The sequence below is a fragment of the Streptomyces sp. MP131-18 genome (assembly GCF_001984575.1).
GTDB lineage: Bacteria > Actinomycetota > Actinomycetes > Streptomycetales > Streptomycetaceae > Streptomyces > Streptomyces johnsoniae.
In genome coordinates, this window is record NZ_LZNS01000001.1 from 1,988,946 (window position 1) to 2,044,704 (window position 55,759).

Annotated in this window: 52 protein-coding genes, 4 pseudogenes and 1 riboswitch (2 of these 57 only partly in view); of the genes and pseudogenes, 25 read left to right on the forward strand and 31 right to left on the reverse strand. The window is 72.2% G+C overall.

Features of this window, described 5'->3' with window-relative positions; genetic code table 11:
• The 4 genes from STBA_RS08635 to STBA_RS08650 form a co-directional block, all read left to right on the forward strand.
• Window positions 1–133: the 3' end of a helix-turn-helix domain-containing protein gene (locus STBA_RS08635; RefSeq protein WP_077058679.1), read on the forward strand. Its footprint begins 1,094 nt before the window's first position; 133 of the gene's 1,227 nt are visible here — the last part of the coding sequence; its start codon lies beyond the left edge, outside the window; the stop codon is at window positions 131–133.
• Window positions 134–224: 91 nt separating this feature from the next.
• On the forward strand, window positions 225–638 hold the full coding sequence (locus tag STBA_RS08640) for a hypothetical protein (RefSeq protein ID WP_143659455.1): 414 nt from the start codon (window positions 225–227) through the stop codon (window positions 636–638).
• On the forward strand, window positions 631–831 hold the full coding sequence (locus STBA_RS37665) for a hypothetical protein (protein ID WP_077058681.1): 201 nt from the start codon (window positions 631–633) through the stop codon (window positions 829–831). Before STBA_RS08640 ends, STBA_RS37665 begins: the two co-directional genes overlap by 8 nt.
• Window positions 828–1,103 (forward strand): hypothetical protein, encoded by a 276-nt coding sequence (locus STBA_RS08650; RefSeq protein WP_077058682.1) that lies wholly within the window; start codon window positions 828–830, stop codon window positions 1,101–1,103. The genes STBA_RS37665 and STBA_RS08650 overlap by 4 nt, the downstream gene beginning before the upstream one ends.
• A gap of 196 nt (window positions 1,104–1,299) precedes the next feature.
• On the opposite strand, the gene STBA_RS08655 is transcribed toward STBA_RS08650, so the two are convergent.
• From STBA_RS08655 to STBA_RS08665, 3 genes are all read right to left on the reverse strand, one after another.
• Window positions 1,300–1,773 (reverse strand): DNA starvation/stationary phase protection protein, encoded by a 474-nt coding sequence (locus STBA_RS08655; protein WP_077058683.1) that lies wholly within the window; start codon window positions 1,771–1,773, stop codon window positions 1,300–1,302.
• A gap of 84 nt (window positions 1,774–1,857) precedes the next feature.
• The gene (locus STBA_RS08660) at window positions 1,858–2,631 is read right to left on the reverse strand and encodes an enhanced serine sensitivity protein SseB C-terminal domain-containing protein (protein ID WP_077058684.1); all 774 of its coding nucleotides are present in this window, start codon (window positions 2,629–2,631) and stop codon (window positions 1,858–1,860) included.
• A 77-nt stretch (window positions 2,632–2,708) separates the two neighbouring features.
• Window positions 2,709–3,476 (reverse strand): enhanced serine sensitivity protein SseB, encoded by a 768-nt coding sequence (locus STBA_RS08665; protein ID WP_077058685.1) that lies wholly within the window; start codon window positions 3,474–3,476, stop codon window positions 2,709–2,711.
• A gap of 144 nt (window positions 3,477–3,620) precedes the next feature.
• A riboswitch (glycine riboswitch) is annotated at window positions 3,621–3,710 on the forward strand.
• 171 nt (window positions 3,711–3,881) lie between these two features.
• Here STBA_RS08665 and gcvT point away from each other — a divergent pair.
• The 3 genes from gcvT to STBA_RS08680 are packed head-to-tail and all read left to right on the forward strand — an operon-like array spanning window position 3,882 to window position 6,810.
• Window positions 3,882–5,003 (forward strand): glycine cleavage system aminomethyltransferase GcvT, encoded by a 1,122-nt coding sequence (gene gcvT / locus STBA_RS08670; protein WP_077058686.1) that lies wholly within the window; start codon window positions 3,882–3,884, stop codon window positions 5,001–5,003.
• Between the two features lie 45 nt (window positions 5,004–5,048).
• Window positions 5,049–5,435: a glycine cleavage system protein GcvH gene (gene gcvH / locus STBA_RS08675; protein ID WP_077058687.1), complete on the forward strand. Its 387-nt coding sequence runs from the start codon at window positions 5,049–5,051 to the stop codon at window positions 5,433–5,435.
• Between the two features lie 7 nt (window positions 5,436–5,442).
• Window positions 5,443–6,810, forward strand: coding sequence for an L-serine ammonia-lyase (locus STBA_RS08680; RefSeq protein ID WP_077058688.1), 1,368 nt, complete (start codon window positions 5,443–5,445; stop codon window positions 6,808–6,810).
• Window positions 6,811–6,815: 5 nt separating this feature from the next.
• Here the strand turns inward: STBA_RS08680 and STBA_RS39450 are convergent, their stop codons facing one another.
• A complete protein-coding gene (locus STBA_RS39450) occupies window positions 6,816–7,436 on the reverse strand; it encodes a transposase (RefSeq protein ID WP_079251806.1) in 621 nt (206 codons plus the stop codon).
• A 226-nt stretch (window positions 7,437–7,662) separates the two neighbouring features.
• Entirely contained in the window at window positions 7,663–8,055 is a 393-nt protein-coding gene (locus STBA_RS08695) for a VOC family protein (RefSeq protein ID WP_216356020.1), read from the reverse strand.
• 131 nt (window positions 8,056–8,186) lie between these two features.
• Here STBA_RS08695 and STBA_RS38720 point away from each other — a divergent pair.
• Window positions 8,187–8,438: pseudogene (locus STBA_RS38720) on the forward strand (transposase family protein); the annotation flags it as partial.
• 842 nt (window positions 8,439–9,280) lie between these two features.
• Here STBA_RS38720 and STBA_RS08705 read toward each other — a convergent pair.
• Together STBA_RS08705 and STBA_RS08710 are read right to left on the reverse strand one after the other, a co-directional pair.
• Window positions 9,281–10,315 carry an NADP-dependent oxidoreductase gene (locus tag STBA_RS08705; protein WP_077058689.1) on the reverse strand — a complete coding sequence of 345 codons (1,035 nt, stop codon included), beginning with the start codon at window positions 10,313–10,315 and terminating at the stop codon, window positions 9,281–9,283.
• A gap of 92 nt (window positions 10,316–10,407) precedes the next feature.
• Window positions 10,408–11,343, reverse strand: a complete 936-nt coding sequence (locus STBA_RS08710; protein WP_171987675.1) for an AraC family transcriptional regulator — start codon at window positions 11,341–11,343, stop codon at window positions 10,408–10,410.
• A gap of 164 nt (window positions 11,344–11,507) precedes the next feature.
• Here STBA_RS08710 and STBA_RS08715 point away from each other — a divergent pair, with 164 nt between their 5' ends.
• Window positions 11,508–11,966, forward strand: coding sequence for a GNAT family N-acetyltransferase (locus STBA_RS08715; RefSeq protein WP_077058691.1), 459 nt, complete (start codon window positions 11,508–11,510; stop codon window positions 11,964–11,966).
• Window positions 11,967–12,025: 59 nt separating this feature from the next.
• Here the strand turns inward: STBA_RS08715 and STBA_RS08720 are convergent.
• Window positions 12,026–12,403, reverse strand: a pseudogene (locus STBA_RS08720) (transcriptional regulator); the annotation flags it as partial.
• A 297-nt stretch (window positions 12,404–12,700) separates the two neighbouring features.
• On the opposite strand from STBA_RS08720, the gene STBA_RS08725 reads away from it, so the two are divergent.
• The 4 genes and pseudogenes from STBA_RS08725 to STBA_RS08740 all read left to right on the forward strand — a co-directional run bounded on the left by STBA_RS08725 (window position 12,701) and on the right by STBA_RS08740 (window position 16,041).
• A complete protein-coding gene (locus tag STBA_RS08725; protein WP_077058692.1) occupies window positions 12,701–13,723 on the forward strand; it encodes a zinc-dependent alcohol dehydrogenase family protein in 1,023 nt (340 codons plus the stop codon).
• A gap of 201 nt (window positions 13,724–13,924) precedes the next feature.
• Window positions 13,925–14,496: pseudogene (locus STBA_RS08730) on the forward strand (SDR family oxidoreductase).
• A gap of 239 nt (window positions 14,497–14,735) precedes the next feature.
• Window positions 14,736–15,296, forward strand: coding sequence for a DUF5994 family protein (locus STBA_RS37090; RefSeq protein ID WP_077058693.1), 561 nt, complete (start codon window positions 14,736–14,738; stop codon window positions 15,294–15,296).
• Between the two features lie 199 nt (window positions 15,297–15,495).
• Window positions 15,496–16,041, forward strand: a complete 546-nt coding sequence (locus STBA_RS08740; protein WP_079251808.1) for a hypothetical protein — start codon at window positions 15,496–15,498, stop codon at window positions 16,039–16,041.
• Window positions 16,042–16,047: 6 nt separating this feature from the next.
• On the opposite strand, the gene STBA_RS08745 is transcribed toward STBA_RS08740, so the two are convergent.
• Window positions 16,048–16,899: an SDR family NAD(P)-dependent oxidoreductase gene (locus tag STBA_RS08745; RefSeq protein WP_077058694.1), complete on the reverse strand. Its 852-nt coding sequence runs from the start codon at window positions 16,897–16,899 to the stop codon at window positions 16,048–16,050.
• Window positions 16,900–16,977: 78 nt separating this feature from the next.
• Here STBA_RS08745 and STBA_RS08750 point away from each other — a divergent pair, with 78 nt between their 5' ends.
• Complete coding sequence (locus STBA_RS08750) at window positions 16,978–17,376, forward strand: helix-turn-helix domain-containing protein (protein ID WP_077058695.1); 399 nt, start codon at window positions 16,978–16,980, stop codon at window positions 17,374–17,376.
• Window positions 17,377–17,463: 87 nt separating this feature from the next.
• Entirely contained in the window at window positions 17,464–18,666 is a 1,203-nt protein-coding gene (locus STBA_RS08755; protein WP_253194586.1) for a serine hydrolase domain-containing protein, read from the forward strand.
• 31 nt (window positions 18,667–18,697) lie between these two features.
• Here the strand turns inward: STBA_RS08755 and STBA_RS08760 are convergent, their stop codons facing one another.
• Entirely contained in the window at window positions 18,698–19,531 is an 834-nt protein-coding gene (locus tag STBA_RS08760) for a carbohydrate ABC transporter permease (protein ID WP_077058697.1), read from the reverse strand.
• A 143-nt stretch (window positions 19,532–19,674) separates the two neighbouring features.
• On the opposite strand from STBA_RS08760, the gene STBA_RS08765 reads away from it, so the two are divergent.
• Window positions 19,675–20,886, forward strand: a complete 1,212-nt coding sequence (locus STBA_RS08765) for an RNA-guided endonuclease TnpB family protein (RefSeq protein ID WP_077063196.1) — start codon at window positions 19,675–19,677, stop codon at window positions 20,884–20,886.
• A 37-nt stretch (window positions 20,887–20,923) separates the two neighbouring features.
• Here STBA_RS08765 and STBA_RS08770 read toward each other — a convergent pair whose 3' ends face one another.
• Both STBA_RS08770 and STBA_RS08775 read right to left on the reverse strand, forming a co-directional pair.
• On the reverse strand, window positions 20,924–21,754 hold the full coding sequence (locus tag STBA_RS08770; RefSeq protein ID WP_077063197.1) for a sugar ABC transporter permease: 831 nt from the start codon (window positions 21,752–21,754) through the stop codon (window positions 20,924–20,926).
• 163 nt (window positions 21,755–21,917) lie between these two features.
• Window positions 21,918–23,237 (reverse strand): ABC transporter substrate-binding protein, encoded by a 1,320-nt coding sequence (locus STBA_RS08775; RefSeq protein WP_077058698.1) that lies wholly within the window; start codon window positions 23,235–23,237, stop codon window positions 21,918–21,920.
• Between the two features lie 212 nt (window positions 23,238–23,449).
• Here STBA_RS08775 and STBA_RS08780 point away from each other — a divergent pair, with 212 nt between their 5' ends.
• Together STBA_RS08780 and STBA_RS08785 are read left to right on the forward strand one after the other, a co-directional pair.
• Window positions 23,450–25,561, forward strand: coding sequence for an alpha-galactosidase (locus tag STBA_RS08780; protein WP_077058699.1), 2,112 nt, complete (start codon window positions 23,450–23,452; stop codon window positions 25,559–25,561).
• 108 nt (window positions 25,562–25,669) lie between these two features.
• On the forward strand, window positions 25,670–28,405 hold the full coding sequence (locus tag STBA_RS08785) for a hypothetical protein (protein WP_077058700.1): 2,736 nt from the start codon (window positions 25,670–25,672) through the stop codon (window positions 28,403–28,405).
• Between the two features lie 103 nt (window positions 28,406–28,508).
• Here STBA_RS08785 and STBA_RS08790 read toward each other — a convergent pair.
• From STBA_RS08790 to STBA_RS08805, 5 genes and pseudogenes are all read right to left on the reverse strand, one after another.
• A pseudogene (locus STBA_RS08790) lies at window positions 28,509–28,778 on the reverse strand (hypothetical protein); the annotation flags it as partial.
• A 90-nt stretch (window positions 28,779–28,868) separates the two neighbouring features.
• Window positions 28,869–29,114 (reverse strand): hypothetical protein, encoded by a 246-nt coding sequence (locus STBA_RS08795; protein ID WP_079251811.1) that lies wholly within the window; start codon window positions 29,112–29,114, stop codon window positions 28,869–28,871.
• Window positions 29,111–29,311, reverse strand: coding sequence for a hypothetical protein (locus STBA_RS37675; protein WP_079251812.1), 201 nt, complete (start codon window positions 29,309–29,311; stop codon window positions 29,111–29,113). The genes STBA_RS08795 and STBA_RS37675 overlap by 4 nt, the downstream gene beginning before the upstream one ends.
• Entirely contained in the window at window positions 29,304–29,552 is a 249-nt protein-coding gene (locus tag STBA_RS08800) for a hypothetical protein (RefSeq protein WP_077058701.1), read from the reverse strand. Before STBA_RS08800 ends, STBA_RS37675 begins: the two co-directional genes overlap by 8 nt.
• A 260-nt stretch (window positions 29,553–29,812) precedes the next feature.
• The gene (locus STBA_RS08805) at window positions 29,813–30,997 is read right to left on the reverse strand and encodes a helix-turn-helix transcriptional regulator (RefSeq protein ID WP_077058702.1); all 1,185 of its coding nucleotides are present in this window, start codon (window positions 30,995–30,997) and stop codon (window positions 29,813–29,815) included.
• A gap of 99 nt (window positions 30,998–31,096) precedes the next feature.
• Between STBA_RS08805 and STBA_RS08810 the strand changes: the two genes are divergently transcribed.
• Window positions 31,097–31,639, forward strand: a complete 543-nt coding sequence (locus STBA_RS08810; protein ID WP_077058703.1) for a flavoprotein — start codon at window positions 31,097–31,099, stop codon at window positions 31,637–31,639.
• Between the two features lie 67 nt (window positions 31,640–31,706).
• Here the strand turns inward: STBA_RS08810 and STBA_RS08815 are convergent, their stop codons facing one another.
• The 3 genes from STBA_RS08815 to STBA_RS08825 form a co-directional block, all read right to left on the reverse strand.
• Complete coding sequence (locus STBA_RS08815; protein ID WP_077058704.1) at window positions 31,707–32,864, reverse strand: aldose epimerase family protein; 1,158 nt, start codon at window positions 32,862–32,864, stop codon at window positions 31,707–31,709.
• Between the two features lie 206 nt (window positions 32,865–33,070).
• Complete coding sequence (locus STBA_RS08820; protein ID WP_077058705.1) at window positions 33,071–35,107, reverse strand: CocE/NonD family hydrolase; 2,037 nt, start codon at window positions 35,105–35,107, stop codon at window positions 33,071–33,073.
• A complete protein-coding gene (locus STBA_RS08825) occupies window positions 35,107–36,360 on the reverse strand; it encodes an ATP-grasp domain-containing protein (RefSeq protein ID WP_077063199.1) in 1,254 nt (417 codons plus the stop codon). Before STBA_RS08825 ends, STBA_RS08820 begins: the two co-directional genes overlap by 1 nt.
• A gap of 285 nt (window positions 36,361–36,645) precedes the next feature.
• Between STBA_RS08825 and STBA_RS08830 the strand changes: the two genes are divergently transcribed.
• The 3 genes from STBA_RS08830 to STBA_RS08840 all read left to right on the forward strand — a co-directional run bounded on the left by STBA_RS08830 (window position 36,646) and on the right by STBA_RS08840 (window position 38,839).
• The gene (locus tag STBA_RS08830) at window positions 36,646–37,848 is read left to right on the forward strand and encodes a hypothetical protein (protein WP_077058706.1); all 1,203 of its coding nucleotides are present in this window, start codon (window positions 36,646–36,648) and stop codon (window positions 37,846–37,848) included.
• A 20-nt stretch (window positions 37,849–37,868) separates the two neighbouring features.
• Entirely contained in the window at window positions 37,869–38,453 is a 585-nt protein-coding gene (locus STBA_RS08835) for a hemerythrin domain-containing protein (RefSeq protein ID WP_077058707.1), read from the forward strand.
• 134 nt (window positions 38,454–38,587) lie between these two features.
• Window positions 38,588–38,839 carry a general stress protein gene (locus tag STBA_RS08840; RefSeq protein ID WP_077058708.1) on the forward strand — a complete coding sequence of 84 codons (252 nt, stop codon included), beginning with the start codon at window positions 38,588–38,590 and terminating at the stop codon, window positions 38,837–38,839.
• 39 nt (window positions 38,840–38,878) lie between these two features.
• On the opposite strand, the gene STBA_RS08845 is transcribed toward STBA_RS08840, so the two are convergent.
• The 9 genes from STBA_RS08845 to glgX all read right to left on the reverse strand — a co-directional run bounded on the left by STBA_RS08845 (window position 38,879) and on the right by glgX (window position 50,748).
• Complete coding sequence (locus tag STBA_RS08845) at window positions 38,879–40,141, reverse strand: cytochrome P450 (protein ID WP_077058709.1); 1,263 nt, start codon at window positions 40,139–40,141, stop codon at window positions 38,879–38,881.
• Between the two features lie 76 nt (window positions 40,142–40,217).
• The gene (locus tag STBA_RS37680) at window positions 40,218–40,391 is read right to left on the reverse strand and encodes a hypothetical protein (protein WP_171987676.1); all 174 of its coding nucleotides are present in this window, start codon (window positions 40,389–40,391) and stop codon (window positions 40,218–40,220) included.
• Window positions 40,392–40,508: 117 nt separating this feature from the next.
• On the reverse strand, window positions 40,509–41,582 hold the full coding sequence (locus tag STBA_RS08850; protein ID WP_077058710.1) for a hypothetical protein: 1,074 nt from the start codon (window positions 41,580–41,582) through the stop codon (window positions 40,509–40,511).
• A gap of 266 nt (window positions 41,583–41,848) precedes the next feature.
• Window positions 41,849–42,823: a right-handed parallel beta-helix repeat-containing protein gene (locus STBA_RS08855; protein ID WP_077058711.1), complete on the reverse strand. Its 975-nt coding sequence runs from the start codon at window positions 42,821–42,823 to the stop codon at window positions 41,849–41,851.
• Between the two features lie 453 nt (window positions 42,824–43,276).
• The gene (locus tag STBA_RS08860) at window positions 43,277–45,181 is read right to left on the reverse strand and encodes a TerD family protein (protein WP_077058712.1); all 1,905 of its coding nucleotides are present in this window, start codon (window positions 45,179–45,181) and stop codon (window positions 43,277–43,279) included.
• 167 nt (window positions 45,182–45,348) lie between these two features.
• Window positions 45,349–45,927, reverse strand: a complete 579-nt coding sequence (locus STBA_RS08865; RefSeq protein WP_077058713.1) for a TerD family protein — start codon at window positions 45,925–45,927, stop codon at window positions 45,349–45,351.
• 159 nt (window positions 45,928–46,086) lie between these two features.
• Complete coding sequence (locus STBA_RS08870; RefSeq protein ID WP_077063200.1) at window positions 46,087–47,778, reverse strand: AMP-binding protein; 1,692 nt, start codon at window positions 47,776–47,778, stop codon at window positions 46,087–46,089.
• An 80-nt stretch (window positions 47,779–47,858) separates the two neighbouring features.
• Complete coding sequence (locus tag STBA_RS08875; protein WP_077063201.1) at window positions 47,859–48,455, reverse strand: ADP-ribosyltransferase; 597 nt, start codon at window positions 48,453–48,455, stop codon at window positions 47,859–47,861.
• A 64-nt stretch (window positions 48,456–48,519) separates the two neighbouring features.
• Window positions 48,520–50,748 (reverse strand): glycogen debranching protein GlgX, encoded by a 2,229-nt coding sequence (gene glgX, locus STBA_RS08880; protein ID WP_077058714.1) that lies wholly within the window; start codon window positions 50,746–50,748, stop codon window positions 48,520–48,522.
• 257 nt (window positions 50,749–51,005) lie between these two features.
• Here glgX and STBA_RS08885 point away from each other — a divergent pair, with 257 nt between their 5' ends.
• A complete protein-coding gene (locus tag STBA_RS08885; protein ID WP_253194588.1) occupies window positions 51,006–52,193 on the forward strand; it encodes an Ig-like domain-containing protein in 1,188 nt (395 codons plus the stop codon).
• Between the two features lie 132 nt (window positions 52,194–52,325).
• Window positions 52,326–52,784: an ATP-binding protein gene (locus tag STBA_RS08890; RefSeq protein WP_253195217.1), complete on the forward strand. Its 459-nt coding sequence runs from the start codon at window positions 52,326–52,328 to the stop codon at window positions 52,782–52,784.
• On the opposite strand, the gene STBA_RS08895 is transcribed toward STBA_RS08890, so the two are convergent.
• Complete coding sequence (locus STBA_RS08895; protein ID WP_253194590.1) at window positions 52,762–53,787, reverse strand: AraC family transcriptional regulator; 1,026 nt, start codon at window positions 53,785–53,787, stop codon at window positions 52,762–52,764. The genes STBA_RS08890 and STBA_RS08895 overlap by 23 nt on opposite strands.
• Before the next feature lie 89 nt (window positions 53,788–53,876).
• Here STBA_RS08895 and STBA_RS08900 point away from each other — a divergent pair, with 89 nt between their 5' ends.
• Window positions 53,877–54,731, forward strand: a complete 855-nt coding sequence (locus STBA_RS08900; RefSeq protein ID WP_077058717.1) for an NAD(P)H-binding protein — start codon at window positions 53,877–53,879, stop codon at window positions 54,729–54,731.
• Between the two features lie 54 nt (window positions 54,732–54,785).
• Here the strand turns inward: STBA_RS08900 and STBA_RS36335 are convergent, their stop codons facing one another.
• Window positions 54,786–55,759 carry the 3' portion of a right-handed parallel beta-helix repeat-containing protein gene (locus STBA_RS36335; protein ID WP_107485009.1) on the reverse strand. 1,036 nt of this gene lie beyond the right edge of the window, so the window shows 974 of its 2,010 coding nt (coding positions 1,037–2,010); its start codon lies off the right edge, out of view; the stop codon is at window positions 54,786–54,788.

Sequence of the window (55,759 nt, forward strand, 5' to 3'; positions counted from 1 at the left end):
GCGCTCCGAGACTCCGGAGTGGCTGCGCCATCAGCGGTTGGCCGCTGATGTGTTCCGTGATGCGCGGCGCGCGCGGCGGCGCGCTCTGTCGAGGGAGCAGCGGGCCCTCGGGGAATTTTTGGGAGCCCAGTAAGTACACGGTCCGTGTCTGTCCGCGTGCTCCCGGTATGGATGGGCATGGAACGTGCCTGGGGCAGCTGGTCGGGCGTCAGTAGCGTCCCAGCATGGCCGAAATCGAGGCGGTGCCGGACTGGATGCCGCATAAGGGCGTGGAATCGTTGCCATGCGGCAGATGGTTCGACGGCGTGGGACTGCCGACGTTCGTCGGGCTGCGTGTGGTCAGCCGTCTGCGGGAGCGGTCGGGGCCGGTCGTTCAGGATCAGGTTGCCGATGTGCTGACGTGGCTGGTGCTGCCCGGTGCGGCGGAAGAGTGGGAGGAACGGGCGCCGGGGGTGGACATCGTGCGCGGGCCGCGGGTGGTTGCGGTGCCGCCCGCGGCGTGGTGTGAGGGGCCGTGGACCGGTGGCTCGGCGATCCGGTGGTTGATCCGCCCGACTCCGACGTGCCTGACCGATCCGCCGGTGCTGCTCGACGCACTGCGGCACGTCCTCCCGCCACGGGGAGACCACCGTGCCTGACACGCCCCTGCCCGTCCTGCTGATGGGTCTTGACCTGGAACGGGACCTGTCGCCGCGACAGTGGTCCGGGACCGCCTGCGTACTGTGCCGGACCTGGCTCGGCCACCACCCCGGCGAGCGCTCCCGCGTCCTGGCCACTGTGAACGGCCGCCCGCTGCGCGCCTGCGCCCCCGGCTGCGGGGTGCGGCCGTGAACGCCGGGGTACTGGTATCGGTCGAGGTGGACGCCGCCACCATCGCCCGCGGCGACCAGATCATGATCGGCGGCCACACGTTCACCGTCACCGACATGACCGCCATGCGCGGCGGAGCGAAACGCCTGGTCTTCAGTTCAGGCGAGTCATTCGTCATGACCCGTACCACCGTGCTGTGGGCCGCCCGCCGCCACACCCCCCGCCGATACCGCCCACGACAGCCACCGCGCGGGACTGGGCCCGTCCCAGCGCAGAAAGGGACACCGGAATGAGCACCACCACCGCAGGTCCCCGGACGAGGAGTTCGCGGTCGTCACAGCGACCGTCCTGGGCAACTACCCCAGCATGTGCGCCCGCACAAAGGCCCCGGCCAGCGCCCGGAGCGGTGCGGTCGGGGCTCGCTGCGTCGCCCTGTCACGTGTCGTGACGGCCGTGTCCCCAGGTCAGCGCGCCGAGACGGGCCCGGCCTCAGGACTCGTTCTCGGCCTGGAACATCCAGTGGTGCTTCTCCAGCTCCTTCGTGAGCTGGATCAGCACGTCCTCGGTGACGGAGTCGACCGGGCCGACCTCGTCCAGGCGCTCGCGCATGCGGACGATGACCGCGCCCAGCGCGTCCACCATCGTGCGGACGGCCTCGGTGTCCTGCTGCCAGCCGTCGGCGACCTTGCCGATCCCGGTGGCCGCCGCGACCGTCGAGGCGCGGCCGTCCGGGGAGAGGCCCAGGGCCGCGGCGCGCTCGGCCACCGTGTCGGAGTGGGAGCGCGCGGTGTCCACGACGTCGTCGAGCTGGAGGTGCACCGAGCGGAACCGGGGGCCGAGCACGTTCCAGTGCGTCTGCTTGGCGATCAGGGAGAGATCGATCAGATCCACCAGCGCGCCCTGGAGCGCCTCGCCCACCGTCTTCAGCGTGGCCTCCGGCAGCGTGCTTTTGATGGCGTACATGCGGGCGTCCCCTCTCCTGTGTCTGTGAACGTGACGGGTAACCCGGAAAGGCCGCCCGAAACCACCCCGGGACTCAGCCCGGACTCAGTACGGGCGCGGGTAGCCGTAGCCGTGCCGGCGGGGCGGGGCGGGGCCCGAGCCGTCGCCGGGTGCGTCCCGGTCGTAGAACGGGCGGGCGTTGGCCCGCAGCCACATCGCAACCGGGTCGAAAGCGTCGGCCATCGCGACCGTGCCCACCGGCAGGCCCTCGGGCACCGCGGTGATCGCCCGGCTCATCATCTGCCGCACCGCCTCCGCCGTCTGTTCCGCGGTGTCGTCCACGTCCAGGCCGATCACGAGGTAGGCGGGGCCGACCGCGGGGCGCACCCAGGCGCGTCGCAGGCTGCGCAGCGCCCGCGTGCGCCGGGCGTGCAGCGTGAGTTGCGCGTAGAACGCGTCCGCGCGGATGCTGGGTTCGCTGATACGCAGCGGGCCGGCGGGCAGCCGGTCGAGGCCGCCGGCGATGCGGCGCAGGTCGAGCCACGGGATGCCGAGGCCGCCGCTCTCCGCGTGCGGGTTGAGCCACAGGCCCCAGTGCTCGGGGTAGAGGGCCGCGGCGATGTCGCGGCCGGCGACCACCTCGTGCGCGCGCGTCCAGCCGCTCGCGGTCAGCTCCCGTTCCGAGGTGACGCACGGCGCGTAGCCGTGCCCCGCCACGTCCACGCTGCCGTACTGCGCGTCCGGCTCACCGGGGCGGCCGTGCCACAGCAGCATCAGGACCTCGCTGGTGGCGAGCGCGCCGAGCAGCTTCTCGTAGGTGTCGAGGCGGTCGGGGGTGATCCGGGGCAGCAACTCCTCGACGCCCTCTTCCGCACTCACCTGGTCCGGACCTCCTCGCGCCCCTCGGATGCACTGTGCCCGGCAGCCGCCCGTCACATGCCCCTCACCGAGGGCGCTTAGACGTCACGCGTGTAGAACGGCTGCACACATTCCCGCAGCCAGTCCACCACGGGGTCCTCGGCCGCATCCAGCATGACGAGTTGCACCGGCCAGGCGACCGGTCGCGCGGCGAGCGCACGCCCCAGCGCATCGCCGGCGGCCGCACGCCCTTCCTCATCCGGCTCGTCCAGCTCCACGCCGATGAACAGGCTCGGCGGCGCTCCCTCGGCGCTGGCGAGGCCGCGGCGGGCGGTCCTGACCGGCCACACCTGCGCCAGCTCGGCCGCCGCCGCGTTCAGGAAGTCGACCGGCTCGCTCTGCCAGTCCGGCTGGAACAGACGCATCCGCGCGCCGGAGGGCACGCCGGGCGTGCGCCGGCCCGGGGTGGCGCGGCACAGTTCCGCCACCGCGGCGGGCGGCACCGGAACGCCGACCGTGCCGCCCGGGTTGACGGCGATGCCGACCTGCGGCGGCAGTCCGCGGGCGAACTGCCAGGCGGGCGCGACGCTGAACGGGAGGTGCGAGGCGCCGCCGAGGTGCAGCTGCTCCGCGGAGCTGAACACCGGGACGTACACGCCGCCGTTCAGCTCGATGGTGGGCAGGTCGAGGGTGCGGCTCTCCGGCCCGCCGCCCTCGGGCAGCGGGACCCACACGGCGCTGCGGGCCAGGGTCTCAAGCAGGCGCGGGGCGGCGTCGTTGGCGCCGAGGGCACCGGCGAGCGTCTCCTCCAGCTCGTTGCTCGGCCAGCCGCCCCCGTAGCCGGGGCCCTGCCGCGGAACACTCATCTCGTTCGACCACCATCTCATCAGGTCCGGGAACGCCGCCCCAGACCTTAGTACGGGCGGCGATCGGGAACGGGGCGGGCGGCCTGCCGCCCCGGTCCGTGCGATGATGTGTCCGCAGCACGACACAATCGCATACCGGCCGTTCGACCACGCGCGGGAGAGTCCCCGGTCACCGGGGCGCCGAAGGAGCAAGTCCTCCCTTGAATCTCTCAGGCCCCGCACCGCGCGCGGGAGGCGAATCTGAAAAGCGGGCCGTCCACTTCGGCACGGCCCCACCCACGGTGCAAGCCGCCGCCCGCCAGGGCCGCGACGAACCTCTCAGGTGCCGATGACAGATGGGGAGGGCCCGGAAGCCTCACGCCCCCTGCCCTCCTGCCGCTGCCCATCGCCTCCTGGAGACCGCCCATGACGGACGTCACCCCCCGGACGACGGCGCTCGACGCCGTGCACCGCGCCCTCGGCGCCACCCTCACCGACTTCGCGGGCTGGTCGATGCCGCTGCGCTACGGCAGTGAGCGGGCCGAGCACCAGGCGGTGCGCTCCGCCGCGGGCCTGTTCGACCTCTCCCATATGGGCGAGCTGACGGTGACCGGGCCGCAGGCGGGCGCGCTGCTCGACCACGCGCTCGTCGGCCGCCTGAGCGGCCTGGCGGTGGGCCGGGCCCGTTACACCATGATCTGCGATGCCGCGGGCGGCATCCTGGACGATCTGATCGTCTACCGGCTCGCCGACGCGGAGTACCTGGTGGTCGCGAACGCGGCCAACGCGCAGACCGTGCTGGACGCGCTGGGCGCACGCCGGGGGGCGTTCGACGCCGAGGTGCGCGACGACCGCGCGGCGTACGCGCTGATCGCCGTCCAGGGCCCGGCCGCCTCCGGCATCCTCGGGCGCCTGACCGACGCCGACCTGGCGGGCCTGAAGTACTACGCGGGCCTGCCCGGAACGGTCGCGGGCCGCCGCGCACTGATCGCCCGCACCGGGTACACCGGCGAGGACGGCTTCGAGCTGTTCTGCGCACCGGCCGACGCCGAGCCGCTGTGGCAGGCGCTCACCGAGGCCGGGCGGCCCGACGGGCTGGTGCCCTGCGGTCTTGCGTGCCGCGACACGCTGCGGCTTGAGGCCGGCATGCCGCTGTACGGGCACGAACTGACCACCGCCACCACCCCGTTCGACGCCGGACTCGGGCGGGTGGTGAAGCTCGACAAACCGGGCGGCTTCGTGGGCCGCGAGGCCCTGGCCGCCGCGGCGGAACGGGCCGCCGCCGGGCCGCCGCGCGCGCTCGTCGGGCTTGTGGCCCGCGGCCGGCGCGTGCCGCGCGCCGGGTACGCGGTGGTGAACGCCGCGGGCGCCCCCGTCGGCGAGGTCACCTCCGGCGCGCCGTCGCCGACCCTGGAGCGGCCGATCGCCATGGCGTACGTGGACCCGGAGTTCGCCGCGCCGGGCACCGAGGGCGTGTGCGTGGACATTCGCGGCAGCCGCGAACCGCACGACGTCGTGGCGCTGCCGTTCTACCGTCGCCAGAAGTAATCCCACAAGCTGAAGACAACCGCGATCTCCCAGGAGAGCCACCCCATGAGCAACCCCCAGCACCTGCGCTACAGCAAGGAACACGAGTGGCTGACCGCCGCCGACAACGGCGTCGCCACGGTCGGCATCACCGAGTACGCGGCCACCGCGCTCGGCGACGTCGTGTTCGTCCAGCTGCCGGAGACCGGGTCCGCCGTCACCGCGGGCGAGCCCTGCGGCGAGCTGGAGTCGACCAAGTCCGTCAGCGACCTGTACGCCCCGGTGTCCGGCGAGGTCACCGAGGTCAACCAGGACGTGGTGGACGACCCGGCCCTGGTCAACTCCGCGCCGTTCGAAGGCGGCTGGCTGTTCCGTGTGCGCCTGGACACCTCGGCGGGCGAGCCGGAGGGCCTGCTGTCCGCCGACGAGTACACCTCCTTCACCAGCGAGTGAGCACGCCGTGGCCCTCTCCGCCTTCGACCTGTTCAGCATCGGCATCGGCCCCTCCAGCTCGCACACCGTCGGCCCGATGCGCGCCGCCGGGATGTTCGTCCGCAGGCTGAAGAACGAAGGGCTGCTGGCCCACACCGCCACCGTGCACGCCGAGCTCTTCGGCTCGCTCGGCGCCACCGGGCACGGCCACGGCACCCCGAAGGCGGTGCTCCTCGGCCTCCTCGGCCACACCCCCGACACCGTGGACACCGACCGCGCGGACGAGGAGGCGGAACGGGTCCGCCGCGAGCGTTCCCTGCCGCTGCTCGGCGTCCACCCGGTCCCGTTCGACCAGGACACCGACCTGGTGCTGCACCGCCGCCGCGCCCTGCCGTACCACGCGAACGGCATGACGCTGCGCGCGGACGACGGCGCGGGCCGCCCCCTGCTGGACAAGACGTACTACTCGGTGGGGGGCGGCTTCGTCGTCGACCATGACGCGGTCGGCGCCGACCGCATCCGGCTGGACGACACCGCGTTGCGCCACCCGTTCCGCACCGGCGACGAACTGCTGCGGATGACGCGGGAGACGGGCCTGTCGGTGTCCGGCCTCATGCTGGAGAACGAACGGGCCTGGCGCACCGACACCGAGATCCGCGCCGGGCTGCTGCGCATCTGGGAGGTGATGGCCGCCTGCGTCGACCGCGGCCTGCGCACCGAGGGCATCCTGCCCGGCGGCCTGAAGGTCCGCCGCCGCGCCGCGGCCTCCGCGCGCCGCCTGCGCGGCGAGGGGGACGGGGCGGCGCTCGCGATGGAGTGGGTCACGCTGTTCGCGATGGCGGTCAACGAGGAGAACGCGGCGGGCGGGCGCGTGGTGACCGCCCCGACGAACGGCGCGGCCGGCATCGTGCCCGCCGTGCTGCGTTACTACGTCGACTACGTGCCGGGGGCCGACGAGGAGGGGATCGTCCGCTTCCTGCTGGCCGCCTCGGCGATCGGGATGCTGTTCAAGGAGAACGCGTCGATCTCCGGCGCCGAGGTCGGCTGCCAGGGAGAGGTCGGCTCCGCCTGCTCGATGGCGGCCGGCGGCCTCGCCGAGGTCCTGGGCGGCAGCCCCGAGCAGGTCGAGAACGCCGCGGAGATCGGTATCGAGCACAATCTCGGCCTCACCTGCGATCCGGTGGGCGGCCTCGTGCAGATTCCGTGCATCGAACGGAACGGGATGGGCGCCGTCAAGGCGATCACCGCCGCCCGCATGGCCCTGCGCGGCGATGGCAGACACCACGTGTCGCTGGACAAGGCGATCAAGACGATGAAGGACACCGGGGCCGATATGAGCGTGAAGTACAAGGAAACGGCCCGCGGCGGCCTCGCGGTGAACATCGTCGAGTGCTGACCGCACTACCCCTGACGTGCAAGAACAGCTCTTTCACGTCTATCCGGCCCTTCCTGGCTTGCACGGTGGAAAGTCCCTGGAAACTCCCTCGGACAGGACAGAAAGTCCCTGAAAAGTCCCTGGAGCATCCCAGAGGGACGGGGCACTGACCAGCCCGTTTGCAGGGGGCCTACGGGGGCCTGGCCTCCCGAAGGCAGGTGCTCGGCGGAGCGATAGGCCTTGTCGGCCCAGAGCTTGTCCGGCCGTCGGCGGCGTGGTCCGCGCCGGGGACGGACCGCGGGTACCCCTCCGACCAACGGCCGCAAGGTGTGGGGGTCGTGGACGTTGGCACCCGAGACGCCGACGGTCAGCGGGGTCCCCTGGGCGTCGGACAGAACGTGCAGCTTGCTGCCCTTCTTGCCCCGGTCAACTGGATTCGGCCCGGTCAGCGGTCCCCTTTCGTCGCGCGCACGCTCGCCGCGTCCACGATCGCCGAGGTCCAGTCGAGCTCGCCCCGTGGGCCGAGCTCCGTCCAGGACCGCCCGGTGCAACCGGCGCCGGACTCCCGCTTCGGTCCATGCGGCGAACCGGCGATGGGCGGTGGCCGGCGAAACCCCGAAGTCCCCTGTGTAGTAGCTGCCAGGCACACCCGCTGATCAGTACCTACACCACCGCGGCGAACACCGCCCGCTCGTCCACCGGAGCCGCACCTCCGCCCTGCGGAAGGGACTTGAAGACCGGCAACAACGGGGCAGTCAGCTCCCACAGGCCGTCCGGCACCAGCCGACGTGAAAGATCAGAAACCACGAGGCAACATCGTCCCTCACCGCCAGGTCGCCACGTGAGGCGACCTCTCAGCGCCGATCTGCGCCACTATTCGTGGAAATGCTCGAACATGACGTCGTAGCCGTCCGGATCGAGTCCGAAGAAGACACTCGCCCAGCCGACGTTCATCGGCTCCGCCGTAATCGGGAGACCTTCGTTCTGCCAGAGCAGGTACGACTGGTGGATGTCCTTCGACGGGATCGTGAGGACGAACCCAAGTCCGAGCGGCCCCTGTTTCGTCGCCTGTTCCCGTTCGGCGGTGTGGTACGGATGCGCACAGAGGTCGGACAGAATCAGCCACGTATGTCCGAACGTCAGGTAGCACAAGTCCGACTGCTCGTCGTTCGGAATCTCCTTGAACCCGCACCTCAAATACAGCACCCGCGATCGTTCGAGATCTCGTACGCGTAGCCCGACCTTCAGCTGCTTCGATCCCATCATCACACCTCCACTCTACGGGAGGCATGTGGCACTCGGAGTGCCACATGGGACACGTAAGACGGGTCTGTCCAATGAATGACTCTGTCACGTAATCGGTGGTGAGGAAGCGTGTTCCTGATCGTTGACTGCGCATGCGGGAGGTCAACTCCCTTGTGAGGCCAGCACTTTCTGGGCTGTCGTCGCTTTTGGTCGTCGAGGCTGTGACGGACGAGGGCGGGGTGGTCCGTGTGTCGGCACGGACCCGGGAGGAGCCGGTTCCGTGTCCGGTGTGCGGGATGCCGACCGCGAGGGTGCACGGTTTCCATGGGCGCACGGCGGCGGACGTACCGGTGGACGGTCGGCGGGCAGAGGTGTCGGTGCGGGTGCGGCGCCTGGTCTGCCCCTGACGGGCCGTGTTTCGCCTTCTCCGCTGAGGCATGGTCGGAGTTCACGGATGCGGTGCTCGCCGACACAATCCGCCTGCACTGAGTACCGAGATACCTTCCGATGCCGGCCCGGCCCTCCGCGAGGCTCCGGGCCGGTTCGCGTGTCTCCTGCTCTCCCTGCCATCCGTCGCCGCCGAGTCGCCTTCCCGCTGCGCAGCCGTAAGCGGGTCGGCTCGCAGCTGGCGTTGCTCTCGTCGCGGGATGGGTAGGTGCCCATCAATTCGAGGAACGTCCTGCGGAAACCCGTCGGCGATGGGGACACTCCGATCCCGACAACGTTGTCCGCATCGCAATGTCCGCGAGGATGCCATGCCCCAACGAGAACGGCCCCCGGACGACACCAAGTCGATGCCCGCCTGGTTGGGCATTGAGCTACGGAACTGGCGGAAGACACGAAGCCTGAGCACCGACGCACTGGGGAAAAAGTCCAGCTCAGCAAGACGTCCGTCGAGCGAATCGAGAAGGCGGAGCGTTCGTGCACCGCAGAGCCGACGGCCCGATTCGACGACGCGTTGCAGGCCGGCGGTGCTCTCCGTCGCCTCTGGCAGCGGGTGGAGAACGATGCGGACAGCCCAGTAGGGGTAGCGGCGAACGACCGCATCGATTCACAGCCTGAGGGCAGGATGGCTACAGCGAATTCTTCCCTGGAGCTGTCCGCCGTGGAGCGCCGCGCCTTCCTCACCGCCGGCGGCATCGCCCCCTTCGCCGCTGGCCCCATCTCCGATCCGGCCCCGCAGTCCGGGACAAGCGGATTACCGAAGAGTGTGCGGCCGGAAGACATCGCCCAAATTTACGGCGGTTCAGGAATCGTCCGGTGCGACCCGGACCACGACCTTGCCCCGGCTGTCGCCGCGGAAGATCCGCTCCAGCGCCGCGGGCGCGTGCTCGAGCCCGTCCACGACGACCCGCGCGTGCCTCAGGCGGCCGTCGGCGAGCCGTTCCGCCAGTTCCGCGGTGATCTCGTCGAAGCGGTCGGCGTGGTCGGTGACCAGGAATCCGCGCGCGATGGCGCGCTGCTCGACCAGTTCCACCAGGTTGCGCAGGCCGTGCCGCTGGCTGGGATCCGCGCTGTAGTCGGCGATCATCCCGCACAGCGCCAGGCGTGCACCGGTGTTGATCCGGGTCAGCACGTGGTCGAGGATCTCGCCGCCCGCGTTCTCCACGTCCGCGTCGATCCCGTCCGGCGTGGCCTCGTCGACCCGCTCGCGCCAGTCCGGGGCACGACGGTCCACGCAGGCGTCGAACCCCAGCTCCTCGACGACGTAGCGGCACTTCTCCGCACCTCCCGCCACACCGACCACACGCGCGCCGCGCTCCTTCGCGAGCTGGCCGGCGATCGAGCCCACCGCGCCACCGGCCGCGGAGACCACCAGCGTCTCGCCTGGCCCCGGGGCGGCGATCTCCACGGCGAGCCACGCGGTGACGCCGGTCATCCCGAGCACGCCGAGCAGGTCCTCCGGCGGGGCGGGCAGCGGGTCGGGCAGCACGGTGAACGGCGATTCCAGCACGGCGTCGTCGGCGATCCGGTAGTCCTGCCAACCGGTCCAGCCCATCACGTGCGCGCCGATCGGCAGGTCGTCGCGGCGCGAGTCCACGACCCTTCCGATGCCCGCGCCGCGCATCACCTCGCCGATCTCCACGGGCGGCAGATCGCTGCGGATGTCGCTCATGAAGACCCGGCTCGACGGGTCCACCGACAGCACCAGGGTCCGCACGAGCGCCTGCCCGTTCGCGAGCGGCGCGACCTCCTCCTCCACAAAGTCCAGTGGGGCCTCCTCCGCCAGGCCCGCGGGCCGCTCGCGCAGCCGGAACGCCCGGTTGGACAGCACGGTCATCAGTGTTCTCCCTCGTCACCACCCCGCCGATCGGGGCTCCGGGGCCGAGTCTCGGCGTACCGAGGGCGGTGGCGCCGGGTACGGGCGCGTCGTCAGGGGGTACCGATCGGACGTCCGGGAGCCGCGTCGCGGTGGCGGAGGCGGTACTCGTGCGGGGACACCCCGTGCGCCGCGCGGAACCGCCGGTGAAGGTGGCTGGTGTCGAAGAAGCCCCAGCGCCGGGCCAGCACTTCCACGGTGGCGTCGCCGGTCAGGAGGTCCTCGCGCACGCGGGCGAGCCGCTTGGCGCGCAGCACGCCGGTGAAGGTTCCGCCGCGCTCGGCGAACAACCGGCCGAGGGTGCGCACGGAGATGCCGTGCGCTGCCGCCACCTGGTCCGCCGACAGGTCACGGCGGCCGAGCCGGGTGTCGAGGTAGTGCTCCACGGCGGCCCACCGGGCGGGCTGCAAGCTCTGCGGGTCCAGCGGCGTCGCCGGCCTCAGCGCGCCCCACACCAGTTCCAGCATCGCGTTGCGGGCCGCCACGGCGACCGGACCGGACGACGGGACCGGCGTCGCGTCGAGTGCGTCCAGGTAGCCGGTCAACAGGTGCACGGCGGGCACGCGGCCGGCCACCGGGTCACCGGCCGTCAGCGGGCAGCCCACCTCGTGCAGGACCCGGCGCGGCACGACGAGGCTGCGCGTGGTGACGGGATCGACAGCGGTGAACCGGGTCGGGCGGTCGCTCTCCCAGACGACGGCGTCGCCAGCCCCGAGCGACCATTCCGCACCGTCCTGACGGAACACCTCGTGGCCGGAGCGCACGATGCGGACTACGAGGAAGTCGCCGTCGGTCGCGGCGATCTGCCGCGCGCCCCGCGCGCCACCGAAGGGGCCGGACGTCCGGTCGACCACCACGACGTCGTTGAGCCTGCGCCGCCGGACCTCCGCGCGGAACGTGCTCGCGTCCGGCCGGGGCGGGACCCGCAGCGCCCAGGGCAACCACGGGTCCGACAGGACCGCCGCCCACTCGTCAGCGTCGTCGTGCACGGTTCCAGCGTAGGCGGTGATCGGCGCGATCACGGGCCGTGATGGACACATGGCCGACGTCCCCGGGCGGGTGAAAGTCCCTGAGCAGGACACGCTCCTTTCGCAGCCACTAGGTTCGTCTGACCGAAGAGTGAGTGACGGGCGTCAGGCAGGCAGGCAACTCGATGTTGATCAGAGCGGCGCGGGCCGAGGAGGCCGGGGCATTGAGCGAGCTGGCCCTTCGTTCGAAGGCGTACTGGGGCTACAGCGATGCCTTTATCGCCGCTTGCCGCGAGGAGTTGCGCCTCCACCCCGGCGACATCGAACGCCGGCGGACCACCGTGGCGGAACGGGAGGGCCGCGCGATCGGGTTCGCGACCCTCGACGGTGAGCCGCCGGAGGGTGAGTTGGGGATGCTGTTCGTGGACCCGCTCGCCATCGGGCAAGGTGTCGGCCGTCTCCTGTTCAACCACACCCTCGATGCGGCGCGCGGCCTCGGCTTCACCCGCCTGACGCTCAGCGCCGACCCCAACGCGGAGCCGTTCTACCGCTTGATGGGGGCGGTACGTGTCGGCTCGGAGCCTTCCGGGTCGATTCCGGGGAGAGAGCTTCCCCTGATGGCGGTGGACCTGACGGCTCGATGAACGCCGAACCGGGTTGCCGGGTCCGGTGAGCCGGATGCGGCTGGGGCGCCGCGGGGCGATCAGCTGGGTCTCGCGTCGGCGGCAGCGGCGTCTCGGGCAACTGCCCAGACGGCGAGGAGGCGCAGGTCCTCTTCGGCGGGAGATTCGGGCTCGGCGGTGTAGATGGTGAGGGTGAGGCCGGGGTCTGCGGCCATGTCGAGTCCTTCGTAGGCGACGGCGAGGTCGCCGACGGCATGGTGGTGGAACGTCTTGGTGCCGCTGCCGTGATGGCGGACGTTGTGGGCGCCCCAGCGGGTGCGGAACGCGTCGCTGCGGGTGGACAGTTCGTTGCGGCCGGCCTCGGTGTGCAGGATGCCGGCACAGGTGCCGGCAAAGAGGTCCCAGTCGGGGTGGAAGCGGCGGGCGTCGGGGCTGAGGAAGGTGAAGCGGGCGAGGTTCCCCGGTTGTGGGGGTCGGCCAGGAACTCGCGGACTTCCTGGCGATTGTCCACGTCATCGACGGTACGCCCGCCCGGCTGCGTGAGGGATGCACTGCTGGTGCACCCCTCGGCAGAACCTCCCTCAGCGCCGACGGCCGCGCTTTCCTGGACAGCGTGCCGCCCGACGAGTGGCATCGCGACGACACGCGGCGTGCGCGAGCCGTACCTGTCCCTGGCCGCCCTTAGCTGTCCCAGGAGCCGGACCCGGCCGCCGTGCCAGGGCCGGCACGCGAGCGAACGAGGAAGAGGGATCATCATGCGCGCTGCTGTGCTGCACGCTCCCGGCGACGTCCGGGTGGAAGAGATCGGCGACCCGAGGATCACCGCGCCGACGGATGCGGTCATCCGGGTGTCGGCGGCCTGCGTCTGCGGTTCGGACCTGTGGCCCTACCGCGGCACCGAGCCGGTTCAGGCGCCGATGCCGATGGGGCACGAGTACGTCGGAGTCGTCGAGGAGGTCGGCAGCGACGTCCGCACCGTGCGGCCCGGGCAGTTCGTCGTCGGCACGTTCGTCGCCGCCGACGGCACCTGCGAGATCTGCCGCTCGGGCTACCCCTCCTCCTGCGTGAACCGCGTGTTCATGGCCCAGGTCGGCACCCAGTCCGAACGCGCCCGCATCCCGCACGCCGACGGCACCCTCGTGGCCACCCCGGGCACGCCCGAGGAGGACCTGATCCCCCACCTCCTGGCCGCCTCCGACGTGCTGGGCACCGGATGGTTCGGCGCGGTGGCCGCCGAGGCCGGGCCGGGGAAGACCGTCGCGGTCGTCGGCGACGGCGCGGTCGGCCTGCTCGCCGTGCTGGCCGCCCGGCAGCTCGGCGCCGAGCGGATCATCGCGGTGAGCCGCCACGAGTCCCGGCAGGAGCTCGCCCGGGAGTTCGGCGCCACCGACGTCGTCACCGAACGCGGCGACGAGGGCGTCGCCGCGATCAAAGAACTGACCGGCGGTCTTGGCGCCCACTCGGTCGTCGAGGCCGTCGGCACCCAGCAGTCGATGCAGCAGGCCATCCGCTCCACCCGCCCGGGCGGCCACCTCGGCTTCGTGGGCGTCAACCACGACGTCACCCTCAGCGGCGAGGAACTCTTCTTCTCCCAGATCCACCTCCACGGCGGCCCCGCCCCGGTCCGCCGCTTCCTGCCCGAGCTGATCGACCTGATCTGGCAGCGGAAGATCCACCCCGGCAAGGTCTTCGACCTCACCCTTCCCCTCGACCGGGCCGCCGAGGCGTACCGGGCCATGGACGAACGCCGCGCCATCAAAGCCCTGCTGCGCGTGTGACGTCCGCAGCCGCCCGCCGCGGATGGAGATCGTGACCGGCCCCGACGGGGCAGCTGCCCAGGGCAGTGGTTCACCGGTGACCTGGCTCGCCCGGCTTCACGGCCGACGTCCTCGACACCGCTTCCCTCGCCCCCCGAGCGGCGGGAGACGCCACTACCAAAACCGCCCCCGACCCGCCTGCCGCCGACCGGGGAACGCGCCATGAACCCCACCTACGACTTCACCGGCCAGGCCGCCTTCGTCACCGGCGCCTCCTCCGGCATGGGTCTGGCCACCGCCCGCGCCTTCGCCGAAGCCGGCGCCGCCGCCGAGGAACCGGCCGAACGCTTCGACCGCGTCCACGCCATCGACCTCCGCGGCATCTGGGCGAGCATGAAACACGAACTGCGGCACATGCGCGCACAAGGCAGCGGGGCCATCGTCAACCGCTCATCCCTCGGCGGCCTCGTCGGCCTCCCCGGCCGCGCTTCCTAGCACGCCTCCAAGCACGGAGTCATCGGCCTGACCACCAGCGCCGCCCTCGAATACGCCCCCCGCGGCATCCGCATCAACGCCGTCTGCCCCGGCACCGTCAGCACCCCCATGGTCACCGACATGATCGCCAAGGGAGAACTCGACCTCGCCGAGGCCGAAGCCGGCCGGCCGGCCGGCCCATCAACCGACTCGGCACCCCGGAAGAAGTCGCCCACGCCGTCCTGTGGCTGTGCAGCCCCGCAGCCGCCTTCGTCATCGGCGTCGCCCTCCCCGTCGACGGCGGCTACGTCGCCCGCTGACACCACCCACCGCAATCCCCCGCAACCGGGAACGGAGGGCGACGACGCCGAACCATCAGCCGACGGCCCCCGGCCGCTGTGGTTCGAAAAGCTCGTGCGGCGACGGCAGGAGTGACGGTGTCGCCGTACAGTGGTGATATCGAGAGTTTGTCGTACGTCGGCTTACATGCGGGCGCCGTTCTCGACGAAGGAAAATGCCGGCCTTCGCCCCGGGCGGTGGCCGGAGACGGGTTCGTCCCATGTCAGCGACAACCGATCGCCCCGCATTCCCCTCGGGGGGTGCTGATGCCCTCCCTGCTCGACTCGCTCTGAAGAGCCCGGATGCTCCGCGCGGGCTGCTGGACGGGGCATGGTGGCCTCGTTCCCGGGAGCTGTCGCGGGAGCTTCCCGCGCTGGCCGCCGCCCTGGACCTGCTGTGGGGCAGGATCACCCGTGTCGCCGTGAACCCCCGCTACTGGCCGGTCGTTCCGCGCAAGGTGCCGGTCGGGCGGCGCGTGATCAAGGTGGGCTGGTTCGCGGCCGAACTGGACCCGCACATGCTCCTGCTTCTCTCCTTCCGCGTCGGCCGCTGGGATCTGCTGGTGATTCCTCCGGAGACCGGCGCGCACTCGGCGGAACGGTTGATGGCCGCGGCACGCGACGCGTCAGGGCCACCCCGCACCGCGAGCGCGCTCATGGCCAACGAGACGGCCCACCCGGCCCACCCGGAGCTGCTGACCGTGTGGGAGGACGAGGGCGGCGCCGTCCCTTCGGAACATCCGCGCGCCGGACGGCACCACGAGCAGCGGGACCTGGCATGACAAACGACCTCGTGTCCCGGCGCGCGGCGACGGCGAGCGCCGTGCTGCGCCTGTACGGCGGTACGGGCCGACCATGGCGGCCGGGCCGCGCGGCGTGCGGGAGTGTGTGGTGAGGCCGCCTCCCCGGCCCGGCAAGCGGCCTGTGTCCGCGACGTCCCCTGCCCGCCTGCGCCGACTCAGCCGCTGGCAGGCCGAAGGGATGCGGGAGGATCTCGCGGATCTGTACGCGGAGTCCACGACGGCAGGCACCGACGTGGACTACCGGAGCCGGGAAGACTTCCTCCGGCGCCTCGCCGACGATGTCAGGCAGCCGGGATTCGGCATGCTCATCGCGGAGACGACCACCCTGGCGGGGTGCGCTTTCGGTTTCCCGGTGGGGCGTGGCAGCTCCTGGTGGCACGGGTTCGACGGCCCGCTGCCGCCGGATGTCGAGCACCTCACCGCGTCGGGACGGGTGTTCTCCATCACCGCGATCGTGGTCCATCCGCGGGAGCGCGACCGCGGGCTCACCGAACGGCTCCAGAAGCGTCTGTTCGCCGATCACCAGGTCTCGTTGGGCGTCACCCTGGTGGACCGCGCCGACGAGTACGCCGCGCGGGCTTTCTCGGCCCTCGGCTGGCGGCAGATCGGCGAGCTCCGCCGCCCGACCGGCCCGGCGGTTCTCCGCGTCCTCGCCCTTGACCTCTGGAACGCGCGATCCGCCGCGCCCGACCCCCTCGGACGGCACGACAGCACGCAGGGGTGAGGCCGTTCAGTCACGCGGTGCCGGGCCGGGGCGGGCGCGGCTCAGCAGCTCCTCGGTGCGCTCCGCGAGGCGGGCCGCGTCGGCCGGGTCGAGGGTCTTCAGCGACAGCGGAACGTTCCGGCCGCGGTCGACGGCGGTCAGCGGTTCCGCGGGCGGCCGGTCGATCCAGTCGACGACGGGGCGGGCCGAGTCGGCCACCGGGCGGGCGAAGAACCGGGCGAGCAGCCGGATCGAGCCGCGGACCAGCGGACTCGGGTGGGCATCGGCGCCGCTGCGGGTGAAGCCCGGGTGATACAGGACGTAACGGGCCCGGCTGCCGGCCGCGGCAAAGGCCACGCCGAGCAGGTCGTTGGCCCGCCCGGCCTGGAGCTGGGCGCGCACCTGGCCGTAGCGGCGGGTCAGTTGCAGGTCGTCCCAGTGCATCCGGCCCGCGGTGTTGCCGACCCCGGCCACGTTCACGACGACGGGGGTCTCGGCGGCGTCGAGCAGGGGGCGCAGGCGGTGGGCGAGCAGGTGGCGGCTCAGGTAGTAGAGGGCGAAGGTGAACTCCAGCCCGTCCGGGGTCTCCCGCCGTTTGACGCTGACGCGGTTGGCGAACAGCGCCAGCGCGTCCACCGCCTCGTGGTGCCCGGCGATCTCGGCCGCGACCCGCTCGACCTCGGCGATGGAGGACAGGTCCGCCCGGATGAACCGCAGGTCCGGGTGCGCGGCCAGGTCGAGCAGCGCGCGCCCTCTGGCCTCGCTGCTGCCGATCACGGTGACGCGGTCACCGCGCGCCAGCCGTTCAAGCGCGGTCGCCCGGCCCATGCCGGCGGTACCGCCGCTGATGATCACGTTCTTTCGTGTTGGGACCGGCATGGTGTCCTCCGCATAGGCTCGTCGATCGGCCGGTCCATCGTCGGCCGCGGCCTCGGAAGCGGGAAAGAAGGCACTTTGATGTCAGGTACGCACAGCGATGTTCCCTCGGTGCTCGCGCACGAACTGCCGCGTCCCGTGCCGCTGGACGAGTTGGCCGCCTGCCCGGTCGGGGAGGTGTTCCGGCGGGTGGGCGACAAGTGGAGCATGCTGCTGATGATCCTGCTCGGACACCGTCCGTACCGGTTCAACGAGTTGCACCGCGCCGTCGAGGGCATCAGCCAGCGCATGCTGACCCGCACGCTGCGCGGTCTGGAGAACGACGGCCTGGTGCGACGCGAGGTGTTCCCGACCGTGCCGCCCGGCGTCGAGTACAGCCTGACGCCGCTGGGCAGGTCGCTGCTCGAACCGCTGTCGGCGCTGGCGGACTGGGCGGTGCGGCACGGGGCGGCGCCGGGCCGCGCCCCGGAACCGCGCTGACCGGCCGGGTCCTGGGGGTAACCCCACCGCGCAGCCGGTGGGTTGCCGCATGGTGGGCCGGTGGCGCCGGGCGGCAGGGTGAGCGGCATGACAGACATGACGAGGACGAAGGGCCGCGCCGCGCGGGCGGTGGCGTGCGGCATCGCGGTGGCGGTGCTCGCGGCGCTCGCCGGGCCGGCGGCGGCCGGCGGAGCGGTGGCGGACCCGCGCGGGGGCGGCGGGGACCGGCTGCGGCAGGACGTGGCGGCGATCACGGCGGCCGGCGTGACCGGCGTTCAGGCGCGGGTGACGGGGGCCGACGGACGCGTGCGCACCGCGACCGCGGGCGTCGCGGACCTCAGCACCGGGCGGCCGGTATCGCCGAACGGATATTTCAGGATCGGCAGCACCAACAAGACGCTCGTGGCCACCGTCCTGCTGCAACTCGCGCGCGAGGGCGCGCTGTCGCTGGACGACACCGTGGCGGAGTGGCTGCCCGGCGTCGTCGAGGGCAACGGCCACGACGGCAGCCGCATCACGCTCCGCGCACTGCTCCAGCACACCGGCGGCGTGTACGACGGCAACTACCCCAGCCGCGGCGGCTCCGCGGCGGACTACTACGCGAGCCGGTACGACGTGCACACGCCGCAGGAGATCGTGGCCGCAGCCATGCGCCATGCGCCGGACTTCCCGCCCGGCGAAGGCTGGAGCTACTCCAACACCGGCTACGCGGTGCTCGGCATGGTCATCGAACGGGCCACCGGGCGGGCATGGCACGAGGAGGTGAACGACCGCATCCTGACGCCCCTCGGCATGCGGCACACCATCTGGCCGGGCCTCTCCCCCACGCTGCCCCGCCCGCACGCACACGGCTACACCCGTTTCGCGCCAGGCGAGGACCTGGTGGACACCACCGAGCTGATCGACGCCGACGCCTCGGGCGGCTACCTCTCGACCACCGCCGACCTGGACCGGTTCGCGCGGGCGCTGTTCGACGGCACGCTGCTCGACGAGGCCGGACGGGCGGAGCTGACGCGCACCGTGGCGCTCGGCGAGGACGACACCCCCTGGCCCGGCGCCCGTTACGGTCTCGGCGTGTTCTCGCGTCCGCTGCCGTGCGGCGGCACCGTGTGGATTCCCAGCGGCGACCAGATCGGCTACAAGACCAGGATCGGCGTCACCGCCGACGGGGAGCGCAGCGTCGTGGTGTCGATGTCCACCCAGCTCCAGGACTCGGCCGACAGCGCCCTGCGCCAGGAGGCCACCGCCACCGAGCTGATCGACAACGCCCTGTGCGGGGACGGCAGCTGACAGGCCCCCTGAACGAGCGGCGCCGTCCGGCTCACTTCACGGCGCCGCTGGTGATGCCCGAGACGATGCGCCGCTGGGCGATGACGAAGACCGCGATCATCGGCAGGCTCATCAGTACGACGTAGGCGAAGACGAGGTGCCAGTTGTTCAGGTACAGCTGCGCGCTCGCCACTTGGTAGAGGTTGATCGGCAGGGTGGCGGCGTCGCCGCCGCCGAGGACGAAGAACGCGTAGAAGATGTCGCTCCAGGCGTACAGCATCACCATGATCGTCGCGGTCGCGATGACCGGGCGCAGCAGCGGCAGGATGATGCGCAGGAACACCCGGAGCGGGCGGGCGCCGTCCACCCGTGCCGCCTCCTCCAGTTCGAAGGGAATGCTGCGGATGAAGCCGGTCATGAAGAAGATCGCCGTGGAGAGGTACATCGCCGTGTAGACCGCGATCATGCCGGGCCGCGTGCCGGCGAGGCCGAGCTGGCGCAGTTGCAGCACGATGGTGATGATGGCCGGGGGGAGCAGCAGGCCGCTGATGCAGACGGCGTACGCCGCGGCGACGAGCCGCCCGCGGCGGCGGGCGAACACCCAGGCCGCGGCGGCGCCGAGGCACAGCACGAGCACCACGGAGGGAACGATGACGAGCAGGCTGTTGACGAAGCCGCGCAGCATCTCGCCCTCGCTGAAGGCGTCCGCGTAGTTGGCGCCGGGCTGCCAGTCGCCCGGCGGGTCCAGGTTCGGGCGGACGGCCTCGCCCTGGGGTTTGGCGGAGGTCGCCAGGACGAGCCAGAGCGGGATGCCGACGGTGACGAGCGCGAGGACGACCACGAGCACCGGGCGCCCCAGGCGCCAGTACCGGCCGGGGCGGTTCACCCGTGTTCTGCCATGAAAGCTGAGAGCCGCAGCCCTGGGAGGAATCGGGTCCTTGTTGCGGAGCCGTGTAGTGGCAAAGCTCATTTGGTTGTATCTGGACGACAAGCTGAACTCCAATCATTGGCCGCACTAGTGTGTTCTGCGTGAAGATCGTCGCGCAGGTGAAATTGCTGCCCGCGTCCGCTCATGACGCGGATGCGCTGGCAGCGACCCTGCGCGCTTGCAATCGGGCCGCGAACACCGCCTCCGAGGTGGCGTTCACCAAGGACCTCAAACGGCGGAACACGCTGCAGGACGCGGTGTACCACCGGATCAAGGCCGACTTCGACCTGGGCGCGCAGGCGGCGGTACGCACCATCAAGAAGGTGTGCGATGCCTACGCCGCGCTCAAGGGCAACATCAAGGCCGGAAATCTCGGACCCAAAGGATCGAAGCGCCGGACGCGGGCCGAGTCCAGGCCGGTCGGCTTCCGTGACGATGCCGCGCAGCCGTTCGATGACCGCATCCTGACGTGGAACCTGGATCAGCGGACCGTGTCCGTCTGGACGGTTGCCGGGCGGCTGAAAGGCATTCCGTTCGTCTGCTCGCCCGAAGCGATGACGCTGCTGGCCTCCCGCAAGGGAGAGTCCGACTTGGTGATGCGAGACGGCACGTTCTTCCTCATCGCCACCATCGACGTGCCCGAGCCGCTGGTGTCCGAGCCGGACGGGTCCCTGGGCGTGGACCTCGGGATCGTCAACATCGCCACCACCAGCGATGGTCAGATCATGGCCGGACGCCGCCTCAACCGCTACCGCAAGCGGCACCGCGACCTGCGCCGCAAGCTTCAGAAGAAGCGCACCAAGGCCGCCAAGCGGGCCTTGAAACGCATGCGGCGCCGGGAAGCCCGGCACGCGGCGCACACCAACCACATCATCGCCAAGCGCATCGTCGCCACCGCTGAACGCACCTCTCGCGGAATCGCCCTGGAAGACCTGGGCGGTATCCGGCAGAGGGTCACGGCCAGGAAAGACCAGCGGGCACGACTGCACTCCTGGGCCTTCGCCCAACTCGGCACGTTTGTCGAGTACAAAGCCCGGCGGGCCGGTGTCGCGGTGGTCCACGTGGGCCCGCGCAACACCTCCCGCCAGTGCTCCGAGTGCCGGCACACCCACCGCACGAACAGGGTGGATCAAGCACGGTTCGTATGCCGGTCCTGCGGGATTGTGCTGCACGCGGACCACAACGGCTCCCGCAACATCGCCCACCGAGGCGAGGCTGTGTGGCAGCGGGGCGCAGTCAAACGCCCCAGTACGGCCCAGCGCTATACCGGACGCAGGGGACCAACGCGGCAGCCAGTCGCGCTCCACTTGTAATCAACGCCTTAGCGGATCGGGTGACAATCTCACTCCCTCAAGGCCGAGAATTTGACAGCAGTTCCTCCCTGCGGCGCAGGCCGGTGATGAGTGGGATCGCCTTGGCGATGACCACGAGGAACAGCACGAGGCTCATCGCGGACGCCTGGGCGTAAAGGCCCTGTCCGAAGACGCGGAACATGTAGATGTTCATGACCTCGGTGGAGGCCGCCGGGCCGCCCGCCGTCGTGGCCTGGACGATGTCGAAGGTGTTCATCGAGCCCAGCAGCGAGGTCGTGACGTTGAACGTGACGGCCGGCGCGAGCAGGGGGAAGCGGACGGACCTGAACATCCGCCACGGCCCCGCGCCGTCCGCGCGCGCCGCCTCCGTGACCTCGTCCGGGATGCCCTTGAGGCCCGCGAGGTAGATGAGCATGGCGAGCCCCATCCACTTCCAGCCGTGGATGACGGCGACCAGGACGACGGTCCACGTGGTGTCGCCCAGCCAGGGGATGGACGTGCCGAGCAGGTCGTTCACGGCGCCTTCGGTGTTGAGCAGCGCCTGGAAGACGTAGCCGACCGCGAGCGCCGAGATCAGCACCGGCAGGAAGAACACGGCGCGGAAGAAGCGGTTGAAGCGCGTGTCCTTCTCCAGCAGCAGCGCCAGCAGCAGGCCGAAGAGGTTCTGGAAGAAGGCGGCGAGCAGCGCGTACGTCAGCGTCACGCGGATGGCCCGCCACAGCGTTCCGTCGTCGAGGACGGCGCGGAAGTTGTCCAGGCCGGCGAAGCCGATCTCGCTGTGGTACGCGGACCAGTCGGTGAACGGGTACCAGAAGTTGAGGAGGTTGGGCAGCAGGAAGAACCCGCCGAACACGACGACGGCCGGCAGGGCGAACCACCAGGGGTGGTGAACGGCGGCGGCGGAGAGCCGCCCCGGGCGGGCCGCGCCGCCCCCGGGCGGTCCCGGCGCCCGGCGGCGCCCGCGCCCGGCCGCCTTCGCGGACGCCCTGTCGGTGGCGGTGTGCGCCACGATGCGTGTCCCTTCGCTCGGGTCAGAAGCCCGCCGCGCCCTGGGCGCGGGCGATTTCGGTGAACTGGTCCTGCACGAACTCGGCGACGTCCCGCGGCGACCGTTCCCCGTGGATCATGTCCGCGAGGCCGACGTGCAGCTCCGGGGCGACGATGGCGCGGGCCTGGAAGACGCCGTGGGCGTCGGGCAGCGCGGCCACCTGGTCGAGGGCGGTCTGCGGCAGCCCGTCGGGGGTGGGCACGTCCGGCTGGATGGACGGGATGTCCCTGGCGTCGACGTAGTCCGGGTAGTGGGGCCCCAGCCAGAAGGCGAGGAACTGGCGGGCGGCGTTCTGCCGTTGCTCGTCGCCGGTGCGGAAGGCGACGACGCCGTTGGTCTGGTCCGGCGAATACAGCCCGCGCGCCTCGGAGTTGGCGATGGGGAACCAGCCGATCCGGTCGTCGATCCCGGCGCTGCCGTACTGCGCCTGGAGCTGGGACTGGAAGGAGGTGACGTTGAGCGCCATGGCGGCGGTGCCGTCCCAGAGGGCCTCGCCCTGGCCGGTGAACGTGCCGGTGCGGTAGTTCTCCTGGGCCAGTCCGGCGCCGAGCAGGTCGTCCTGGTAGCGGGTGATGGCGTCGACGACGGCCGGGTCGGTCCACGACTCCTCGTTGCGGTTCAGCCCCTCCCACCAGGCGTCGGGCAGGTCGGTGAGCTGGACCTGGACCTGCCACTGGAGGGGCCACTTGTCGCCGCCCACCTCGTAGAACGGGGCCGCGTCCGTCCGGTCCGCGACGGTGTGCCCGAGGGCGAGCAGCTCCGCGTAGCTGCCGGGGAAGTCCGCCTCGTCAAGGCCGGCTTCGGCGAAGACATCCTTGTTGTAGTAGACGCCGAGCATCGCCGGGCTGGTGACGATCGCGGCGTAACGGGTGCCGTCGACGACCCCGAGGGACCGCTCGGTCGGGCCGAGGGCCTCCACCCACGGTTCCTCGTCCAGCGGGAGCAGGTTCTGCCGGGGCTGGATGAACGGGAGCGTGCTGATGCTGGGCTGCCAGAACATCAGGTCCGGCTTGTCGCCGCCGGCCAGCCGGGTGGGCACGTTCTGTTCGTAGAGGTCGGGGATGGCCTCGGTGGACACCTCGGCGCCGGTCGCCGCCTCGAACGCCTCGATCACCGGCTCGGGGGCGGTGACGCTGTTCTGCGCGGTCCAGAAGGTGAGTTCCACGCCTTCCAGGCTCGCGGTGGGGTCGACCGGCGGGCCGCCGCCGCTGTCGGGCGGCCCGCCCGCCGTGCTGTCGCTGCACGCGGTCAGGGTCAGGGCAGCGGTGCATATGAGGGCCGTCAGGCCGGCGACTCTTCGCATGGCGGACTCCGGGAAGGGTGGTCGGTGCGGGTTCAGTTCTCGGGCCGGCCGCTCACGGGGCCGGTACGCGTGACCGCTTCGGCTCCCGCGGCCGGCTGCCGCCCCGCAGCCTTGTGTTACCGGTCACACGCATGCCAGGATTGTGACCGGTAACACTTTGGACGTCAAGAACTGCACCAACTCGCACCAACGGATTCGCCGGGAGGCACGCGTTGTCCGGTACACCCGCGGCTGGTGGCACCCAGCGCATCCACTGGGGGCACTCCGCGCTGTCCGCCGAGTTCGCCACGGCACCCGACGGCTCCCTGCGGATCGTCGGCCTCGGCCCCCGGGGCACCGCGGCGGCGGAACTGCGGCGGGCGACTCCGGTGGTCGAAGTGCTGGCGCTCGGGCACGGCAGCGGATGGTCGGGGCGGCGGTCGATCGAGACCGCCGTCGGCGCGCGCCTGCGGCTGCGCGGCCACACCAGGGAACGCGACGGCGACTGGCACGTGCTGCGCCTCGACCTGCACGACGCGGTCAGCGGCATCACCGCCGTACTCCGGCTCTCCTCCCCCGAAGGGCTGCCCGTCGTCCGCGCCGGCACCGAAATCCGCAACGAGGGCCAGGAGCCGGTCACGCTGCTGGCCGTCTCCTCGTTCGCCCTCGGCGGCCTGCCCGCGCCCGGCGAGCTGGAGCTGCACTGGGCGGACAACGACTGGCTGGCCGAGTGCCGTTGGCGCAGCGCGCCGCTGCGCGACCACCTGCCCGACCTCAACCGCGGCGTGCACGAGCACGACAGCCGGGGGCACTTCGCCCTCGGCAGCCGAGGCAGCTGGTCCACCGACGGCCACCTCCCCATGGGCGCCCTGACCGAACGCACCGGCGGACGGTGCTGGTTGTGGCAGGTCGAGTCGCCCTGCGGGTGGGCCTGGGAGACCGGGGAGCGGGAGGGCGGCACCTATCTGGCGCTGCACGGGCCCACCGACACCGAGCACCAGTGGCGCGAGCGCCTGTCCCCAGGACAGTCCTTCCGCACCCAGCCGGCCGCCGTCGCGATGTCCGAGGAGGGCTTCGACGGCGCGCTCGGCGCACTGACCGGCTACCGGCGGCGGGTGCGCCGGCCGCACCCCGACCACCGGGCGCTGCCGGTGATCTTCAACGACTACATGAACACCCTCTCCGGCGACCCGACCACCGGGAAACTGCTGCCGCTCGTCGACGCCGCGGCCCTGGCCGGTGCGGAGTACTTCGTCATCGACTCCGGCTGGTACGACGACGACGCGGCCGGCTGGTGGGACAGCGTCGGCGCGTGGCAGCCCGCGGCGAGCCGGTTCCCCGGTCCGCGCGGCATCCACGAAGTGCTCGACCGGATACGGCACCACGGCATGGTGCCGGGCCTGTGGCTGGAGCCCGAGGTCGTCGGCGTGCGCAGCCCGCTGGCCGAACGGCTGCCCGACGAGGCGTTCTTCCGGCGCGACGGGGTGCGCATCAGGGAGCACGGCCGCCACCAGCTCGACCTGCGGCATCCGGCGGCCGCCTCGCACCTGGACGAGACGGTCGACCGGCTCGTCGGCGCCTGGGGCGTGGGCTACCTCAAGCTCGACTACAACATCAGCGTGCCGCCCGGCACCGACGGCGGCGGCGCGGAGAGCCCGGGCGCGGGCCTGCTCGGGCACGCGCGCGCCTACCTGGACTGGCTGAACGCGGTCCTCGACCGGTACCCGGGGCTCGTCATCGAGAACTGCGCCTCGGGCGGCATGCGCATGGACGGGGCGCTGCTCGGCGTGGCGCAGCTCCAGTCGACCAGCGACCAGCAGGACCACCTGCGCTACCCGCCGATCGCCGCCGCGGCACCGACGGCGGTGCCGCCCGAACAGGGGGCCGTGTGGGCGTACGTGCAGCCGGAGTTCGGCGACGAGGAGAACGCGTTCATCCTGGCGGGCGCCCTGCTCGGCCGCGTTCACCTCTCCGGCCGTCTCGACCGCATGTCGCCGGCGCAGCTCGGGCGGGTGCGGGAAGCGGTCGGGGTGTACCGGTCGATCCGGCAGGACCTGCCGGACGCCGTGCCGTTCTGGCCGCTGGGCCTGCCCGCCTGGACCGACCCGTGGACCGCCCTGGGGCTGCGGGCCGGCCGGGCGTCCTATCTCACCGTGTGGCGCCGCGAGGGCGGCGGTCCTGACGCGGTGCTCCCCCTGCCGCACCTGCGCGGCCGGGCGGCGGGCGTGGAGGTGCTGTTCCCCGCCGGCTCGGCGGGCGGCGCGGCGTGGTCCGCCGCGTTGGGCGAGCTGGCCGTCACCCTGCCCAGGCCCGGCACGGCTCTGCTGCTGCGACTGACCACGTGAGGGGGCGGCCGGGCGGGGGCGGCGGGGCTGCGCCCGCGGGGCGGTGGGGCCGCGTCCGAGCACGACTACGGACATCACGAACATCCCGGATACGAGGAGGCAGCACCGATGAGGAAATCCCTGAGACACCTGGCCGGGGCCGCCGCCGCGGTCACCGCCGCGGGGCTGCTGGTGCCCCCGGGGGCCGCGGCCGCGGAACCCGACGTTCTGGCCGTCGACTTCGGCGAGACGACCGGCGCGTTCCACGGGGGCGCCAGCGGCACGCTCTACGGCTTCGGCGACGACGGCTCCCCGACCCGCGCGCTGGTCAACGGCGCGCACATCACCAACTCCTCGCAGAAGCCGCCGGCGGGCCTCCAGCATCCGAGCGGTGACGTCCTGAACGTCGAGGACGGCTTCTTCGACAAGCACGGCAGGGAGCTGGCCGTGTACGTCCAGGACCTGTACCCGGACTGGCCGTACCACGAGGGCGAACGCCCGCAGGACACGCGCACGTACGACCAGGCGGACGGCTCGTGGACGGAAGGCGGGAACGGCACCTGGGACTACCTGGAGGTCGTGCGGCACGTCGTCACCCGGATCGCCACCGAATCCGCGCACCCGGACCAGTACCTGTTCGTCATCTTCAACGAGCCGGACGGCATCTGGTACCAGGACTGGCCCGGGATGAAGGACCAGTTCCTGGCCGACTGGACCGAGGTGTACCACCTGGTGCACGAGATCTACGACGAGGTCTTCGACGGCGCGGTGCAGCCGCGCATCGGCGGCCCCGGGCACTCGCGCTGGTACGGCTCCGCCGAGCCGGACGACAACCGGCGCGAGCGGGACTTCCTGGAGTACGCCGCGGCGCACGACGTCGTGCCGGACACCTACATCTGGCACGAGCTGGGCGGCACGGACCCCGACCTGTTCCGCGGCCACATGCGCGAATACCGGGCGCTGGAGGACGAGTTCCTGGGCGCGGACGTGGACCTGCCGGTCACCATCAGCGAGTGGGGCGGGCTTCAGGACATGAGCACGCCGGGCCGGATCGCCCGGTGGTTCGCGGCCTTCGAGGCGGAGAAGGTCGACGCCCAGACCGCCTACTGGAACTACGCGGGCAACTTCTCGGACAACATGGCCCGTGCCAACGGCGCGAACGGCGGTTGGTGGATGTTCAAGTGGTACGGGGATCTGGCGGGCTCGCGGACGGTCCGGGTGACCCCGCCGCACCCCGGGGACGTGACCTCGCTGCGGGGCATCGGCGCCGTCGACGAGGACAACCGGCGGGCCACCGTTCTCTACGGCGGCACGAACGCCGACGTGGCGCTTGACCTGCGCGGCCTGGACCGGTCCCTGTTCGGCAGCCGGGTCGACGTCGAGGTGCGGGAGATCACGCTCACCGGCGCGGAGGGCGTCCACGGGAATCCGCGGCTCGTGGCGGCCCTTGAGGGCGTGCCGCTCGGCGGCGACGGCACGCTGGCGGACGTCACGGTCCCGACGCACGACGAGGACGCCGCCTACCAGGTCGTCATCACGCCCCGCCAGGACCGCGACGTCGAGGCCGCGCTCGCGGACCAGGCGTGGAGCCGGTCCTTCGAGGCGGAGGACACGCAGCTGACCGCGGCGTCCGTCCGCGACGCCGCCGACCACGAGTTCCAGGCTTCCGGCGACGCGGACGTGGCCGAGTTCAACCAGCCGGGCTCGCGTTCGGACTTCACGGTCACCGTGCCGCGGACGGGCACCTACCGCTTCCAGGTCGTCGGCTCGGCGCCGGGCCCCGGCCGCCACGCCCTGTTCGTCGACGACCGGTTCGGCGCGACCGTCCAGTACTCCTCCGACCTGTGGACGCGGGGCAAGTGGATGTACCGGGGCAGCGCCGAGGTCGAGATCGAGCTGCCCGCGGGGGAACACACCCTGTCGCTGCGGGCCGGCGCCGACGGCGCCACCGCGCTGCCGAACAGCGACATCACGCTGGACCGGTACGTCCTGACCGACGTGACGGACGGCCAGCCGACGGTGTACCCGGCAAGCGGCATGCGCCTCGACGGCGGCGCCCGCCTCGCGTTCGAGGAGCCGGGAACGCGGGGCTCCGCGCGGATCGCGGGCGCCGGGCAGCGCGCCGACCTGTACGTGACCGCATGGGAGTCCGGCTACCACGACGTCGTCGTCGACTACGCGAGCACGGGGGCCGCTTCGGCGTCGCTGCGCGTGAACGGGGCCGAGGCCGGCCCGTTCGAGGCGCCGGGCGCGGGCACGTGGCGTTCCACGGCGCGCGTTCATCTCGCCGAGGGCATCAACGAGTTGGAGGTCACGTCGGCGGAGGGCATCGCCGTCTCCGCGGTGACGACCGCGCGGAACGCGGCGGCGGACGCGGCGGCCGTCACCATTCAGGCGGAGGATGCCGTCCTGCACGGGGCGGCGGCCGTCGAGACGCTGCCGGAGAGTTCGGGCAGCAACGCCTCGGGCGGCAGCGTCGTCAGGTACCTGGGCAACGACACGGCCGGGGCCCGCAACCGGCTGGAGATCCCACGGCAGCCGGGATTCGACGCGCCGGGCGACTACACCGCCGTGGTGCGTTACGCGAACGCCGAGACCTCGGGCGACCACGATTACAACCCGCAGGTCGTCGACCGTGGCCTCCAGATCACGGAGGACGGCGCCGAGGGCTATGCCGGCCGGGGGATGTTCCGCAACAACCACCACTGGCACAGCTTCTGGGAGCGGTCGGTCGGCGTGACCCTGTCCACCGCGGACGGCTCCCTGTTCCTCGGCAACGACGTACCGGGCGCCTGGGCACCGGACATCGACTCGGTGACCATCGCCCCCCTGACCACGGACGGCTTCGAAACCGCCCCGGCGTAGCGGCGGCGGGGCGGCCGGTCACTGTCCCCGGCACAGACACGGGTGCCGGGGACGGGCCGGGTCGTTGCTGTCCTCGCCCCAGTGGCCGCCGTGCTAGCGGGTACTAGTGACTGTCGGGAACCTTGTTGTCGCACGGGGAGCAGTCGGCGCCATCCATGGCCCACAGCTCCTCGTCCGGCACGAAGTCCTGCTCTCGCAGGGCATCGGCCGTCCGGATGACCAGCCCGTCGTTCCGCCGTTCGATCAGCGGTGCGTGGTGCTTGTACTTCCCGCCGTTGTAGACCTCGCAGAAAGCGAAGTAAACGGGAGTGTCGAGGATCAGCGTGTGCACGCCGATATCGACGATCTTTCCCACACCGATGTGGATTTCGGGGCAGGCGTTCCCCGGGCGCTGGCGCGTTGGCGTGGAGGAGCCATGACGGACACGGCGCCCGGGGGCGTGGGGCCCGGCGACCAGCCGGTCTCAGGATGTGGCTGCCGGGGGGCGCCGTCGGCCGAGGCGGAGGGGGATATGGCGGCGGGCGGCCCACAGGGTGGTGGTGCGCGTCATGACGAATGACTCGCCTGAACTGAAGACCAGGCGTTTCGCTCCGCCGCGCATGGCGGTCATGTCGGTGACGGTGAACGTTTGGCCGCCGACCATGACTTGGTCGCCGCGGGCGATGGTGGTGGCATCCACCTCCACGGCCACCAGTACCCCGGCGTTCACGGCCGGACCCCGCAGGCCGGGGCGCAGGCGCGCAGCGGGCGGCCGTTCACGGTGGCCAGGACGCGGGAACGTTCGCCGGGGCGGTGGCCGAGCCAGGTCCGGCACAACACGCAGGCGGCCCCGGACCACTGCCGTGGTGACAAGTCCCGTTCCAGGTCAAGTCCCATCAGCAGAACCGGCAGCGGCGCGTCAGGCACGGCGGCCTCCCCGCGGTGGGAGGACGACGTGCCGCAGTGCTTCGAGCAGCACCGGCGGATCGGTCAGGCACGTGGGAGTCGGGCGGATCAGCCAGCGGATGGCCGTGCCACCGGTCCACGGCCCCTCACACCACGCCGCGGGCGGCACGGCCAGCACCCGCGGCCCGCGCACGATGTCCACCCCCGGCGCCCGTTCCTCCCACTCTTCCGCCGCACCGGGCAGCACCAGCCAGGTCAGCACATCGGCAACCTGATCCTGAACGACCGGCCCCGACCGCTCCCGCAACCGCGAGACAACCCGCAACCCGACAAACGTCGGCAACTGCACCCCATCGAACCACCGCCCACACGGCAACGACTCCACACCCCCGCGGGGAATCCACTCAGCACTCGCGGTCTCGGTTCGCACGCGACACCCCCTGGCATCATCGGTGATTGGGTTCCATCACCGTGACAGCCTCAGAAGTGCCTAAGTGTCACCCTTCGGTGACACTTCCTTCCTCAGCAGCCCACCCACGTCGCCATACGCGACAGCGCGTCCGGCGACCGGCGACGCATGTGCAGCAGTCCCTGCACCGTCTCCCGGACCCGCGGCTGGAAGCGGGTCTGCTGCGGCGCCAACTTCCGCGCCAGGGACAGCGACGCGAGGGCGGCGTCGGTGCGACCGGTCTCCATCTCCGCCCGCGCCTGGTCCACCAGGTGCGCCGCACGTCTCGACGTCGCCCAGCCACGAGGCGGCCGCACTGCGCGGGCCGCGGCATACGCCTCGTCAAACTGCCGGAGCTCCAGCCGAGCGAACGTCTCGTGGACCCCGACGTTCGCCGGGCCGAACGACAACCAGTACACGGTTCCGACCTCGCCCGTCCGGGCAGCCAGCTCCCGCGCCTGCCCCAGATGCGCCTCCGCCGCGGTCCCATCGTCCGCCCGAGCCGCGATGACAGCCGCCCCAAGGTGCAACTGCCCCGCGACCGCACTGGCCTCCGTGCCGACCTGTGCCTGCGCGAGGAACCGATGCCCCTCGGCCACCATGCTCAGCCCGACGTGGTACTGGGACTCCCGAGACCTGTAGGACAACGCCCGCTTGTACTGGCGCACCGCGCCCAACACCGGGTCCGACGCGCGCTCGGTCGCCCACCCCATCCGGTCCAGCGCTCGCACCGCAAGATCGCCGTAGCTGAACTTCGTAGCCACATCGTGGGCGCTCCGGTACGCCGACGACAGTGCCCTCCACGCGTCCGTAGCCGGGCGGTCCCTGCACACCATGGTCAGGTCCGCCAACAGGCTGGGGAGCGCGGCGGCGGCCTGCTGGAGTCGCGCCGCGCGCACGTCTCGGCATAGGGCATCCGCCGCCACAACCAGGTCGGCGGTAGTCGCCGACGGCTGGTACAAGTCGGTCGGCAGGTCGTACAGGTCGAGAGCCTCGCGAATGGGCCGGATGAGTGCGGCCACGTGGTCGGGGTGCAGAGAGTGTACGGAGTGTCCTGTCAGGGCTGTGATGGGGACGCCGAGCGCCCGCGCGACCGCGGCGACGAGCTGCGGCGAGGGCGCCTTGTGCCCTGCCTCCACATGCCGCAGCAGGCTGTAGCTGTAGGGGATGCGCTGGGCCAAGCCCCGCTGGGTGAGGCCAGACCGTTTCCGGTGCGCTGCGATACGCGCACCGGTGCGGTCGTCGTACTGCTCGGGCATATTGGTCTCCGATCGTTCCTCGCAGCCACTCGGAACGTACCGCTTTCCGCCCCCGCCCACACCGTGAGCGAGGGCGGTCGCGTGTGGTGAACTGCCCGCATGTCCACTCGTGTTCTTTACCTCCTCGCCAGTGCCGCACCGCCCGTGCAGTACGCCGACCGTGCGATCCGCGACGCCCAGGCGCGAGGTTGGGACGTGTGCCTCGGCCTGTCCCCGACCGCCGCCGAGTGGGCGGCCGACCGTCTGTCCGAACTGGCAGAGCTGACCGGGCATCCAGTACGGGTCGCGCACCGCGCCCCGGGCGAGACATCCACGTGGCCGCCCGGTGACGTAACGCTGATCACACCGGCGACCCTCAACACCGTCAACGCGATCGCTCTCGGACTCACCCCCACGTGGGTCGCGGCACACGCCTGCGAAGCGATCGGGAAACGGTGGCCGCTGATTGTCATGCCGTGCGTGAACAGCGCCTATGCAACGCACCCGCAGTTCGGCCGGTCGCTGAACGTGCTGCGTGAGGCCGGTGTTCGCGTGCTGTACGGAGCGCCGGACGGATTCGTGCCGAACGAGCCGGGCCAGGGGCGCCCCGAGGCGTACCCCTGGCACCTGGCCCTGGACGCCGCCGACAGATCCTGGGCATGACGAACGTCCCCGCCCGCCGGCCGTCGTGCAGACCATCGCTCGACTTCGGGCCGGGGCGCAGCCTGGATCAGCGGGTGCCGAAGCTGTGCACGGTGGTGGAGCGGTAGGTCGTGCCCGGGCGGAGGACCGTGGTGGGGAAGTGCGGCTGGTTGGGTGAGTCGGGGAAGTGCTGGGTCTCCAGGCACAGGCCGTCGCCCTGCCGGTAGACCCGGCCGCCGGGTCCTGTCAGCGTGGCGTCGAGGAAGTTGCCGCTGTAGAACTGCACGCCGGGCTCCGTGGTGTCGACCCGCATGAGGCGGCCCGAGCCGGGGTCGTGGAGGGTGGCGGCGTGCCGCGGCGCGCCGGTGATGCCCTTGTCGAGCACGAAGTTGTGGTCGTAGCCCTGCCCGTACAGGAGCTGCTGGTGGCTTTCGCGGATGTCGCGGCCGATGCTCTTGCCGCGGCGGAAGTCGAAGGGGGTGCCCCCGACGCGGGCGAGTTCGCCGGTGGGGATGAGGGTTTCGCCGACGGGCGTGTAACGGGCGGCGGCGATCTCCAGGCGGTGGTCCTCGATGCTGCCGGTGCCCTCGCCGCCGAGGTTGAAGTAGGTGTGGTTGGTGAGATTGACGACGGTGGGCGCGTCGGTGGTGGCCTCGTAGTCGATGCGGAAGTCGCCGTCGCGGGTGAGGGTGTAGTCGACGCGCACGTCGAGCGTGCCGGGATAGCCCATCTCGCCGTCGGGGCTGGTGCGGCGCAGGGTGAGTCCGGACCGGCCGTTCGGCGTGACGTCCCACAGGCGCTTGTCGAAGCCGCGGTCACCGCCGTGGAGGCTGTTGGGGCCGTCGTTGACGGGGAGTTGATAGGCGATGCCGTCGAGCGTGAAGCGGCCTTCGGCGATGCGGTTGCCGTAACGGCCGATCAGGGCGCCGAAGTAGGTGGTGGCCGTGAGGTAGGGCGCCAGGGTGCCGAAGCCGAGGGAGACGTTGACGTACTCCCCGGCGCGGTCGGGCAGTTCGAGGGACTGGACGATCCCGCCGTAGCTCAGCACCTTCAGCCGGGTGCCGCCGCGGCTCAGGGTCCAGCGGTGCACCTCGGTGCCGTCGGGCAGGTGGCCGAAGACCTCGGGTCCTTCGCCGTTTCCCTCCGCGGGGGCGGCGGCCCGGGCCTGGCCGGCCGCGGCGGTGGCTGCGGTGGCGGCGAGCCCGGCGGTGGCCGAGGCGAGGACTGTTCTTCTGCTGGGGCTCATGTGGTCGCTGCTCCTTGGGTCGAGGGTCCCGCCGCTGCGGGATGCCGCGGTGGGGCCTGGGGGTCGCGCTGTGCCACAGGAGGAGTCGGTGGCCGCACGGGCAGTCCACGTGCGCCCGACATATCGAACGAAGTTCGAAATACGGGGGGAACTTAGTGACTCACCTCACGCCCCGTCAAGGGGCCGCCGCGGTATCGGTTCAGCTCTCAGATCAGATCGCGCGGAATGGTCTCGCTCCACGTACGGGAGAAGACCCGGTGCGGACCCTCGAACGCGTCGAGGGTCGCGTGCAGCCGGAAGTCCGTATCGGTGCACTCCAGAACGGTGCGGGTCTCCGTGCGCGTCTCCCACGCGCCGCGGCGGAAGGCCATCGTCCACGCCGACTCGCCGCGCGCCGAGCAGAATTGGTCGGCCACCGAGTCGTAGCGCTCGCAGGCCCGCCGGTGCACCTCCATGCCGTGGTCCTCGTGGCGCTGGACGCCCTGGTCCTTCACGATCTCCAGAGTCGAGCGGTAGTCCACCAGGTCACGGGACACCTGCCAGCGCTGCTCGGCCGGGGTGAGCCGGGTCGTCGGAACGGGCCGGGTGCCCTCCGGGTCGCCGAACGGGCGCTCGGCCACGTCGTCCGGCTCGCCGAGCGGGCGTACCGGCAGGGTCAGGCAGCCGGCGCCGTGCACCGTCATCAGCACCGGCTCCGGCGGCGGCCAGGCCAGCGGCCAGTACGACGTGGACAGCGACACGCGCACCCGGTGGCCCGGCGGGAACGCCTGCGCCACGCCGTTGAGCGGCACGGTGACGCGGTAGCGGCGGCCGGGTTCGAGGGGCTGCGGATCGTCCAGGCTGTCGCGGCGGGTCAGGTTGAGCAGCCCGTAGGTGACGCGGGTGGCGCTGCCGTCCTCGGCGACGTCGGAGAGGCGGGCCGCGACCATGGCGACCGGACGGTCGACCGAGACCTCCAGGTCGACGGACGGCGAGCCGAGGACTTCGAGACGCTCCGTCAGCGGGTCGCTGTCGAAGACCATCGATCCGCCGTCCTCCTCGCGCTGGTCGTAGGGCAGATCGGGCGGCGCGTTGTAGGACGCCCACTTCCCGGCGAACTGCCCCACGGACAGCGGCGAGCAGACGGCGGCGGCCGCCCGTTCCCCCGCGGGGTGCCGCTCGTCCGCCGTCCCGATGCGCCGGTCGAGCAGCGGGTGGCGGAGCTCGCGGACGTGGGGCGAGGGCCAGTCCGGCTCGCCGACCCAGCGGCCCGGACGTTCCTCGTAGGACGTGGAGGGCGGCACGCTCTCCTGCATCCAGGCGCGCAGCATCGGTCCGTCCATCACGCCGTTGTCGACGTCCTTGAGCCAGTGGTCCCACCAGCGCACCAGCTCCTGGAGGTAGCCGATGGCGGGCCCCGGCTCGCCCTGGTGCGGAAACTTGTGGGACCACGGCCCGATGAGGCCCTTGCGCGGCACGTCCAGGTGCGCGAGCAGGCGGGTCACGGCGTTGGAGTAGCCGTCGGCCCAGCCGCTGGAGGCGAGCACCGGGCAGCGCACCGCGGCGTAGTCCTCGCAGACGGACGCGTGCCGCCAGTAGGCGTCGCGGCGCTGGTGGCGCAGCCAGTGCTCGACCCAGGGGCGGGCGGCGTCAAGGCGTTCGAACCACATGGCGCGCCAGTCCTCGCCGGCCAGCGCGGGGTCGGGCGGGCAGGTGGCGTAGGCGAACATGGTGCCCGCCTCGGCCAGGTTGTCCGAGAGCATGCAGCCGCCCATGTAGTGCATGTCGTCGGCGTGGCGGTCGTCGGTGAACGACGAGATGGCGATGGCGCGCAGGCTCGGCGGGCGGCGCGCGGCGACCTGGAGCGCGGCGAACGCGCCCCAGGACAGGCCCATCATGCCGGTGCGGCCGTCGCACCAGGGCTGCGCGGCCAGCCAGGCCAGCACGTCCTCGGCGTCCGTCTGCTCCCGCTCCAGGTACTCGTCCAGCAGCACGCCGCCGGACTCCCCGGTGCCGCGCAGGTCCACGCGCACGCAGGCGTAGCCGTGCCCGGCCAGGTACGGATGGTGCACGGAGTCCCGGGCTGCGGTGAGGTCGCGCCTGCGGTAGGGGATGTACTCCAGCACCGCGGGGACGGGCCGGTCGTCGGAGGTGACCGGGCGCCAGACGCGCGCGGCCAGCCGCGTGCCGTCCGCCACGGGGATACGGACGTCCTCCTCCGTCCGCACCCGGTGCGGCAGGTCCTCGGGGTCGACGAACCGCATCAGCCGCTCACCTCCTCGAACGCGAACGGCAGTCCCTTCACCACCTCGTCGTAACGGGCGACCAGCTCCTCCTCGCTGTCGGCGGCGGTGAAGACGTGCGCCAGCTCGAAGCTGTAGCTGTCCTGTTCCGGCAGCTCGGACAGGCGCGCACCGGCCGGGACGACGTGGTTGACGTGCGTGCCGGGGATGCGGTCGGCGAGGGCGGCCAGCTCCTCCTCGGTGGGGGAACGGCGGACCACGGCGTCCCCGAAACGGCGGTAGTACCACTTGGCGGCCAGCGCGTAGTCGCCCTCGCGGTGCGGCAGCGCCGGATCCCGGCCCAGGGCGAGGCTCAGCATGGCGTGGTGGTTGGGCACCCCGTCGACGTACGCGAACAATTCCGCGTGTGACTGGGAGTGACGGGGGTTGACCTCCAGGAGATTGATCCTGTCGGTCGCCGGATCGTAGAAGAACTCAATGCTGAAGGTCGCGTTGTTCAGCCCGATCCGCGTGATCACCCGCTCCGCGATGTCGCGCAGCCGCTCCGTCACGCCGTCCGGCAGCTGCGAGGGGTACTGGTGCCGCAGGAAGCACGGGCTGTCGGGGTAGGTGAGCGAGTCGAGCGTTCCGTAGACGGTCACCCTGGCCTCGTGCACGTAGCCCTCGACCGCCACCTGATCGCCGCGGATGGCCTCCTCCGCCAGGCAGCCCCGCCCGCCCGCGGCCGCGGCGGCGGGTGGCAGCGGCAGCCGGTCGAGCACGAAGTCGAACGGTCTGCCGACCCGGCCCGCACCCTCCCGTATCCGCGCCACGGCCGACCGGAACTCCGCCAGGTCCGCCACACCGAACGCCAGCTCGGACGAGTACGCCGTCACCGGCTTCAGCCACATCGGGAACCGCACACCCTCCGGCGGCTCCGGGGCGTCCGCGTCCAGGTCCACCAGACCGAAGCGGGGCAGCGCGTCCGTCACCTCGGCCTGTTCGAGGCGGCTCCAGTACTTGTGCTCGCACTTGACCACGGACGCGAGGCTCGTGCTGCGCAGCCCGTACCGCTCGGACAGGATCGGCACCAGCGTGGAGACGGGGAAGTCCCAGTAGCCGACGATGGCGTCGACCGAGCCGTCGAACGCGTCCAGCTGCTGCTCCGCCTTGCGGACCAGGGCGGGGAAGTCGATCTCTCCGTGCTGGAGTTCCTCGATGGTGAGCAGCGGGTGGAACCGGTACTCGGAGGCGTGCGGCACCTCCCCCAGCAGCTGCTCGTTCGCCTCGTCCATCCCGATCACGAAGATGTCCGCCTTGCCCACCGCTGTCCTCCTCGTCCGCGGCCCGCCGGGACGCGGACCGGACTTCCGGGGTACCCGGTCGCCGCCGGAGCATGCCGCGCGGACCTGCGGGGTCGTTCCCCGCCGCGATCGGAGAGCGCTCTCAGCCCGCCGCCCCGGAGAGCGGACGCGCGGCTCGCCCGGGGAGGTGCCGTCGCGGACCGGCGGCCGCGAGTCGGCGAAGCGGTTGATCATGAAATGGGTACGTTTGGCACCCCTTGCCACAGAGGAGAACCCATGACGTTCAACCCGCTGGAGCAGCGTGGTATCCCGCTGGACCGGCAGCTGCGGAACTGGCGAGAGCTGGCCGTGGAGCCGGTGGACCCCGACCGCAGCGACCCGTACACCCGGTGCCGGATCATCACGATGAACGGCATCGAGGTGGAGGCGATTCTCTTCAGCCACCAGTTCGCCCGGCACTGCCAGGACCCGGAGGTCAAACGGAAGCTGGCCGAGGTCCGCTACATCGAGGCGCAGCAGCAGAAAGCGGTCAACTGGCTGCTGCCGGGGGTGTCCTCGGTGCTGGAGACCACAATCTCCTACGAGCAGGTGGCCGTCGACCTGACCGCCTGGGTCGCGCGGGCCGAGCCGGACCCGTACCTGAAGCAGGCGTACCAGTTCGGAGTGCTGGAGGACTTCGACCACCTGTACCGGTACGCCAATCTCTACGAGATGATCGAGCACCGCAAGGCGGAGGAGATCGTCGACCAGCTCACCGAGGTCATGCCCGGCCGGCCCACCCCGCTGCACCACCGCCACCCCGTCGACAACGTGCGCGAGCCCTACGACCGCCGGCAGACCGACCCGCTGTCGAAGCTCCACGCGCTGACCGTCATGTCAGCCGAGCAGCAGACCATGAACTTCTACATGAACGTCGGACCCACGTACATGGAGCCGATCGCCCGCAAGCTCTACCAGGAAATCGGGCTGATCGAGGAAGAGCACGTCACCCACTACGAATCCCTGGTCGACCCGGGCGAAACCTGGTGGGAGCAACTGGTCCACCACGAGTACAACGAGTGCTACCTCTACCACTCGTTCATGGAGCAGGAGAGCGACCGGCGGGTGAAAGCCATCTGGGAACTGCACCTGAACATGGAGCTGGAGCATCTGCACACCGCCTGCGACCTCATGCGCCGCCACGACGGCAGGGACCCGGCCGAGGTGGTGGCGCCGCAGCTGCCGAACGTGCTGACCTTCGAGCCGAACAAGCAGTACCTGCGCGAGCTGATCGCCGACCAGCTGGACCTGACCACCCTGGGCACCGGCTACGTGCGCGAGGCGCACGAACGCTTCGAACGCATGCAGCAGCAGCTCAACGGCGATGGCCCCGCCCCCAGCGACGAGGTCATGCAACGCCACCAGGAGATGTTCGGCCGCGACTACCGCGTCCAGACCGAGGGCGAGCACCCGGCCTTCGCCACCGGCCACTGGAACTGACCCCGAGGGAGGGCCACGCAATGACATCGACCGCCCAGACACCCGACGCGGCAGACCAGGACGACGTCGTGGCACTGCTGATGCGCCAGCACGGAGACATCCGCAATCTCTTCGACGAAGTGGAACGCACCACAGGAGACGACCGGCGGGACGCCTTCCGCCGCCTGGTCCGGCTGCTGGCCGTACACGAAACGGCCGAACAGGAAGTCGTGCACCCCTTCGCCCGGCAGCTGTTCGACGGCGGACAGGGCGTGGTCGCCGACCGCCTGGCCGAAGAGAAACACGCCAAACAGGCCCTCGCCCAGCTGGACGCGATGGACCCCGACTCCCCCGGCTTCCTGCCCGGCCTGCGCCACCTGCGCACGGACGTCATGGAACACGCACGGGCCGAGGAACGCTACGAATTCGCCCAGCTGCGCCGCCGCGCCGACCCCGAACGACTCGCCGCCCTGGCCAAAGCGGTCAAAGCCGCGGAAGCCACCGCCCCCACCCACCCGCACCCAGCCGTCCAGGGCGCCGCGGCCAACATGGCCGCCGGCCCGTTCGCCGCATTGATGGACCGCACGAAGGACGCGGTCCGCAAAGCCATGGGCAAAGACGGATAGCCCGAACGGCGCCCGGCCGGAGGCCCGTTGAAAAAGAGGACACATCGCCGCTTTTCAGCGTGCATATCGCGCAGGCCCGCAGGGCACCCGCCGTTCGCCAGGGAAACGCCAACCAGACGAGGAGGATGCATCCCATGGCTGCGACCAACTCGGGTAACCCCGGAAACTTCGCCAACGACCCCGACCGGGCGTCGGAAGCCGGCCGCAAGGGCGGACAGGAAAGCCACGGCAACTTCGCCAACGACCCCGACCGCGCCTCCGAAGCCGGCCGCAAGGGCGGACACGAAAGCGGCGGCAACTTCGCCAACGACCCCGACCGCGCCTCCGAAGCCGGCCGCAAGGGCGGACACGAAAGCGGCGGCGGGCACCGTTGGACCGGCCGCTGACCAGGGCCCGGTCCCCCGCCTGCGCGGGGGACCGGGCCCTCATCCGTCGGCGGGCGGACGCACGCCGACGATGACGAAGCCGCTGCGGGGGCGCGCGGGAATCCGGCGCAGCGAGATGGTGAGGTCCTGGGGCGGAACGCGGTAGTCCAGCCGCGCCAGGCGGGGCACGAGCGCCTTCAGCAACCGCACGGTGGCCGCTTCCCCGGGGCAGCGGTGCCCGGTCTCCAGCGGCCCGCCGCCCTGGGGGACGAGTTCGTCGCCCCGCGGCGGCCGGTCGAGGAATCGTTCGGGCCGGAAGCGGTAGGGGTCGGCCCACAGACCCTCGTCGTGGTGCTGCCCGTACACGTCGAGCAGCACGAGCGCCCCGGCCGGAACGGGGTGGCCGCGCCAGGACACGTCGGTGACGGCCCGCCCGCCGACGAACGGCGCGAACGGATAGAAGCGGCGGACCTCGTGGACGAACGCCCCGACGTGGTCGGGGTCCCCCTCGCACAGACGGGCACGGTACTCGGGCCGACGGTGCAGGGCGTGCGCGGCGTAGGCGACGAACCAGCTCACCGCCGCCGCCGGCCTGATGAAGTTGAGCAGTTCGACCGCCGCGACCCCCGGTGTCAGCGGACGGCCGTCGACGTCCCGGTGCCGCGCCACCACGTCCGCAGCCGTGCCCGCCGGCGCGGCGCCGGGACCGGCCGTCCCCGCGCGCACGTCGTTCACCAGGCGGGCCAGCCGCCGCTCCTGCCGGCCGCGGGCCCGGCGCGCCCGCCAGTGGCGCGGCCCCGCGGTGGCGAAGCCGTCGACCATCGCCAGCAGGTCCCGCGCCACCGGCGCCACGTCACCCTCGTCCTGCGGGATACCTGCCCAGCCGCACACCCCCTCGGTGATGATCCGGCCGGCCTCGTCGAACAGCACCACGCGTTCGCGTTCCGGCCAGGACGCGACGGAACGGTCCCAGGCCGCGGCGACCCGCCCCGCCAGCGCGGTGAGCTGCTCCTCGTCCGCGAGCAGGGAGAGGAACATCGCCTTCCGCGCCCGGTGCGCCTGGCCGTCCAGGCCGTGCACGCCCCCCTTGCCGAACAGCGTGCCCCGCACCGGCTCCGGCAGCGCCCCGCCGCGGCGCACGTGCCGTTCGTCGTAGAAGAACCGCACCGCCTCGGGCCCGTGCAGCGCCACTGTGTGCCGCCCCAGCAGGCGGGCGCGCACGACGGGTGCCCCGGCGCGGCGCAGGCGCGAAGGCAGCCAGGCGTACCCGGCGGCGAGCAGGGGCAGGGAACTGTCGGACAGCGGGCGCCGGCTGGGTTTCATGGTCGTGCGCGTTTCCCCCCGCGGTGGGGAGAAACCGGTACTCACCCGCCCGGCGGCCGTTCTTCGCCGACCGGGGCTACTCGCGGAAGTCCTCCGGGTGGACCTCCGCGTCCTCGAGCGCCTCCCGCATGGTCGAGCCCTGACCCCGGCCCGGCTCGTCCTGGCCCCGGGACTCGGCGTCGGGCTCCGGCCCGTCCAGCACCTCGTCGGTCGTCCGGGTCTTGGGCCGGTTCTCCTCCGGCACGGTCATGTCCGCTGCTCCTCGCCTCGTCGCCGCCCCGCGGCGTGCGGGAGGGTCCCGCCCCTCCCACGGCAGCACGCGCGCGGTGCCCGCGCAACCGGAGGGCGCGGGCCGGGTGCCGGCCCCTCAGCAGCGGGCGAGCGGCCGGCGGAACCCGTCGTCCGCCGCCGACCACAACGTGTGGCCGCCGTCGGCCGAGACCGTCAGCCCGTACGCCTCGGGACCCGGGCGTCCGGAGGCGGCCCAATGGGAGACGACGGGCGCGAACTCGCCGAAGACGTCCCGCGGTCCGGCGTGGTCCACGTGCACGAAGCCGCCGCTGCGCGGCACGACCCTGGCCCAGGAGCCGCTGGGCCGGTGGGTGAGGATGTGGAGGGCGCTCTGTTCCTTCTCCGCCTCGCGGAGCGTCACCTGAGTGACGTCGGGCTGGACGAGGTGGCGCAGCAGCCGCGGCACGGTGCCGCCCAGATCGGGCAGTACGGCGACCCGGCTCTGCCCGCGCAGCGAGAGCACCATGCCCACGTCGTAGCCGAGGGGGCCCGCCGGGTCCTGCCGCGCGTCGGCGGATGCGTCGGCGGGTGCGTCGGCGAACGCGGCCGTCACCGGCAGCAGCGGCCCGGTGGCGCTGCCGTCGGCCGCGACGGTGAGCGCGGCCAGCGCGAAGCCGAGGGCGGCCACGACCGTGCCGCCCGGACGCACCTGCGCCAGCCAGGCCGCGGGAACGCGCGGCACGTCCACGCCCGCGATCAGCGCGTCGTAGGGCGCGCCGCCGGGGTGTCCGGCCGCGGGCGCGCCGACGGCCAGGGTGGGCGCGTACCCGGCGCGGGCCAGTGCCTCGCGAGCCGGCGCGAGCGCTTCCGGCCCGGGCGCGAGCGAGGTCACGGCCGCCTCACCGGCCCGGTGGCACAGCAGCGCGGTGCCGTGGCCGCGGCCCGTGCCGACCTGGAGGACGCGGGTGCCGCGCGCGACCGGGCCCAGCGCGCCCAGCATCGCGGCGAGCACGGACGGCCGCGCGCCCGGCCCGTCCGCCGCGGGCGCATCGTCCCGGCAGTCGGGCTCCGCCTCGCGGAAGAACGCCTCGTGCGGAACGTGCAGGAAGGCGTCGCGCCACTGCGGGTCGAGGTGTCCACCGGCCGCGAGCCGGTCGACGAGCGTCCTGCGGAGGTCCGCTGCGGAGGCGGCACTGGTCACGGTGGTCATGGGCGGCGGGTGCTTCCTTCCCGTTGGGGGGATGGCGCGCGTCGGTGTGCGACGTGCTGCCCTCCCCAACGAGGAAGACGGGACGACGTGGCGCCCCCGGCGCCGCCGGGGCGCGGGCGGCGGCGCGCAGGGCGCGCGGCCCCCCGCGTGAGCCGGGCGCACCGGCCCCGGTGCGGACTTCACCATCCGCACCGGGGCCGGTGGGCCCTCACCGTTCGGGCACCCGGCACCCGGCACCCGGCACCCGGCACCCGGCACGCGCCGGGCTAGTTCGCCCCGGCGCCTCCGGTGACGATGTCCTTGACGCTCGTGGCGCTGTCGAGGCTGTACGCGTACGGGATATCCGCCACCGAACCGGCGGTCTGGATCTCGCCGGAGCCGATCAGGTGGTTGTCCCTGGCCACGAGGTCGCCCGGGTCGGAGCCCGCGTAGCCGACGAGTGCCGGGTCCTCGCAGTTCTCGAAGTAGTTGCCCTCCACCAGGACCCCGGCGCCCTCGGTGGAGGCGACGCCGTACTCGTTGTCGTAGTAGTAGTTGTTGAAGACGTGCACCGGGTCGCCGAACCGGACACGGGGGTGGCGGGTCTCGCTGCCGTCGAACCAGTTGTGGTGGTAGGTCACCCGCAGGTGGCCCTGGTCCTCGGTGTGGCTGTCGGAGTGGCCGAGCAGCATCGACTTGTCGCTGCCGTCGAGGTGGTTCCAGGAGACGGTGATGAAGTCCGACTCGCGCTTGATGTCCACCGCGCCGTCGCTGCCCGTCCCGAACGTGTTGTGGTCGATCCAGATGTTGGTCGAGCTCTCCTGGACGTTGATGGCGTCGTCGTCCCAGTCATCGAAGGTGAGGTTCTGGATGATGACGTTGCTCTGCCCGTTGATGTCGAAGCCGCCGCCGGTGATGGTGGCGCCGCCGACCCCGACGATGGTCTTGTCGCTTCCCACGTCGTTCATGCCGGACAGGTTGATGGTGCCGCTGACCTCGATGACCAGCGGCCCCGACTGGGTGAGGGCGTCGGTCAGTTCACCGGCGGAGCCGACGGTGACGGTGCCGCCGCCGGCGCCGCCGGTGGTGCCGCCGTTCTCCGTGGCCCAGCCGACAAGGCCCTCGGCGGAGGGCGCGGGGGCGGACGCCCCGGCGGGCGTCATGCCCGTGCCGGCCGTGACGACGGCCAGCGCGCCCGCCAGGAGCAGCGCCGGGCGGGCGCGGAGGGACTTTCTGCGTGTGTCGGCGTTGTCGCGGGACATCCCGGTCTTCCTTTCGTCATTGCCGAGCCGTTGAACGAGGGGGGAGCGGCTCGGACCTGTGGGGGCCGCATTTCCGGGACGGGGAAGCGTTCCCGGGAATGCGGGTGGCTATGACGAGCGCGGGACGGGCCCCTTTACCGGGCCCGTTCCCTTCGGGCGCCGACCTGCCGCCAGGTCGGCTTCCGGGGGTGCGTTGCCGCACGTCCCTCCAGTTCCGGAGGGACGGCATGCGGTTCTGCCGTGACGGTCTCCGTGAAATAGCAAGCGCTTTCCGATTTCTGGAAAGTATCGCCGGTGTAAAGGGCTGTCAAGAGACCGGATCGGCAAGCAGAAAAGGTGTGGAATATGGCGCGGACCCTGTGGACTTTACCGATTGATGCCGCGTGCCGGGCCGCCTTGTCAAGGCGGCCCGGCACGCGGGAGGAGCGGAACGGCGGCCCGTTCGGTGCCCGTTCAGTGCCCGTTCGTGGCGCGGGCGGCCGCGACCTGGCGCAGCACCTGCGGCACCACCTGACCGCCCGCGGGCGCGAGCGCCGGCGTGTAGGTCCAGGCGTGCCCGACCCACGGGTCGGCCAAGTGGTCGTCGGGCACCGGCGTGATGCGCAGCAGCGCCCGGAACAGCGGGTCGAGCACCGGGCCGTAGGCCCGCGCGTCCTCCCGGTCGGCAACCATCATCAGGTGGACGCCGACCGAGGGCCCCTCGTCCGCCAGGTAACGGAGCTGCGTGACGGACCTGTCGTCGAAGCCGTGCGGGAAGTCGTGGACGATCAGCAGCTGTTCGGCCAGGTCGATGTCCTGCGGCAGGGCGTCGGCGACGCCGCTGCGCACCGCCATCTGCACCAGGTCGACGCGCTGGGTCAGCCGCCCGAGCACCGCGCCCACGCCCGCGGCCCCGGCCGCGGGCGGCCCGGCCAGCGCGCCGGACTCGGTCAGCGGCGCGAACGCCGTGGCGGCGCCGCCCGCCGGGTCGATGACGTGGACGCTGAGCCCGCCCGCGGGGTGGGCCGCCAGCAGGCGGGCGGCGATGACCGCCGCCGTACCGGCGGCGAGCCGGCGCAGCTCGTCGCCGTCGACGAGCGCGGACTGCACGGAACTGCCGCCGCGCCCGCTGTCGATCCACAGGCCGCGTTGCAGTGGCAGCCGCACCAGCATCGGGATGCGCAGGTCGACCCGCTCGGGCAGGCTGAGGTCGCCGAGGCGCAGCGCCATCGCCGTCTCCTCCGGCACCCGGTACTGCTGCCACACGGCGCTGTCCCAGCGCGCGTAGGCGGGCGGCAGGGCGGGCTCGACGACCGCCGCCTCGGCGATCAGCTGGGCCGCGTCGCGGTCGAACGCGGCCCTGGCCTGGTCGACGAGCTGCGTGTGCTTCGCGCGTGCGGCGCTGCGCGCCGCGTCGGCGGCGGGGCCGACGCGGGTGCTCGGGTCGGAGAGCACCGAGTCCAGTTCCCGGTCCATGCGCGAGTCGGCGAAGTCGACGGCGCTGCGGTAGGCCGCGGTCGAACGGGCCAGGTCCTCGAACATGCCCCAGACCTGGTTGTACAGCCGCTCGTCCATCGACCAGCCGGTCGCGTCGCCCGCGACGGGCTGCGGGTGCGCCCCCTGCTGCGGCTCGGGGGCGGCCGGCGGCGGGGCCGAGGGAGCGGCGGGGGCGTCGGCGGTGTGGCGTCCCGGGTGCCGGTAGTCGATCCGGCCGCCGGCGGGGGCGGTGGGCTCGGGCTGCGGGGCGGTCCCGCCACCGACCTGGGCGGCGCGGCGTTCGCGGTCGGCGTCGGCGGGCCGCGGCGGGGGCGGCGCGACCGAACGCGCCATGCCGCCGGCGACCGCCTCGTCGATGGCGGCGGCGAGGTCCCGGGCCTGCGGCAGGCCCTGGTCGTGGAGCATCGCGGCGAGGCCGCCCGCGTAGCCCTGGCCGACGGCCCTGACCTTCCAGGCGTCGTTCCTGCGGTACAGCTCCAGGGCGACGACGGCGGACTCGGCGTCGAGGTCGATGATGGTGTAGCTCGCGACGGGGGTGCCGTCCAGGCCGGTCACGGCGACGAAGGGGGCCGCGACGGCGCCGAAGCTCGCCGGGCCGCCGGTGCCCGCAGGCAGGGCGAGCATCACGTTCACCCGGTGCACGGCGGCGGGCAGGGCGCCGAGGTCGACGGCGAGCCGGTGGTCGGCGGCGGCCTGCTTGGAGACCTCGATGCCGGGGAGGCGGGGCGAGGCCGGGTGGGCGACCCACTCGGCGTCCTTCATGCGCCCCGCCTCGTCGTTGAGCGTCACTCCGGCCAGGATCGGGCGGCCCGCGGACACCCGTATTTCCAGGCGGGTTTCGGAGAGCGGGTGGTTCTGCCCGCGGATCAGCTCGGCCGTCATGCTTGCGCCCCCTCGTTCGGTCGCCCCGCCGGGCGGTGCCCGGCGCGCTGCGTGTGGATGGTGTGCCCCGTGCGCCCGGCGTGGCCGGCGAGCCCGGCGTGGCCGGCGAGCCCGGCGTGGCCGCGTGCCACTGCCGGGCCCGATGGTATCCGCGCCGTGCGCCGCGCCTACAGGTAGGGAACCAGCGCGGGCATCAGGTCCTGGAAGGTGCGGCCGTTGGCCGGCTCGCCGATGGCGGTCATCTGCCAGCCGTTGCCCTGGCGGTGCACCTTGGCCATGACCTGCGCGGTGTACTGGCCGCCGCCGGTCAGCGTGTACCGGGCCAGCTCCTGGCCGTTGGTCTCGTCGACCAGGCGGCAGAACGCGTTCTGCACCTCGGTGAAGCTCTGGCCGGTGAAGGAGTTGACGGTGAAGATGATCTGGTCGATGTGGACCGGCACACGCTGGAGGTCGACGAGGATCGCCTCGTCGTCGCCGCCCTGCCCGGCGCCGCCGACAAGATTGTCGCCGGTGTGGCGCACGGAGCCGTCGTCGGACACCAGGTGCTGGAAGAAGACGACGTCCACCGGCTGCTTGTCGGCGAACACGACGGCCGAGGCATCGAGGTCGATCTCCCGGGAACGCGACCCGAACAGTCCGCGGCGCGGGGCCGCCTGCCAGCCGAGTCCCATCCGCACCGCGGTCAGGGTGCCCCCGTCGGACTTCGTCAGGTTGATCGCCTGTCCCTTGGACAAGTTGAGACTCACGTGCTGTCCCTTCCCGGATCGGATCACCGCCGGTTCCGGCGGTGATCCGACCCTACGCAGTGCGGACGGCGGTCCGGGGCACCCGCCCCGCTTTGTGGCAGTCCTGCAATACTCCCGCGGCACGGCCGCGCGTGAACGGGCCTGCCGCGGGTCCGTCGTTCACCGGTCGCCGTCGCGGTATTCGCCGGGCGGGCGCGCGGCCGGGTCCGCGTGCTTGGACCGTTCCGCGTCGCGCAGCGCCACGCGGCGGATCTTGCCCGAGATGGTCTTGGGCAGTTCGGCGAACTCGATCCGCCGGATGCGCTGGAACGGCGCGAGCCGGGCGCGGCTGTGGTCGAAGAGGGCGCGCGCGGTGTCCGCGTCCGGCTCCCAGCCGGCCGCGAGGACCACGTACGCCTTGGGCACGGCCAGCCGCACCGGGTCCGGCGAGGGCACGACGGCCGCCTCGGCCACCGCGGGGTGCTCGATCAGCGCGCTCTCCAGCTCGAAGGGTGAGATGCGGTAGTCCGACGCCTTGAACACGTCGTCGGAACGGCCCACGTAGGTGAGGTAGCCCTCGTCGTCGCGGGCGGCGACGTCCCCCGTGTGGTAGTAGCCGCCGGCCATCGCCTCGGCCGTGCGCTCGGGGTCGTCCCGGTAGCCGGTCATCAGGCCGAGCGGCCGCGCGGACAGGTCGAGGCACAGCTCGCCCTCGTCGCCTTCCTGCCCGGTCACCGGGTCGATGAGCGCCACGCGGAAGCCGGGCGCCGGGCGGCCCATGGAGCCGGGTTTGACCGGCTGGCCCGGCGTGTTGGCGACCTGCACGGTGCTCTCGCTCTGCCCGAAGCCGTCGCGGATGGTCACCCCCCACGCCTCCCGCACCCGTTCGATCACCTCGGGGTTGAGCGGCTCCCCCGCCCCGGCCGCGATCTGCGGCGGCCGGCGCAGCAGCCGCAGGTCCGACTGGATCAGCATGCGCCACACCGTGGGCGGCGCGCAGAAGCTGGTGACCTGGCAGCGGTCCATGTGGGCCATCAGCCGGGCGGCGTCGAAGCGCGTGTAGTTGTGGACGAAGACGCACGCCTGCGCGTTCCACGGTGCGAAGACGTTGCTCCAGGCGTGCTTGGCCCAGCCGGGCGAGGAGATGTTCAGGTGCACGTCGCCGGGCCGCAGGCCGAGCCAGTACATCGTCGACAAGTGCCCGACGGGGTAGGAGAGATGGGTGTGCTCGACGAGCTTCGGCCGGGCGGTCGTGCCCGAGGTGAAGTACAGCAGCAGCGGGTCGTCGCCCGCGGTCGGCCCGTCCGGCTCGAAGGCGGCGGGGGCGGCGTACGCGTCGGCGTGGGCGAGCCAGCCGGGCGTCGGCGGGCCGACGGCGATGCGGGCGACGTCCGCGGGCACCCCGGCGAACTTGCCGGTATGCGCCGAGCCGGTCACCACGTGCCGGGCCCCGCCGCGCAGCACTCGGTCGGCCACGTCCTCCGGGCCGAACAGCGGCGTCGCCGGGATCAGTACGGCGCCCAGCTTCATGGCGGCGAGGATCGTCTCCCACAGCTCGACCTGGTTGCCGAGCATGAGGAGCATCCGGTCGCCGCGGCGGACGCCGTGCCCGCGCAACCAGTTGGCCAGGCGGGCGGATCGGGCGGACAGGTCGGCGAAGGACAGGACCCGTTCCGAGCCGTCCTCCTCCACCAGCCACAGGGCGGGCGCGTCGTTGCCCTCGGCGATGACGTCGAACCAGTCCAGCGCCCAGTTGAACGTGTCCAGCCGGGGCCAGGTGAACGTCGCGTACGCGGTGTCGTAGTCGTCGCGGTGGGCCAGCAGGTGATCACGGGCCGCCCGGAACGTCGCGGTGCTCGAAGTCGCGGTCATGACGGAACGGTGCCCGCCCGCGCGCCGCCCGTCCACCCCGGAAGGGGGTGCCACCGGACCGCGGACGGGCACCGCCGGGGTCAGCCGGCCGCCGCGCGCCAGGGCTCGTAGTGCGGGTTGTCCACGCACTCGGCCATGATCTCGGTGTCCGTGGTGCGGTCGACCGGGCAGGCGCCCACGATGAAGGAACGGTCGATGCCGCCGGGGAACGCGACCTCCACCTGGTCGGCCCACCGGTGCTGGTCACCGATCGTCGCGTTGACGTCGATGCCGCCGGGGGCGTCCACGTAGTAGTTGTACTTCGCCCGGCCCCACTCCTTGTACAGGTCGTGGTCGTAGGTGGTGCTGACGAACGGCGAGGGCTGGTTCTTCAGCACGTACGCCTCCAGGTCGTACTGACCGTTCACGTCCTTGGGCCGGAAGCCCTCCTCGAAGATCACCGCGGGACTGCGGTTCTCCGCGCGGTAGAGCTGGCGGCAGTCGGTGCGGTGGGCGGGCGCCGGGGAGATCCGGTCGACGTCCACGTCCCGGGTGGCCGCGGCGTACAGCGGGTCCTGCACGGACGGGCAGGCCACGGCGGCCGCCGCCGTGCCGGTGGCGCCGGGCGCGGAGGTGAACAGCAGGGTCAGGGGCAGGGCAACTACCGCTGCCCTGCGCGCGATTCGTTTGATCAGCATGCCGTACACCCTGGCGGCGGGACCTCGCGGAGGCAGGAGATGTCACCGGTACGAGCGGGAAATGTCACCGGTTCGAGGGCGTGGCGGAGGACGTGGCGGACGGCGGGACGGTGGCGGCGACCGGCAGGGCACGCAGCAACAGGACCGACCGTTCGGGAACGGTGATCGTCTCCCCGCCGTGGTGGACGGTGCCAGGCGCGGTGTCCTGGTCCTCGCGCGAGGTGTCGATCAGCAGCGCGTAGGCGTCGGCCCAGGGCTGTGCGGGCAGCGGGAACTCCACGGGGGTGGCCCCCGCGTGCAGGATCGCCAGGAAGCTGTCGTCGGTCACCGGGCGGCCCTTGGCGTCGCGCTGCGGGATGTCGCGGCCGGAGAGGAACATGCCGAGCGTGGCGCCCGGCGCGTACCAGTCCCGTTCCGTCATCTCCTTGCCCGCCGCCGTGAACCAGCCGAGATCCCTTATGCCTTCAGGACCCTGGCGCCTGCCGGAGAAGAACGCGCGGCGGCGCAGCACCGGGTGGTCCCGGCGCGTCCTGATCAGGCGGCGGGTCAGGTCGAGCAGGGGCCGCCAGGCGGGGTCGGTGCGCAGGGACCAGTCGATCCAGCCGGTCTCGTTGTCCTGGCAGTAGCCGTTGTTGTTGCCGTGCTGGGTGCGGCCCATCTCGTCGCCCGCGACGAGCATGGGCACGCCGGTGGACAGCAGCAGCGTGGTGAGCAGGTTGCGCAGCTGGCGGCGGCGCAGCGCGGTGATGCCCGGGTCGCCGGTCTCGCCCTCGGCGCCGCAGTTCCAGGAGCGGTTGTCGTCGGTGCCGTCGCGGTTGTCCTCGCCGTTGGCCTCGTTGTGCTTGGCCTCGTAGGTGACGAGGTCGCGCAGCGTGAACCCGTCGTGTGCGGTGATGAAGTTGACCGAGGCGTACGGGCGGCGCCCGCCCCACGCGTACAGGTCGCTCGACCCGGACAGCCGGTAGCCGAGGTCGCGCACGTCGGGCAGCGCCGCCCGCCAGTAGTCGCGGACGGTGTCGCGGTAGCGGTCGTTCCACTCGGTCCACAGCGGCGGGAACGCGCCGACCTGGTAGCCGCCGCTGCCGACGTCCCAGGGCTCGGCGATGAGTTTGACGCGCCGCAGCACGGGGTCCTGGGCGATGACGGCGAGGAAGGGGGAGAGCATGTCGACGTCGTGGAACGAGCGGGCGAGCGCCGCGGCCAGGTCGAAGCGGAAGCCGTCCACGCCCATCTCCTGCACCCAGTAGCGCAGCGAGTCGGTGATCAGCCGCAGCACTTGGGGCTGCACGACGTGCAGCGTGTTGCCGCAGCCCGAGTAGTCGGCGTAGTGGCGCGGGTCGTCGGCGAGCCGGTAGTAGCCGGGGTTGGCGATGCCGCGCAGGGAGAGGGTCGGGCCCAGCTCGTCGGCCTCGGCGGTGTGGTTGTAGACGACGTCGAGGATGACCTCGATCCCCGCCTGGTGCAGGGCGCGGACCATGGACTTGAACTCGCCGACCTGCTGCCCGCGCGTGCCGGTGGCGCTGTAGGCGGCGTGCGGCGCGAAGTAGCCGATGGAGTTGTAGCCCCAGTAGTCGCGCAGCCCGCGGCGCAGCAGGTGGTCCTCGTGCGCGAACTGGTGGACGGGCAGCAGCTCGACGGCGGTGACGCCGAGGGAGACGAGGTGGTCGACGGCCGCCGGGTGGCCGAGCCCCGCGTAGGTGCCGCGGAGTGCCGCGGGGACGCCGGGGTGGCGCATGGTGAAGCCGCGTACGTGCAGTTCGTAGATGACGGAATCGGCCCAGGGGGTCTTGGGCCTGACGTCGTCGACCCAGGTCTCGGTGTCGTGCACGACGACGCCCTTGGGCACGAACGGCGCGGAGTCGCGGTCGTCGCGGACGGTGTCGGCGAGGTCCTGCCGCTGGTGGTCCCTGTGGTGCCCGTACACCTCCGGGGGCAGCCGCCCGAAGTCGCCGTCGACGGCCCGCGCGTAGGGGTCGAGGAGCAGCTTGGCCGGGTTCCACCGGGCACCGGCCGCCGGGTCCCACGGGCCGTGGACGCGGTAGCCGTAGCGCTGCCCAGGCCGGACGCCGGGCACGAAGCCGTGGAAGATCTCGTGGGTCAGTTCTTCGAGCGGGCAGCGGATCTCCCGCCCGTGGTCGTCGAAGAGACACAGCTCGACGGCGTCCGCGCCGCCCGCCCACAGGGCGAAGTTGGTGCCCTCGACACCGTCGGGGCCCGTGCGGAACCGCGCGCCGAGCGGCGCCGGGCGGCCGGGCCAGACATCGGTCGTCACACGCTCGGGTGCCTGGGACACGGGTGCCTCCACATCTCGCTGCCCGGATACTTCCCGCTGCGCGGGGCGCCCTCACGTGCGGGGGCGGGGCTCCGCCGGGTGTGAGTGGCATTCAATCAGTTTTGCGGTGATTGCCGCGTTTTACCGCCGGATCGCCCGCCGTGTTTGCCGCAGGCCCTTGAACTGCGACGGAACAGTGACAATCGGCTTTCCTTCCCGTAAGCGCAGTGTGATTACCTGGCGTCAGGAGAGGGTGTGCGAGGGGAGAGGGATTCATCGTGAAGACGGGGCCGGTCGCGGCGTTGCTCGGGCTACTGCTGCTGGTGCTGACGGCGTGCAGCGGAAGCAGTGAGGCGGGGGAACGCGGCGGCGAGGGGGAGACACCGGCCGGCGCGGAGTCGGTCGACATAGCCATCGCGCCCGGGGACGGCGCCACGGACGTGGCGACCTCGGGCGCGCTCGAAGTGACGGCCGAGCACGGCACGCTCACCGAGGTCACGGTCACCGACGCCGAGGGCGCCGCGGTGCCTGGCGAGCTGTCCGAGGACGGGACGTCGTGGCGGCCGGGCGAACACCTGGCGAACGGCACCGACTACACGGTGACCGCGACCGGCGAGAACGCGGGGGGCGAGGAGCAGACGCGCAGCGCCGCGTTCACGACGACGGCGGCGGACGCGACGTTCACCAGCAACTGGAACATCGCGGACGGGGCGACGGTCGGCGCCGGGATGGTGCTGTCCATGACGTTCGACACCCCCATCGAGGACATGGCGGCCGTGCGCGACGCGGTGCGGATCAGCGCCGAGCCGCACGTCGACGTCCGCGGGCACTGGTTCGGCAACCAGCGTCTCGACTTCAGGCCCGAGGAGTACTGGGCGGCCGGCACGGAGGTGACGGTCAGCTTCCGCGTCCGCGGGGTGGAGGGCGCGCCCGGGGTGTACGGCACGCTGTACGAGGATGTGACGTTCACCGTCGGCCGCAGCCAGGTGACCACCGTGGACGCGGCGGCGATGACCATGGAGGTCGTGCGCGACGGGGAGAGCCTGCGGACCATTCCCGTGACCACGGGCGCGCCCGGCACGCCGACGTGGAACGGCAAGATGGTCATCACGGAGAAGCACGAGGAAACGCGGATGGACGGCTCGACCGTCGGCTTCGGCGGCGAGTACGACATACCGGATGTGCCGCACGCGATGCGGCTGAGCACCTCGGGGACGTTCATCCACGGCAACTACTGGGCTTCGGGTTCGACGTTCGGCAGCGAGAACGTCAGCCACGGGTGCGTCGGCCTCCAGGACACGCAGGGGGCGAACGACTCGTCCACGCCCGGCTCCTGGTTCTACGAGAACTCGATGATCGGCGATGTCGTCGAAGTGATCAATTCTGACGACGATGTGATCGCACCCGACAACGGCATCAACGGGTGGAACATGGCCTGGGCGGAGTGGGGCGCGGGGCAGGAGTGATCCTGCCCAGGGCATATGTGGGCGACCACGCCAGGATCACCCACCCCAGAAGGGCCAGTTACCACGGAACTGCCCGCGCGCGGGGCATATGCAGTCCATGATGGGAGGATGGCAGCAGCGTCGGACACTCCCATGCTCGGAGTCAGGGAAGAGGACGAGTCGACCGACACGGCGTGGGATCTCGGCCTCGACCCCTCGGCCGGCGAGATCCGCCTTCCTTCCCGCGCGCGTTCGGCGCGCGTTGCCAGACGGCTGACCCAGCGGCAGCTCCAGCAGCGCTGGCTGCTGCCGGCCGAGCTGACCGACGATGCGGTGCTGCTGGTGTCCGAGCTCGTGGGCAATGCGGTGCAGCACGCCGGTGCCGCGGAGTTCGGGCTGCGGATTCGCCGCCGCCGCGGCTGGATTCGCGTCGAGGTCCGCGACCCGTCCCGGGCCCTGCCCTGCCACCTGCCGGTCCGGGAGATGGACGTGGTCAGCGGCCGGGGTCTTTTCCTGGTCGACACACTCGCCGACCGCTGGGGCGTCGACCTGCTCGCCGACGGCAAGTGCACCTGGTTCGAGATGCGGGTCAGCTACCGCCCCGTCGGCTGACCCCGGCGGCCGGCCCGGCGGCCGGCCCGGCGGCCGGCGTCTCGTGCCCGGCCCGGTGCGCACTCGGCGCGACGCCGTGGCGGCGCTTGAACGCGACGCTCAGCGCGAAGGCGTTGGCGTAGCCGACGCGGCGCGCGATGGCGCCCACGGTCGCGTCCGTATCGCGCAGCAGGTCGGCGGCCAGCGCGATGCGGTGGCCGGTGAGATAGCTCATCGGCGGCTCCCCGACCCGGGCGGTGAAACGGCGGCCGAGCGCGGCGCGGGACACCCCCGCCCCCGCCGCGAGCTCCGCGAGCGTCCACGGCCGCGCCGGGTCCGCGTGCAGCAGCCGCAGCGCCCGGCCGACGACCGGGTCGTCCCCGGCCGTGTACCAGTCCGGGCGGTCGGCGCCCGCGCCGCCGAACCAGGCGCGCAGCGCGGACGTCAGCGTCAGGTCGAGCAGCCGGTCCAGCACGGCCTGCTGGCCCGGCCCGTCCCGCGTGACCTCCTCGGCCAGCAGATCCAGCGCGGGCAGGCGCACGTCGGCGGCCGGGACCACCAGCACCCCGGGCAGCGCCGCGAGCAGCCGGTCGCCGATCTCCCCGCGGCGCTCGACGGCACCGGCCAGCAGCAGCGCGGCGCCGCCCGGGCCCATGTCGCAGGTGCGCAGCCGCCGTTCGACCTCGTCCCCCGCGTCCGTGCCGTCCGCGCGGGCGCAGTAGTCGGCGTCGGTCACGAGGTACCGCGGCCGCGTCGCCGGATCGTCGGCCACGGTGTACGGCGCGGGACCCCGGGTGATGACGACGTCCCGCTCCCGCACGCGCACCGGCGCGCCCGCGGCGGGCAGGACCCACGCGGCGCCGCGCAGCATCGTGGACAGCGTCAGCGGCGCGCCGGTGGCGAACCGCAGCGACCACGGCGGACTCATCAGCAGCTGCCGGAAGAGGGCGCCCCGCGCCCGCACCCCGCCCAGCACCTCGGCCAGCACGTCCACGTCCCCGGCCCCGTCCACGTCCGCGTCCATGGCCTCGACTTTAACCGCGTGGACGCTCGGACATCCCAGCGAGCGGAACGGCCATGGCCCGTCTCCCGGGCGGCGCGTTCACTGGAGCCATGACTGATCACCCGATACTCGTCACCGGCGGCACCGGCACGGTCGGCAGCCGCGTGGTGTCCCTGCTGCGGGAGCGCGGGCACGCGGTGCGCGTGGCCTCGCGCGGCGCCGCGGAACGATTCGACTGGCAGGACCGCGCGACGTGGGACGCCGCGCTGGCCGGAGTGCGGCGCATGTTCGTGGTGCCGCTGGACGGCACGACCCTCACCCGGCCCTTCCTCGCGCGGGCGGCGGACCACGGGGTAGGCCGCGTGGTGCTGCTGTCGGGCCGCGGCGTCGACGTGCCCGGCTACATCGAGGAGGACCCGAACGGGCTGGGCGAGACGCACGTGGACGGCGAGGACGCGGTCCGCGGCGGCGCCGCGGACTGGACGATCCTGCGGCCGGGCTGGTTCGCGCAGAACTTCAGCGAGGGCTTCTTCCGCGAGGCCGTGCTGTCCGGCGAACTGCGGCTGCCGGTCGGGAACGCCGCCGCCTCGTTCGTCGACGCGGCGGACATCGCCGCGGTGGGCGTCGCGGCGCTCACCGAGGACGGCCACGCCGGGCAGATCTACGAGCTGTCCGGGCCCAGGGCCCTGACCCTCGCCGAGGTGGCGGCCGAGATCTCCGCGGCGACCGGCCGCGAGGTCCGCCACGTTCCGCTGCCGCCCGGGCAGTTCACCGCGGAGCTGATCGCGCAGGGCTGGCCGGCGGCCGACGCCGAGGGCTTCCTCCAGAGCCTCTCGCCCCTCGAACGCGGCCTCGACGAGCACCTGTCGGACGGCGTGCGGCGTGCGCTGGGGCGCGAGCCCCGCGACTTCGCCGCCTTCGCGCGCGACGCCGCGCGCGCCGGGGCGTGGCCGGCGCGCACGTAGGCCGAGGCGCCCGGGGACATACGTCCCCGGGCGCCCGCGTCGCTCAGGCGGCGCTCAGCGAGCCTGCCCGAGGGCGGCCTGCGGTCCCGCGCCCGCCGTCACGATCGACGGCACGTCGGCGGCCGGGTCCAGGCTGTAGTCGTAGGGGATCGCTCCGACTCCGGTGCCGGTGCTCTCCGGCTCACCCGAGCCGTCGTACACGTTGTCGCGCTCGACGAGGTCGCCGGGGCCCGAGTCCATGTAGCCCACGTGGGTGGGCGCCGGGACGTTCTCGAAGTAGTTGCCCTCGACGAGCACGCCCGCGTCCTCGGTGGAGGCCACGCCGTAGATCTCGTTGTTGTCCAGGTAGTTGTTGAACACGTGCACCGGGTTGCCGTGCCGCACGCGCGGGTTGCGCTCGGCGCTGCCGTCGAACCAGTTGTGGTGGTACGTCACCCGCAGGTGGCCGCCGTCCTCGTCGCCATTGCCGTCCGTGTGGCCGAGCAGCATGTTCTTGTCGTGGGTGGTGTGGTTCCAGGAGATGGTCACGAAGTCGGAGCCGCTCTTGACGTCGACGGAGCCGTCGTCGCCCGACCCGAAGAAGTTGTGGTCGATCCAGACGTTGGTGGAGCCCTCCTGGACGACGATCGCGTCATCGTCCCAGTCGTCGAAGTTCATGTTGCGGATGATGACGTTCTCCGCCTCGCTGACCTTGAGGCCCGCGCCCGTGAGGCCGGAGTCGGTGCCGACACCGATGATCGTCTTGTCCGAGGCGACGTCGTTCATCCCGTCCGGCATGCTCAGCTCGCCGTCGACGAGGAGGGTCAGCGGTTCGTCCGACTCCAGCAGCTCGGCCAGGGTGTCGCCGTCGGTGACGGTCACCGTCTCGCCGTCCGCGCCGCCGGTGGTGCCGCCGTTCTCCGCGGCCCAGCCGACCAGCTCGTCCCGCACCGGGTCCCCGGGCTCGTCCGGCTCGTCCGGGTCCCCCGGCTCGTCCGGAGGCGTGGTGTCCAGGTTGCCCGCACCGGCGCCCGCGGTCACCACCGACG

Coding starts and splice junctions, on each gene's coding strand:
- STBA_RS08640 (WP_143659455.1), top strand. CDS start 225: ATGGCCGAAATCGAGGCGGTGCCGGACTGGATGCCGCATAAGGGCGTG.
- STBA_RS08655 (WP_077058683.1), bottom strand. CDS start 1,773: ATGTACGCCATCAAAAGCACGCTGCCGGAGGCCACGCTGAAGACGGTG.
- STBA_RS08665 (WP_077058685.1), bottom strand. CDS start 3,476: ATGAGTGTTCCGCGGCAGGGCCCCGGCTACGGGGGCGGCTGGCCGAGC.
- gcvT (WP_077058686.1), top strand. CDS start 3,882: ATGACGGACGTCACCCCCCGGACGACGGCGCTCGACGCCGTGCACCGC.
- gcvH (WP_077058687.1), top strand. CDS start 5,049: ATGAGCAACCCCCAGCACCTGCGCTACAGCAAGGAACACGAGTGGCTG.
- STBA_RS08695 (WP_216356020.1), bottom strand. CDS start 8,055: ATGATGGGATCGAAGCAGCTGAAGGTCGGGCTACGCGTACGAGATCTC.
- STBA_RS08705 (WP_077058689.1), bottom strand. CDS start 10,315: ATGACCGTGCTGTCCAACCGGGCGTTCCGGCTGCGCGAGCGGCCCGCG.
- STBA_RS08715 (WP_077058691.1), top strand. CDS start 11,508: ATGTTGATCAGAGCGGCGCGGGCCGAGGAGGCCGGGGCATTGAGCGAG.
- STBA_RS08725 (WP_077058692.1), top strand. CDS start 12,701: ATGCGCGCTGCTGTGCTGCACGCTCCCGGCGACGTCCGGGTGGAAGAG.
- STBA_RS37090 (WP_077058693.1), top strand. CDS start 14,736: ATGTCAGCGACAACCGATCGCCCCGCATTCCCCTCGGGGGGTGCTGAT.
- STBA_RS08740 (WP_079251808.1), top strand. CDS start 15,496: ATGCGGGAGGATCTCGCGGATCTGTACGCGGAGTCCACGACGGCAGGC.
- STBA_RS08745 (WP_077058694.1), bottom strand. CDS start 16,899: ATGCCGGTCCCAACACGAAAGAACGTGATCATCAGCGGCGGTACCGCC.
- STBA_RS08750 (WP_077058695.1), top strand. CDS start 16,978: ATGTCAGGTACGCACAGCGATGTTCCCTCGGTGCTCGCGCACGAACTG.
- STBA_RS08755 (WP_253194586.1), top strand. CDS start 17,464: ATGACAGACATGACGAGGACGAAGGGCCGCGCCGCGCGGGCGGTGGCG.
- STBA_RS08775 (WP_077058698.1), bottom strand. CDS start 23,237: ATGCGAAGAGTCGCCGGCCTGACGGCCCTCATATGCACCGCTGCCCTG.
- STBA_RS08785 (WP_077058700.1), top strand. CDS start 25,670: ATGAGGAAATCCCTGAGACACCTGGCCGGGGCCGCCGCCGCGGTCACC.
- STBA_RS08805 (WP_077058702.1), bottom strand. CDS start 30,997: ATGCCCGAGCAGTACGACGACCGCACCGGTGCGCGTATCGCAGCGCAC.
- STBA_RS08810 (WP_077058703.1), top strand. CDS start 31,097: ATGTCCACTCGTGTTCTTTACCTCCTCGCCAGTGCCGCACCGCCCGTG.
- STBA_RS08815 (WP_077058704.1), bottom strand. CDS start 32,864: ATGAGCCCCAGCAGAAGAACAGTCCTCGCCTCGGCCACCGCCGGGCTC.
- STBA_RS08820 (WP_077058705.1), bottom strand. CDS start 35,107: ATGCGGTTCGTCGACCCCGAGGACCTGCCGCACCGGGTGCGGACGGAG.
- STBA_RS08825 (WP_077063199.1), bottom strand. CDS start 36,360: ATGGACGAGGCGAACGAGCAGCTGCTGGGGGAGGTGCCGCACGCCTCC.
- STBA_RS08830 (WP_077058706.1), top strand. CDS start 36,646: ATGACGTTCAACCCGCTGGAGCAGCGTGGTATCCCGCTGGACCGGCAG.
- STBA_RS08835 (WP_077058707.1), top strand. CDS start 37,869: ATGACATCGACCGCCCAGACACCCGACGCGGCAGACCAGGACGACGTC.
- STBA_RS08840 (WP_077058708.1), top strand. CDS start 38,588: ATGGCTGCGACCAACTCGGGTAACCCCGGAAACTTCGCCAACGACCCC.
- STBA_RS08845 (WP_077058709.1), bottom strand. CDS start 40,141: ATGAAACCCAGCCGGCGCCCGCTGTCCGACAGTTCCCTGCCCCTGCTC.
- STBA_RS37680 (WP_171987676.1), bottom strand. CDS start 40,391: ATGACCGTGCCGGAGGAGAACCGGCCCAAGACCCGGACGACCGACGAG.
- STBA_RS08850 (WP_077058710.1), bottom strand. CDS start 41,582: ATGACCACCGTGACCAGTGCCGCCTCCGCAGCGGACCTCCGCAGGACG.
- STBA_RS08855 (WP_077058711.1), bottom strand. CDS start 42,823: ATGTCCCGCGACAACGCCGACACACGCAGAAAGTCCCTCCGCGCCCGC.
- STBA_RS08860 (WP_077058712.1), bottom strand. CDS start 45,181: ATGACGGCCGAGCTGATCCGCGGGCAGAACCACCCGCTCTCCGAAACC.
- STBA_RS08870 (WP_077063200.1), bottom strand. CDS start 47,778: ATGACCGCGACTTCGAGCACCGCGACGTTCCGGGCGGCCCGTGATCAC.
- STBA_RS08875 (WP_077063201.1), bottom strand. CDS start 48,455: ATGCTGATCAAACGAATCGCGCGCAGGGCAGCGGTAGTTGCCCTGCCC.
- STBA_RS08890 (WP_253195217.1), top strand. CDS start 52,326: ATGCTCGGAGTCAGGGAAGAGGACGAGTCGACCGACACGGCGTGGGAT.
- STBA_RS08895 (WP_253194590.1), bottom strand. CDS start 53,787: ATGGACGCGGACGTGGACGGGGCCGGGGACGTGGACGTGCTGGCCGAG.
- STBA_RS08900 (WP_077058717.1), top strand. CDS start 53,877: ATGACTGATCACCCGATACTCGTCACCGGCGGCACCGGCACGGTCGGC.